Raw genomic sequence first — 54,920 nt, forward strand, 5'->3', positions numbered from 1 at the left:
CGTATGTTTGGACGCCTCAAGGACTTCCGGCGCATTGCCACCCGCTATGACCGCTCCGCCACCAACTTCATGGCCGCCGTCCACATCGCCGCAACCGTCGCCTACTGGTTATGAGTCCGGACCCTAAGAAAACCAACCAAACACCAGACGGTTAAGGGAGACCGACACCATGTTCCGCAAACTGCTTCTCGCCACCGGCATCGCCGCCGCCCTGCTGGCTCCGGTCGCGGCTTCCGCCCAGGACGTGAAGTCCCGCATCATCCGCTTCGGCTACGGCCTGTCGGAGAACAGCAACCAGGGCCGCGCCGTCAAGTTCTTCGCCGAAGAGGTCTCCAAGCGCAGCGGCGGCAAGCTGAAGGTGAAGGGCTTCGCCGACGCCAGCCTGGGCAGCGACATGCAGATGCAGAACACCCTGATCGGCGGCGCCCAGGAGATGATGGTGGGCTCCACCGCCACCCTGGTCGGCGTCGTCAAGGATTTCGGCGTCTACGACCTTCCCTTCCTGTTCAACGACGAGAAGGAGGTCGATAGCGTGCTGGACGGCCCGTTCGGCGAGAAGCTGATGAAGTCGCTGAGCGACAAGGGGCTGGTAGGGCTGGTCTATTGGGAGAACGGCTTCCGCAACCTGACCAACAGCAAGCGGCCGATCACCAAGGTCGAGGACATGGGCGGCATCAAGCTGCGGGTGATGCAGAACCCGGTCTACATCGACATGTTCAACCGGTTCGGTGTCAACGCGGTGCCGCTGGCCTTCTCCGAGCTGTTCGCAGCGCTGGAGACCGGTACGGTCGACGGCCAGGAGAACCCGGTGGCGATCATCCAGTCGTCCAAGTTCTACGAGGTGCAGAAATACCTGACCCTGACCCGGCACGTCTACACGCCCTTCATCGTTCTGGCCAGCAAGCGCTGGTGGGACGGCCTGTCGGCCGACGAGAAGAAGATCCTGCAGGAGGCCGCCGTCGCCTCGCGGGAGTTCGAGCGCAAGGACAGCCGCGAGGCCTCGGCCCAGAGCGTGGCCTACCTCAAGGAAAAGGGCATGCAGATCAACGAGCTGAGCCCGGCGGAGCTGGAGCGCATGCGCGAAATGATCAAGCCGACCTTTGACAGGTATGCCACCGAAGGTGGTGCCGACCTGCTGAAGGAACTACAGAGGGAAATCATGAAGGTACGCAAGCCGTAACATCGTTTTCAAGAAGTGCCGCGTGCCCCCCTGCGGGAAGGTGAGCTGCCGGTCATACCCTCCGGCGGGCTGAAGGGAAAAGGGCGCCCGATGGGGACGGCCGTTGTATCGATGCAGATCAAGGATCCGCGATACGCCAGCCTCTTCAACATGGGCGGCGCGGCCGTTGCCAGCCGTGTCAGCATCCTCGAACGGCCCCCCTGGCCGATCGAGCCTACAGGAGCCAATCAGATGAAAGTCCTTGTCCCGGTCAAGCGGGTTGTGGACTACAATGTGAAGATCCGCGTGAAGGCGGACGGCGCGGGTGTGGAGACCGCCAATGTCAAGATGTCGATGAACCCGTTCGACGAGATCGCTGTCGAGGAAGCGGTTCGCCTGAAGGAAGGCGGCAAGGCGACTGAAGTGATCGCCGTCTCGGTCGGCCCGGCCCAGGCACAGGAAACCCTGCGCACCGCTCTCGCCATGGGGGCAGACCGCGCCATCCTGGTCCAGACCGACGCCGAGACCCAGCCGTTGGCCGTCGCCAAGCTGCTCAAGGCCCTGGTCGAGAAGGAGGGGGCGCAGCTGGTCATCCTGGGCAAGCAGGCCATCGACGACGACTGCAACCAGACCGGACAGATGCTCGCAGCATTGCTGGGCTGGGGCCAGGGCACATTCGCCTCCAAGGTGGCGCCCGCTGACGGGTCGGTCACGGTCACCCGCGAGATCGACGGCGGGCTGGAAACGGTCAGCCTGACGCTGCCCGCCGTGGTCACCGCCGACCTGCGCCTGAACGAGCCGCGCTACGCCTCGCTACCCAACATCATGAAGGCCAAGAAGAAGCCGCTCGACATCGTAGCCCCGGACAGCCTGGGCATCGACATGACGCCGCGGCTTAAGACCTTGAAGGTGGCCGAGCCGGACAAGCGCAAGGCCGGCGTCAGGGTGTCCGACGTGGCGGCCCTGGTCGAGAAGCTGAAGATCGAAGCAAAGGTGATCTGAGATGAGCATCCTCGTCATTGCCGAACACGACGACGCTTCGCTGAAGCCCGCCACGCTCAACGCCGTCGCCGCTGCCGCCAAGGTGGGTGGGGACATCCACGTTTTGGTTGCCGGTCTGGACGCCCAGCCTGCCGCCCAGGCCGCCGCCAAGGTGGCGGGCGTGTCCAAGGTGCTGCTGGCCGCCGATGCAGCCTATGCCCATCAGCTGCCGGAGGATGTGGCCCCGTTGGTGGTGTCGCTGGTCAAGGCCGTCGGCTACGGCCATGTGCTGGCGCCGGCCACCTCGGCGGGCAAGAACGTGGCGCCGCGGGTGGCCGCCCTGCTGGACGTCCAGGCGGTGTCGGACATCACCGGGGTCGTTTCCGCCGATACGTTCGAGCGGCCGATCTATGCCGGCAGCGCAATCGCCACGGTTCACTCGGCGGACGCGGTCAAGGTCGTGACGGTGCGCGCCACCGCATTCGAGGCGGCTGCCGGGGAAGGCGGCTCGGCCACGGTGGAGAGCGTGGCGGGTGTCGACGCGTCGGGCCTGTCGAGCTTCGTGTCGGCGGAGCTGGCCAAGTCGGAGCGTCCGGAGCTGACTTCGGCGCGAATCGTGATCTCGGGCGGCCGGGGCATGCAGTCGGGCGACAACTTCCACCTGCTGGAGGCAGTTGCCGACAAGCTGGGCGCTGCGGTCGGTGCCTCGCGCGCCGCGGTGGATGCCGGGTTCGTGCCGAACGATTATCAGGTTGGCCAGACCGGCAAGATCGTGGCACCGGACCTCTACATCGCGGTCGGCATCAGCGGTGCGATCCAGCATCTGGCCGGGATGAAGGACAGCAAGGTGATTGTCGCGATCAACAAGGACGAGGAGGCGCCGATCTTCCAGGTCGCCGACTACGGCCTCGTCACCGACCTCTTCGAGGCGGTGCCGGCGTTGGCATCCGCCCTTTGATCAAACCAGCACCCCCGCGCTCTGAGCTGAACTTTGCGCATTACGCGGGGAAGCAGATGGCATGAATGAGGTTCCGGCAGGTTTTGCGCCAGCTTGATCGTGGTGCCGGCGCTGCCGTAGAGGATCACCTCCCTTCAGGAGGTGCCGTATGCGCTGTCTTATACGGCTCATCCCACTCCGACACGCTGACAGGCGGAGCTCGCTACGGCAAGCGATGTCGAGCCGGTGCATCCTATCCGAAGGCCCGCTGCCTGTTTTGCCGATTTATCTTGGGCGCAGCAGGGAATGTTAATTCCCTGTTTCATCCGGCTACGGACGCTCTCCGGCCGGCCCGAAAGCCAGGAAAACTGCGTTGGACGCAAGGAGTTGTCGCTGCGCGAAATACTGATGATCAAGGCATTTCCCTGTAAATTCCCTGTTTCGCAGGGAAACCGATCGGGTGGTACGGCGAACCTTCCTCCGACGGTGCCAAGGCAGGGGAGAGTGTTTTGCCAATGACTGCTCCCTCCGCCACGAAATCAGGCCAGAGCGTTGATTTTCTCAGAAAATCCGCTCTGGCCTTTTTCGTTTTCCACATTGTGCCTTATTGCTGATTTGTCACCGGATATGCTGGCGGTAGAATTGCGCCCGGGTGTTGTGCCTGATCGCTTAACAGTGCAGTTGTGATCCTGCGACATAATCCAAATACTTCCGGGACAATCAGGCGGCTTCAAATCGAAAGCATTAACCCGTATGTGTTTCCTCTTGCGCCAAAACCCTACTTTTGGTTTTATGAACCAGTGGTTTAGATGCGCTGTCGAGGTTCGCGTGCGTATACGCATTGGATTGGCTGCGGTTCTTCTTGGCGCTGGGATGCTGTCTGCATGCCAGACAATGAACGATGTGGCGAAAACGGTCGGCAAACCGCCGGAGAAGGCGCTTGAGATGCGTGCGCTTCAGACGCGCCGTTTCGACAGCGAGAACGAGAAGCTTCTGCTCGAGGCTGGAACCCAGACCCTTCAGGATCTTGGCTTCACCATTTCCGAGGCGTCGAGCGACGTCGGCGTGGTGGTTGCCTCCAAGCAGCGCAGTGCGGAAGAGGGCGGGCAGGTTGCGGCACAGATCGGCCTGACGATCGCAATGGCTCTGCTTGGCGTGGCAAACAATCCCACCTGGGACCAGGAGCAGACCATTCGGGTGACGTTCATTGCCAGCCCGGTTTCCGGCGGCCGTCAGACCGAAGTGCGCACCGCTTTCGACCGGATCCTGATCAACAATCATGGAAACGCCTGGAAGGCGGAATTGCTGATGGAGCCGCAACTCTACCAGGAGTTCTTCGAAAAGCTCTCCGCCAGCGCGTTCCTTGAGGCTCACAAGATATGACATTGAGCAAGAGCATCCGCCTTGCGATCTTCGGCGCAATGGCGCTCGCGGTCGCAGGCTGTCAGACCAACAATCAACCGCAAATCGTGCTCAGCAAGAAAAGCCCTGTCGAATTGAGGGCAATGCAGGCGCGTGCATTCGAAACCTCCGATCAGAACAAAGCCCTGCGGACCGTGATCGCCACGCTCCAGGATCTTGGCTATGGGGTCGACAAGGTCGAGCCGGCTGCCGGAACGGTTTCGGCCAGCAAGCTGGCCAAGCTTCGCATGACCGCCACGGTTTATCCGCGCGGTCCTTCCCGCATGATCATACGCTCCAATGCCGTGGTCATGAACCTTGGGGTGGAAAGTCAGGTGGACGATCCGGCTTTTTACAAGGATTTGTTCTTTGAGCCGCTGGGAAAAGCAATGTTCCTGACTGCTCTCGAACTTGGCAGTGAAGAGGATGTACCGCCGGTGGCGGATACCGCATCGAAAACGACTGCCAAGCCGTAATCCACTTCAGATCGAGGTTTCCTTCCATGCTCTTCAAGAATTGCACGTTGGTCGTGATGGGGCTTGCCTCGGCGCTGCTGGCCGGTTGCCAGACGGCTGGAGAGCATGCCGCCGCTGTCCGTCAGGCACAGGATGCGGATCGCTTGACCGTCGGCAAAGTGCAGCGCGAGATCCGCATCGGTATGACGAGTGCGGAGGTCGTCGAGGTGCTTGGTTCGCCCAACATGGTGACGACGGACGACCGCCGCCGCGAGAATTGGGTCTATGACAAGATCTCGACGGAGACGGCCTACTCGTCCAGCAGCGGTGGCGTGAACGCACTGATTCTGGGCGGTGGCCCGATCGGCGCCGGCATTGGCGGCGCCTTGGGCGGCGCGGGCGTCAGCGGCTCCGCGGGCGCCCGCAGCACCTCGCAGCGGACGTTGACGGTGATCGTCAAATTTGACGAGGGCAGCCGGGTTCGCGATTTTTCGTACCGCTCCAGCAGCTTCTGACCGGAGCGGCAGCATGAAGTGCCGGGTCGTCGCATCCGTCCTGATCCTATCGGTGTTGGCGGGCTGCCAGCAGACGTCGGGAACGCAGCAGCAGGCCGCTGCGCTTACGCTGGCGGCCGAGAGTCTTGGGCAGCGTCAGATGCAGACCCGGCGCTTCGACACGACCGATGAACGGAACATCCTCGCTGCTTGTGCCGGTGTGCTGCAGGACCTCGGCTTTACCACCGAGGAAACCAACCTCAAGGCTGGGTTGATCGTCGCCTCCAAGGACCGCGATGCGGTCGAGTCAGGACAGGTTGCCGGGCAGGTCTTCTTCGCTCTCCTGGTGGCGGCCATGGGAGGCCGTGCGGACCCGGTGTGGGACGCCAATCAGAAGATCAGGATCTCCATCGTGACGCGGCCGACAGGCGATCGAAGCGGCATCATCGTCCGTGCGACTTTCCAGCGTGTGATTTGGAACACGAAGAATCAGGTTTCGCGCGTCGAGACGATCGACAAGCCCGAAATCCATCAGCAGTTCTTCGAAAAGCTCTCGCAATCCGTTTTTCTTGAGGCGCACCAGATATGAGCATGACCGATCGCCGGAATTTGTCGGTCTGCGCTGGGGTTATGGCACTTGCGTTGGCTTTGCTTTCGCTTGGCGGATGCCAGACGGACTCGAAGCAACAGGTGATGGCCGTCGACAAGAGCCAGGTTGAGCTGCGCGCGATCCAGACGCGGTCTTTCGACACCAGCGACCGTAACCTGACGATTCGCACGGTAATCAGCAGTCTTCAGGATCTCGGCTTCGTCATCGATAAAGCCGATGAGCAGTTGGGCATCATCAGCGGAACCAAGCTGTCCGGCTATGCCATGCGCATGACGGTTACGGTTCGTCCACGCGGTAAGACCCAAATGGCGGTGCGGGCGAGCGCGCAATACAATCTGGTCGCAGTATCGGATGCCGAGCCTTATCAGCAGTTCTTCGCCGCCCTGTCGAAGGCGATGTTCCTGACTGCGAACGAAGTGGACTGACGCCTCGCGGCTGGATCCCGAATGCTTCGGTCGGCCGGTTCGGCGCGGCGGACATACTTCCCGAGTCGTTTCCTGACACAATAGAAAAGCCCGCCCCGCACTTGGCGATTGCCGGTGCAGGGCGGGCTGTCAGTCTTTTCCGGTGCCTGGAACGGAAGGGGCCTCGCCCCTTACTTCGACCGCGACACGCGGCGCAGGAAGTCGATGAACTGCGTCTGCTCTTCCGGAGACAGATCCTTGACCATGCCCTGGTCATGAGCCTGGACGCGTGGGATCAGGTCATCCATCAGCGTCTGGCCTTCCGGCGACAGGCGCAGCGCATAGGAGCGGCGATCGTTGGGCGATGGGGCGCGGACGACCAGACCGCGCGACTCGAGCCGGTCGATCACGGCGACCATCGTCGACCGGTCGATGCCGACCGCCGTGCCCAGATCGGACTGCGACAGGCCTTCATTCTCCCGGATCATGATCAGCACACCGAACTGGCCGGGCGTGATGTCATGCGGAGCGACCGCGTTCTGGAAGCTCTGGAACACCGCGACCTGAGCCTTGCGCAGGTTGTAACCCACGAGCTCGGGAAGGGGGCCGAGGGCAAGCTTGCCGTTCTTTCCGGGCCGCAGACGCGACCGCCGGTCGGCGGGGGTGGAACGCTCGTTGTCAGTCACCGTGGATGCCATATTTTGGATGAATTATCGGATGAACAGATAAAATGCGGGCATGGCATTCGTTTGTCAGCAAGAACTGCACAGGCGATAGGCTATGCATACCAGATATGCGCTTAGCGTATTGGTGGGGGCGCGCACAAATTCCATCTTGAAGAGTCAAGAAGTGATCGACGCCGATTCGACGCCGATCGCCCGCCCTGCGGTTTCCCCTGCCGCGCGCGGGTTCCCGAATCGGAGCTTCCGACGCCCGGTCCCCCCCAGACCGGGCGTCTTCGTTTCCAGACGGACCCGCCCCGAACCTCGCCCCGGTACGCTGAAGCGCTTTGCAGGGCAGGGCGGATGGTTGGGCGCTTGGTCCGTTGCCGGCTTTCGGGTTAGCTGTTCGACAGTGTCCCAACCAGAGAGCCGATGCCATGGCCTTCGCCATTCCCCTGTGGTCCCAGCCGGCCGTCCCCGTCACGGGCGGCGATCCGTTCCCAGTGCGGCGTATCTACTGCGTCGGCCGCAACTATGCCGCCCATGCGCGCGAGATGGGCGCCGATCCCGACCGCGAGCCGCCCTTTTTCTTCATGAAGCCGGCCGATGCCATCGTCGCCGATGGCGCCACCATCCCCTATCCGCCGAAGACCGCCAACCTGCATCACGAGATCGAACTGGTGGTGGCGATTGGCACCGGCGGCCGCGACATCCCGGTCGACCGGGCGCTGGAGCATGTGTTCGGCTATGCCGTCGGGCTCGATATGACCCGGCGCGACCTGCAGAACGCGGCCAAGAAGGAAGGCAAGCCCTGGGACATGGGCAAGGGCTTCGACCAGTCGGCTCCCTGCTCCGCAATCCGCACCGTCGCCGACATCGGTCACCCGGCCAAGGGGGCGGTTACCCTGCAGGTGAATGGCGAGCCGCGGCAGAAGGGCGACCTGTCCGACCTGATCTGGTCGGTGGCGGAGACGATCTCCTACCTGTCCGGGCTGGTCGAACTGCAGCCGGGCGACCTGATCTATACCGGCACGCCGGAGGGTGTCGGCGCGGTGGTGGCCGGCGACGTGCTGACCGGTGCGGTCGAGGGCGTCGGCACCCTGACCCTGACCATCGCCTGAGCCGCCGCCGATGCGCATCGCGACCTGGAACATCAATTCGGTCCGCATGCGTCTGGACCTCCTCCTCCGCCTGATGGAGGAGGAGCAGCCGGACGTGATCTGCCTGCAGGAAACCAAGGTGGTGGACGCCGACTTCCCGCTCGGCCCACTGGCGGAGCGCGGCTATGTCCACGCCCATATCCACGGGATGAAGAGCTACAACGGCGTTGCCATCCTGTCGCGCCTGCCCTTCTCTTCGCACGACGTCCAGCACTGGTGCGGCAAGCAGGATTGCCGCCATGCGCTGGCCCATCTGCCGGGCGGGATCGAACTGCACAGCGTCTATATCCCGGCAGGCGGCGACATCCCCGACCCGGCGGTGAACGACAAGTTCGCCCACAAGCTCCAGTTCCTGGACGAGATGACCCACTGGCTCAGCACGGAACGGACCCCCGACCGTCCGATGGTGCTGGTCGGCGACCTGAACATCGCGCCCCTGGAGCAGGACGTCTGGAGCCACAGGGAACTGCTGTCCGTGGTCTCCCACACGCCCATCGAGGTCGAGAAGCTGGCGGCGATGCAGGCTTCGGCCGGTTGGGTCGACGCCCTGCGCCGTTTCGTTCCGCCGGAGGAGAAGCTCTACACTTGGTGGAGCTACCGGGCGAAGGACTGGGCCGCCTCCAACCGCGGCCGGCGCCTGGACCATATCTGGGTGACGCCGCCGCTCGAAGGCACGCTGAAAGGCATTAAGGTGCTGCGCGATGCACGCGGCTGGGAACCCAAGCCGTCGGACCATGTGCCGGTGATCGTCGATCTGGATGTCTGATGGCTGACTGCCTGACGGGGGGAGGGGGCGGTTGCGTCCCCTCGCTTCGGTAAAGCCTTACTCGAGCAGGCTGATGTTCAACCTCAGCATTTCCGGCGTGCCGTCCTTGGCCAACCGGAACAGGTGGGCGCAGCCGTTGCGCAGGTCCTCCGCCGGGTCGTCGCGCATGTCCCAGCCGGTGGCGAGCGAATAGAGCGCACGCAGGATGCCGTTGTGGGCGACGGCGCCGGTCGGATGCCCCTCCGCCGCCAGATCGGCGAGCCAGGAGCGCAGGCGGTCCTGCACCTCGCGCGGGCTTTCACCGCCGGGTGCCTTGAAGTCCAGCCCCAGCCGGTCGTGGCGGGCCGGCATGCGGCCGTCGGCCCGCAGATCCTCGGTGCGCTGGCCTTCCCACTCGCCCCAATCCATCTCGACGAGCCGCGGTTCCGGTCTGGGATCGAGGCCGAGCAGCAGGGCGGTTTCCCAGGCCCGGCGCTTCGGGCTGGCGACCCAGCGCAGTCCCGCCGACTCGGACGGCAGGCGGTAGCGGGCGATCCGTGCGCGGCCGGCGTCGGACAGCGGCTCGTCGATGCTGCCCTGGATGCGCCCTTCGGCGTTCCAGGCGGTCGGGCCGTGACGGAGGATCAGCAGGGTGGTCATGACGGTACCGGGACGCGGATGACGGGGATGCGCCGGCAGTTTAGCGCTTCGCCGTCTTCTGCACCGGCATTTCCTTCACCTGGGCCAAGGCCACGCGGACGCGTGACAGATCGGGCGGGGTGAGGGCGGCCGCTTTCCCCGGAGTCTTGGCCGGCTTGGCCGGAGGCTTGCCCGCTTTGGTCCCCGCGTCAGCCAGCTGGACGCGGCCCTTGCCGCTGCTCTTCTGGGCCAGCGCCTGGGCCCTGGCGCGGGCACGGGCCTGCGCCTCCAGAATCTGCGGCGCGCGCGGCTCGCCGGTCTTCGGCGTCCAGGTGCGGAAGGGGCCGGTGTCGACATGGACATGGCCGGTGTGGGCGTACATCGCGTAGCCGCCGCGCTGCATTGCCGCCGCCTCCTCCGCCAGACGCGACGGCGGGATGCCGGCGATGGAGAAGTCGGCCGCCTGTCCGCGCATGTGGTAGGAGTTCTCGGCGACGTTCGGGTTGGTGCGGGCGAGGCTGGCGTTGCTGGCGCTCGACCGGTAGCCCGATGTGATGCGGATCGGCGACTCAGGGAGAGCGCCGACACGCTGGCGCAGTTCCACCAGCATGTCGACCAGGGCCGGATCGACCGGGATCACCTCGTCGCTGCGGCGGTCGCGGAACAGAACCGCGATCTCGCGCATCGCGGCCGGATCGTATCCGTCGCCGGGACGCCAGTAGGTGACGGACGTCGTCTCGCCGCTGGCGGGATGGTGCAGCACCACGCTGCGCGGGTCGCCGTCCAGCTTCGCGCTTTCCAGTGGCGGTGTGCTGGCGCAACCGCCAAGCTGCGTCGCGACGGTCAGCACGGCAAGCATCCCCAAGGCACGACCGGTCATGCGCATCGCTTTCCCCCGAGCTTTGCACGCTTCAACGACCCCGCCCGCCCCAATCCAGGCGGGGTTGCACACCGATCTAATACCAAGATTGTCACAGGAGGCCAGTGTGACAAAGCAACCTGTGGCGTATTGAACACGCACAAGCGCTTTTGCTCAGTGGATCAGATTGTTGAGGATTCAACCGGTAAGAACCATGCCGGTTCTTAGAGGAACAACTCCATCCCTTCGCGGGCGACCAGCGAACCGGGGCGCATCGCCTCCGCCTCTGCCGCAATGACGTCCAGCGCGTCGTCGGTGCGGGCGGGATCGTGGTGGAAGATCACCGCGCGGCTGACCCCGGCGGCCTCGGCCAGCCGTAGGCATTCCTGCCAGGTCGAATGGCCCCAGCCGACGCGCGACGGGTATTCGGCGTCGGTGTAGGTGCTGTCATACACCATCAGATCGGCACCGCGCAGCAGGTCCAGGATCACCGGATCGCGGCCCTCGGCCGGGTGCTCGGTATCGGTCAGGATGCACAGGCTGCGGCCGCCATGCTCCACCCGGTAACCGGTGGCGCCGTCGGGATGATTGAGTCGGCAGGTGCGCACCACGACGTCCGGCGCCAGTTCCAGCGTCTGCCCGGCCTGGAAATCGCGGAACTGGCAGTCGGCGCGGAAGATCTCGACCGGCACCGGGAACAGCGGTGCCGTCATCATGTCGGCCAGCACGGTGCGGAAGGGCCGCTCCGGCGGCAGATGGCCGGCCCACAGCCGAATCCGGCTGGCCGGATCGAAGGCCGGGGCGAAGAAGGGCAGGCCGCTGATGTGGTCGAGATGGCTGTGGGTCAGCAGCAGGTCGATGTCCACCGGTCCGCCCTCGCGCGACAGCGACTCGCCCAGCGGCCGGATGCCGGTGCCGCAATCGAAAACGATGTGGGTGCCGCCGCAGCGAACCTCGATGCAGGCGGTGTTGCCGCCATAGCGCACGGTTGCCGGGCCGGGCGATGCGATGCTGCCGCGCACCCCCCAGAAGCGCATGACAAAGGGGGAGACGCCGCCGGCCCCGTCCTGGGCTGGCGGTTGCGCGGGATTGATGGTGGAACGAGCGGTCATGACGGCGCCATCGTGGCTGTCAAGCTTGTCCAAGTCTAGTAAATCTCTCCCGCCCTTTTCTCTTCCGGGCGACTCCCACGGATGGCGGCCAAGGCTTTCGAACGCGGCCTGTCGCGAGTCGCCACCCTACGAAGGGCATCTGTCCAAACCCATAAGATGTGGTAGGTTGGGGCCTCGTCGCGTGGTGCGCGGCATGACTTCTCCCAGGTCCCCGCGCGGGTGGGGACCGGCTCCGGCGGAACCCGACGCGGATGGATCCTGACAAGCTCGCCAAAGTCCTCGCCATGGCCGAGTCGGAGCATCAGGGCGAGGCGCTGTCCGCACTGCGCGCCGCCCGCATCATGCTGTCCCGTGCCGGGCTGTCCTTCCGCGATCTGGCGGAGCGCGCACGCACGCCGGTGCCGCCCGCTCCCGAACCGCCGCCGACCGTCCATCCATCCGAACCCGCCCCGGCGCCGGCTCCGCCGCCGCCGCCGGACGAGCTGGTCCGCGGTCTGCGCCGGCAGGTGAAGGATCTGGAACTGGAACTCGCCACCCTGCGCCGGCAGCTCGACAAGGCGGTGGGCGATGCCGACCGCCAGCGCGAGGAGGCCGACCGCTGGCGCACCCTGGCGCGCGAAACCGCGGAGAAGCTGTGGGACATGGGCAAGGCGCTGGAGCGCAAGCACTCCCGCCATGCCGACACCGACAAGCGGCGCGCCGTTCTGGAACTGCTGCAGGATCCCGGCAGCGCGCTGCTGTCGGATCGCGAGATCGCGCGCCGGGTTGGCGTTTCGCCGCATGACGTCGCCCATTGGCGCCGCCGGATGGCGATTGTCGGGCGCAAGCTGCGGCTGCTGCCGGTGGTGCCGCGCGGCCGCGGGCTGTGGGTCGGTCCGTCTGCCTGCGGCCTGGGTGCCGCCCGGCTCAACCACCAGTCCAAGCTCCACGTCAGGCCCAATGCCAAGCCCCAGGCGGGCGAGCGTCACCGCTGGCTGGGTTTCGCCGGCGAGGTCACCATTGCCGAACGGGGAAGCCGGCGGGGGCTGGCCCCCGTCGGACGGTGAGCGGCGGCCTCAGTCGATCGGCGGCCCCAGTTGATCGGTGGCTAGGGCACCAGACGATAGCCGCCGGGCTCCGTCACCAGGATGCGGGCATTCGACGGATCGGCCTCGATCTTCTGGCGCAGGCGGTAGACGTGGGTCTCCAACGTGTGGGTGGTGACCGCGGCGTTGTAGCCCCAGACCTCCCCCAGCAGAGTTTCTCGCCCGACCACCAGATCGCCGGCACGGTACAGGTATTTCAGGATCGCCGTTTCCTTCTCGGTCAGGCGGATCTTGCGGTTGGCGGCCTCGTCCAGCAGCAGCTTGGCGCCGGGGCGGAAGCTGTAGGGGCCGATGGCGAAGACCGCGTCCTCCGTCTGCTCGAACTGGCGCAGCTGGGCGCGCAGTCGGGCGATCAGCACCCCCAGGCGGAAGGGCTTGGTCACATAGTCGCTGGCGCCGGACTCCAGACCCAGGATGGTATCGGCATCGCTGGCCGACGCGGTCAGCATGATGACCGGGCAGCGCACACCCTCGCGCCGCAGCAGCTTGCACACGTCGCGCCCGTCCATGTCCGGCAGCCCGACATCGAGCAGGATGGCGGAAAAACCGGTCCCTGCTTCGGCCGCCGTTCGCACCGCCTTCAGCGCGCCGGCACCGTCGCCGGCCTCCTCGGTCTCAACCTCCTCCAGCAGCCGCAGCTGCTCCGCCAGCGACTGGCGCAGGGCGGTGTCGTCATCGACCAGGAGGATGCGTTTTGCGATGGTCATGGGCTGTATGGGGGCTGCACGGGACTGCGGCACGGGATCGGGAGGCGGATGCCGTCGGCGGCAGCGCCGGGGCCGCGCCTTAGTAGCATGGCGCCGGTGGATTGTCGTGATGGCTTGTGGCGAGAGGGGCAGCGGCCCTTGCCGAGGCACTCAGAGGACCGCCAGCAGTGCCGCTGCACCCTCCGCATTCGGGTCGGCACGGACGATCCGGTCGGGCTGAACGCCCAACTCCCGCACGGTGGCGGCGACCGCGTCGTCCGGCACAGCGATGCGGCCCATCAGCGCCAGCGCGCCCTGTTCCAGATTGCGGCGGGCCGCGGCCTCGTCGGCGGGCAGCGCGGGGTCCGCCCAGTGCAGGCGCTCGACCAGCGCGGTGAAGCGCAGGCGTCGGCTGTCGGCCGTCAGGCTGGCGGCGAGATTGGCCAGGGCGTTGCCGTCCAGCAGGACCGGAGCGCCGTCGGGCAGCCGTGCCAGCGCGACGTCGGCCGCCAGGATCGCCGACGGATCGACCTGCGGGTGCGGGCCGGGCAGGGCATGGATGGTGATGCCGGCTCCGGCGGCGCGCAGCGCTTCGACCATGCGGCGGCCATAGGCGTCGGCCGGAAGATCGGCAGGCATCACGAGATGCACGGAATCGGGTTGGTCAGGGGGCGTCGAGCGGGTGTTCACGGGGAAAGGACTCCCGGTTGAAGGGCTGTGGCTGTCATCCTAACGCCCAGGGTTCCGGCGGCGGAGCGGTCCGTTGGAGGTGCCGACTCCGTCCGGTATTCTGTCCCGATCCAGTCCGAAAGGGCTCCTGGGCTGGGCAGGCTGGCAGGATCGTTGCGCCTTCGGCAACGGTGTGGCGCGCGGGAATCGCTGGACAGGGGCGCGCCACCTGCGCTTTGCTTCGCCCGCCGAACGCACCATGTCCCGTTTTTCGCGCCGGAGCCGGCGCACCCGCTACGCAAAGCCGCTGACGATGCAAGCCGAACACTCCTCCGCCACCACCACGGTCACCCTGTCCGCGCCCGCGGCAACTCCCAAAGCGGCTCCGATCGACGAGGCCGCCGTGCGCGCCGTTGACCGGGCTCTGGCCGCCCTGCGCCGGGGCGAGGTGGTGGCGATCGAGACGGCCGACGGCACCGTCGGCGCCGCGGTCTCGGTGGAGTCGGTGGCGCTCGATACGGTGGACCGGCTGAAGGCGCTGACCGGCGGCACTCCCCGGCTGGCGGTCACCCGCCGCCGCGCCGTCGTGCTGGGGCTGGCCGCCGCCGGAGCGGCGCAGCCGGCGACCGACATCGCCGACGATCAGGCGCCCGGTGCGGCGGAGGCGTTCGGCGCCATGACGCTCGACCGGCCCGACGGATTGACGGCCGACCAGGCCCATGCGCTGGCCGATCCCGAACAATATCCGCAGGCTCAGGATGCGCTGCCGGCCGGCTTGACCGCCACCGAGGCCTGCCCCGGCAGCCGCGAGGCCGCCGCGGTGGACCTCGCCCGGCTGGCCCGCCTGCTGCCTGCCGCCATCACCGCCGACCTGCCGTTGCCGGTGTCTGGTGGGGCGGTCCGGGGTGGGGCAGCGGTCAGCGCCGCGGAGTGGGCGGCGGAGCATGACCTGCTGCTGGTGCGGGCGTCGGACGTCGCCGATTACCGCGTGCATGTGGTGCGGACCCTGCGCCGCGTCGCCGATGCGCGGGTGCCGCTGGTCGGGTCGGAGAATACGCGCATCTACGCCTTCCGCCCGGCCGACGGCGGGCCGGAGCATCTGGCCATCGTCATCGGCGAGCCCGATCCGGCGCAGCCGGTGCTGGCCCGCCTGCACTCGGAATGCTTCACCGGGGACCTGCTGGGGTCGCTGCGCTGCGATTGCGGCGACCAGTTGCGCGGCGCCATCGCCGAGATCGCCCGGCAGGGCAGCGGCGTGCTGCTGTATCTGGCGCAGGAGGGGCGCGGCATCGGGCTGGTCAACAAGCTGCGCGCCTACCGCATCCAGGACCGTGGTTTCGACACGGTGGACGCCAACGAAATCCTCGGCTTCGAGGCCGACGAGCGCGTCTATCTGCCGGCGGCGGAGATGCTGCGGCAGCTTGGCTTCGACTCCGTCCGGCTGATGACCAACAACCCGGAAAAGCTGCGCCAGCTCGCCCGCTGCGGCATCGCCGTGGTGGAACGCGTGGCCCACATCTTCCCCGCCAACGGCCACAACGAGGCCTATCTCCGCACCAAGGCGGAACGCAGCGGCCACATGTTCTGAGCCTTCAGCCCAGCTTGAGCCGGCGAGGCAGGAATCGCCATGCCGGCCCGGCAGTTCTTGCCGCCCCTCTTACTGTTCATGCGGTGCTGGGAATCGGATTCCGGGTGCTGACTGTCCGGATCCTCCCGAAACGGGTGATTCCGCCCCGGTTCGGGCATGGGGGCTTGGCACGGCGCTTGCTGTACCTGCCGTGACCACCGAGCCGGGAGACCGCCCATGGCCATCGACGCCACCACCATCGACAGCAGCGCCGTTCAGCGTGCGGTGCCGCGCGAGAAGGCGTCGCCGGTCATCAACGACGGCCATAATGGCGGCCCGGTGGAAATCCAGGGCGACATGTCCTTCTGGGACTTCCTGGACATTATCAACCCGCTGCAGCACATCCCGATCGTCAGCACCGTCTATCGCGAGATCACCGGCGACACCATCCAGCCATCCATGCGGATCATGGGCGACATGCTGTATGGCGGCGTGATCGGCGGCATGGCCTCCATCGCCAACGCGGTGATCGAACAGGCGACCGGCAAAGATGTGGGTGAAACGGTCATGGCCTCGCTCGGCTTTGGGGGAGGTGACCATCCCGCCGCCTCCACCGCCGTCGCGGACGCCTCGGGGGGGCCGGCGGCGTCCGGCTCCCCCGCGGAGCCGCAGCAGGCGCCTGCCGCCGGGCTGGCCGCTGCGCTGGCCGCCGCCAAGCCGGCCGACCTCACCGCCGCACCGTCGCCGGCTCCCGCCGCCACCGGACAGCCGATCCGGCTTGCCGCCGCATCGCCTGCCGCTGCCAAAGCCGTGTCCGCAGACGCCTCGCCGGCCCTCACCGCGCAGCTTGCCGCCGGCGCCGCCCCGCACCCCAGCAAGATGCCGGCGCGCGATACCCCGCTGGCGAGTTCGGCCCTGGCGAAGCACAGTGCCCCCCGCTATGCGGCGCCGGTTCCGGGAGCGGTGACAGCCTCTGCCCGCGCCATCGGTGCCACGGCGGCCAATGGCGGCCAGCCGCAGGCCGGCACCGGGCAGCCGGCCCCCGCCCAACCGGGAGATGCAGCGCCGCCCGCACCACCGGCTGCCGGATCGGCTCCGGTCACGCCGGACATGCTGTCGGAGACGATGATGCGCAATCTGGCCAAATATGAGCAGTCGCGCAAAGCGGCGCAGGCGGCCACCAGCACCACGCGGGTGTCGGGATGAGCATCGAGATCGTTGTGACGCCGGATCGCCCCGGCACCGACAAGGTCGGACCCGACGGCGTCGGTCCGGTCACCACCGGCCGCCTGCGCTGGCCGGGTGGGGAGGCGCCCTGTGTGCTGGGCCGCGGCGGTGTCCGCACCGACAAGCGGGAGGGCGACGGCGCCACCCCCGTCGGCCGGTTCCCGCTGCGCCGCGTGCTGTGGCGCGCCGACCGGCTGCCGCCGCCGGAGACCGGGCTGCCGCTCCACCCCATCGCCGAGCAGGATGGCTGGTGCGACGCGCCGGAGAATCCCGCCTACAACCGGCCTGTCGTCCGCCCCTATCCGGCCAGCCATGAGGAGATGTGGCGGGACGACCATGTCTACGACATCGTGGTGGTGATGGGGCACAATGACGACCCGGTGGTGCCGGGAATGGGCAGTGCCGTGTTCCTGCACCTCGTCCGTCCCGACCGGATGCCGACCGCCGGCTGCGTCGCGCTGGCGCCCGAGGACATGCTCCGGCTGCTGAAGGACTGCGGGCATGGCAGCGCGCTCAGCGTTGCCGACCCGGGCGCCTGATGCGGCTGTCGAACCCCGGGCCGGGTCTTATTGGGCCGGGTAGGGACGCGCACCGAAGATCGCCGTGCCGACGCGCACATGGGTGGCGCCGAAGCGGACGGCGGTTTCGTAATCTCCGCTCATGCCCATGCTGATCTCCGGCAGACCCAGCCGTCGCGCCATCTCGGCCAGCAGGGCGAAATGCATGGCCGGCTCCTCGTCCACCGGCGGGATGCACATCAGACCGGTGACCGGCAGCCCCAGCCGGTCGCGGCAGTCGGCCAGGAAGGCCTCGACCTCCGCCGGGGCAATTCCAGCCTTCTGCGGTTCCTCGCCGGTGTTCACCTCGATCAGGCAGCGCGGCCGGCGGCCGGACTTCGCCATTTCCTCCGCCAGCGCCTCGGCCAGCTTCGGACGGTCCAGGGTCTGGATCACGTCGAAGAGGGCGACCGCATCCTTGACCTTGTTGGTCTGGAGCGGCCCGATCAGATGCAGTTCCAGGTCGGGGAAGCGCTCCTTCAGCGCCGGGAACTTGCCCTTGGCCTCCTGCACGCGGTTCTCGCCGAACACACGCTGGCCGGCGGCAAGCGCTTCCTCCACCGCTTCGGCCGGATGGGTCTTCGACACCGCGATCAGAGTGATGGCTTTCTTGCCGCGCCCGCAGGCGGATTCCGTCTCCGCAATGGCACGCCGCACCGAGTCGAGTCGTGCCGTCACGCTGTCCGCAACCGTGGAATCGCCTGCTTCGGCGCCGGTTTGCGTATCTTTGCCAGTGCCCTGCGTCATCGTCATGGCCGCCCCCAATCCGGTCGCTGCGGGTGTACAGCGCTTCCGCGGCGTGTTAGCGGACGGTCCGCGGAAACGCAAGCGCCCCAAGCGACCATGCCCGACGCATCCACATCGCCGGCGGATCGCCGGCGCGGGTATCGTCATCGTTTTGCATATCGAGGAGACCTCCGCATGCGGAGTCCGTTTCGTTCCCTGCTCTCCGCCCTGACGCCGGCCGTCCCTGCCGGCCTGTTCGCTGCCGCAGTGGCCGTCTGGTGTGTCGCCGTTCCCGCCGCCAGCCCCGCCCATGCCGAAGAGCATCCGAAGCAGGCCCCCAAGGCGGCCGCCCCGGCGAAGCCCGGTGCCAAGCAAAGCAAGGCCAAGGTCATGCTGGGGTCGCCGATGACCAAGGTCCGCTTCAGCGAGCCGGCCTACCCGCTGACAGACGACGGCACCTATCGCAGCTTCATGGACAAGGTCCTGGACGAATACGGCCGCCGCTGCGTGCGGCAGGAACAGTTCGGCTGGGAAGTCGCGAAGGACGACCAGGAGCGGCTGGACTACATCTTCCAGGGGACCATGGCGAACTATGGCCGCATGGGCTACCTGCTGGGCGAGATTCATCCCAAGTCAGTCACCGATTCGGAGACGATCGTCTTCCTTGGCGACCGCGACAAGGAGCGCTACCTGCTGGTCTGGACACCGCTCGAGTCGTCGGTTCTGTTCATGCTGTGCGATACGGCGGACAAGAACGGCAAAACGGCTCCCAAGAAATAAGCCGGTCCTGGAAAACGACGAAGGGCGACGGATTGCTCCGTCGCCCTTTTCCTATCCGCCGTTGGAATCCTGCCGTTCAGAAGGCGAAGCGGGTATCCCACAGGACGATGTTGGCGTCGTTGTTCACGCCGCCGACCTTGTTGTCGAGATAGCTGTATTCCAGACCCGTGGTGAGGCCCGGCGCAACGGTGTAGGTCACACCGGCCTGCCAGACATGGGCGCGGGAGTTCAGGCCGGCGAAGTTGCTGTCGATGCCCTTCGCGTCGGTGTAGGTGGCGGCCAGGATCACCGAACCGAAATCGTAGTTGGCGCCGACGATCCAGACCTGCTGGTCGTCCACGCCGCGGGTGCCCTTGGCATAGCCGCTGTCGCCGCTGAAGGCGTAGCTGCCGCCGACCTTGAGGCCGGCGTAGGATACGTTGGCGCCGACATGGACCGAGGACAGATCCTCAAGCTGGCTGGCTGCCTTGGCGAACTGATAGGCGGTGCTCGCCTCCAGGCCGAAACCGCCGAACTCGCCCTTGTAGGTGGCCTGCACCTCGCCCATGTCGCGATAGGCGGTGCTGTTCTTGCGGCGGTTGATGTCGGTGTTGCTGCTGCCATACACCGGGGTGTAGGCGGCGCCGACCTGGAAACCGGCGAAGCTCGGCGTCAGGTAGATGATCTTGCTGCTGGCGTCGCCCGACTCCAGCGTGCGCAGGCTGCCCAGCGCATAGGGCGCGCCGTTGGCGTTCGCGTAGTAGTTCAGGAACTGCGCGTCCGGCGAACCTTCGATGCCTTCGACGTTCGGGCCGATGATGCCGTACTCGTCCGACAGGCCATTGATCACGCCGGCCTGGATGGTGCCGAAGCCGCCATTCACGAACATGAACGCGCGGTCGCTGTCCGTGCTGCGGTTGTTGTTGGTGCCGCCGGCGGCGCGCAGACGCAGGCGCGCGCCGTATTCCAGGCCGTTGTCGGCCTTGGCCGTCGGGGTGATGGTCAGGCGGAAGCGGTTGGCGAACTCGGTCTTGCGCAGGCCGGTGTTGTCGTCCTGGTCGACATAGGCGCCCTGGAAATAGGCGTCGCCGCCCAGCAGGATGTCGAACTTGGACTGGGCAGAAGCGGTGCCGCAGCCGGCGGCGAGAGCAACGGCGGCGCAGCCAATGACGAGAGAACGCTTCATGGATGTCATCCTCGGTGCATGCGTCCCGTCAGGTTGGGGCGCGAGCGGTATCTTGTGACCCCAGATTTAGTCCCGCTACCGGCACTCCGACAAGTGGCGGCAGGGATGGAAGTCACCTCATTCCGAGAACAGTGGCGGGAAAAGCACGGGACTCCGGATCATGTAAATCCATATATTAAATACTTGCCGATTAATTGAGTGTCGCAGTTAGGACTCTTGTGCCAAAGGGTTACCTATTTCGGGTTGGTCGAGGCGTGGTCCCGTTCGCCACACTCCAGCCTGTCTGTTGCCTGGAAAATGGACAAAAAAAGAGGCGGCGGATTTCTCCGCCGCCTTCACGTTTGCTGCCAGGAACCCGTCCCTTAGAAGGAGAAGCGGGTGTCCCACAGAACGATGTTGGCGTCGTTGTTGCGACCGCCGGACTTGTTGTCGACGTAGCTGTATTCCAGACCCGTGGTCAGGCCCGGGGCCACGGCGTAGGTCACGCCGCCCTGGTAGACGTGGGCGCGGGCGTAGTCCGCCGCGGAGAAGGCACCGGTGCCGACGTTGGCGCCCTTGGCGTCGGTGTAGGTGGCGGCCAGGATGACCGGGCCGATGGTGTACTGGGCACCGACCAGCCAGACCTGGTTGTCGTCGACGCCGGTGTGGCCCTTGCGGTAGCCGCTGTCGCCGCTGAAGGCATAGCTGCCGCCGATGGCGAACGGACCGAAGGTGACGGTGGCGCCGGTATGGACCGACGACAGGTCTTCGAAGCCGGTCGGGGCCTGGGCGAACTGGTAGGCAACGCTGGCTTCCAGGCCAACGCCGCTGAAGGCGCCCTTATAGTAGGCCTGAACTTCACCCATGTCGTTGTAGGTGACGTTCTTGCGGCGCTCGATGTTGGTGTTGCTGCTGCCGTAGGTCGGGGTGTAGGCGGCGGTCAGCTTGAAGCCGGCGAAGCTCGGGGTCGAGTAGACGATCTTCGTGCTGGCATCGCCCGACTCGAGCGTGCGCAGCGAACCGACGACGTACGGCAGCGAGGTCACGCCGTAGTAGTTGAACACCCAGCCGTCCGGGCTGCCCGAGATGCCGTCGACGTTCGGGCCGATGACGCCCGAGTCGTCCGACGGGCCGTTGACGACACCGGCCTGGACCGAACCGAAGGAGCCGTTCACGAAGATGTAGGCGCGGTCGGCGTCGGTCTGGCGGTTGTTGTTGGTGCCGCCCGAGGCGCGCAGACGCAGGCGGGCGCCGTATTCCAGGCCGTTGTCAGCCTTGGCCGTCGGGGTGACGGTCAGGCGGAAACGGTTGGCGAATTCGGTCTTGCGCAGGTTGTTGTCGTTGTCCTGGTCGACATAGGCACCCTGGAAGAAGGCGTCGCCGCCCAGCAGGATGTCGAACTTGGACTTGGACTGGGCCGAGGCGGTGCCGCAGCCGGCGGCGAGGGCAACGGCGGCGCAGCCGATGACGAGAGAGCGCTTCATGGATTATCCATCCTTATGCGTACGCCCCGTTCTGGCCGGGAGCGGTCGGTTGTCTTTGTAAGCAAGACTTAACCGCTCTCCAATTACTCCGGCAAGAGGCAAACTGCGGCGCGCTTTCGCATTCGCAACACAGTTGCAACAAAAACACACTCATAACTGGTTGGAATGATTGCAAAATCCAAGAGTGACTGAAATCTGCTCTTTGGTTGGGACGAAAATCGGGCGGCTTGCCTACAAAGTTGGCAAGGGAAGCGCGTGGACAAGAAAAAAGGCGGTGGCCGAAGCCACCGCCCTTTCCATCCGTTACCGGACGTTCGATCGAAAGATCGATTAGAACGCCAGGATCGAGCGGACCAGGACGACGTCGCCCTTGTCGTCGCGGAGCGAGGCGTCGTTGTCCAGCTTGAAGTGGTCGTACTGAGCCTGGACGGTCAGGCCCGGAGCGACGGTGTAGCCGACACCGATTTCGTAGACCTGCAGTTCGCGGTCGCCGGCGGTGAAGAACGAACCGGCGTCCTTGCCGTTCTTGTAGTTGGCACCGACAACGATCGGGCCGGCGGTGTACTGAGCGCCGACAACCCAGTTGCGGGTGTTCTCGGTGGCAACGCCCGGACGCTTGTTCTGGCCCGACTTGCCGTAGTCGATGTAGCCGCCGCCGATGGCGAAGCCGGCGTAGCCGACCTGAGCGCCAGCCTGCCAGGCGTTCAGATCCTTGTAGTTCGAACCGACGACGTCGTCGACGGCGCGGCCCCAGTTGTAGCCGGCGCTGGCCTTAACGGTCACGCCGCCGAAGGTGTTGTTGTAGTTGGCGCCGACTTCGACGATGTCGGTGTAGGTGCCAGCGCCGCCAGCGGCGAACGTGCCAACCGGCTTGACGCGGTTGACGTCGGTGGCCGAGCTGTCGTTACGCGGGGTGTAGCTGGCGCCGATCTGCAGGCCGGCGAAGCGCGGCGAGAAGTACACGATCTTGGTCGAGTTGGCTTCCGCCACCAGCGACTGGGTGATGATCGTGTTGCCGTTGGTCACGGTCGGGGCGGCGCCGCTGTTCAGGCCGTTGGCCGTGGTGCCGATCCAGGCCGGCAGGGCGTCGTAGATGCCGAGCGGCAGGTAGTCGAGCGGGGCGGTCGTGTAGGTCTCGTCGTTGAACGAGTTGGTCACGCCGAGGCGGACCTGACCGAAGGAGCCCTGCGCGAAGATGTAAGCGCGGTCGGCGTCGGTGTTGCGGGCGTTGTTGGTGCCAGCGTTGGCACGCAGACGCATACGCGCACCGTACTCCAGGCCGTTGTCGGCCTTGGCGGACGGGATGATGTTGATGCGCATGCGGTTGCGGAATTCGGTCGAACGCAGGCCGGAGTCCAGATCCTGATCGACGTAGCCGGCTTCGAAGTAGGCGTCGCCGCCGATCTTGACTTCGAACTTGGCCTGGGCGTTGGCAGCGCCAGCGCCGAGGGCGAGAGCGGCGGCGGCAGCGCCGGCCAGCAGATAACGGGTCATGATTTTTGCCTCCATCCTGGCAGCAGATGTTTCAGCCTGGTTGACGTCCTGGCTGAGACTTTCGTACGCACCCCCGCCCTCGCCAGCAAGCGGCAAATCTCCGGGATTGCTGCATTGGGGGGACAGTGTGTCGCACGGAGCACACTAAGAAGGACCCCCTTGTCGAGCCCGTCACAGTGCAACCCGGCAGGCTTCGCCTGTTGTCGTCCTGTTGTGACGGGGCGGGGCAAAGACGCTTCCGCTGTTGCGTGGTGCCGTCCACTTATGGTCTGTTCACCGGCATTCCGCGCGTGACTCGCGCGCGGCAACCCCTTTTCTAAACCGGGTTCCCGACCATGCGCCGTTCGACCGCCCTTCGCCTTGTCCCTGTACTGCTCGCGGCTTCCGTCTCGATCGCCGGCTGCGCAAGCTGGGGCGGCAAGACCGAAACCGTCGAAGAGCAGATGAAGAACAAGGACTACAAGTTCGGCAGCCTGCTCGGCACCGATGGCGGTCTGAACCTGTTCGGCAAGAACAAGCGCGGCGGCGACCAGGACACGGCCGGGGGCATCGGCGTGAACAGCTTCCTGTGGCGCGCCTCGCTCGACACCCTGTCCTTCATGCCGATTGCCTCGGCCGATCCGTTCGGCGGGGTGATCCTGACCGACTGGTATACCCCGCCCGATTCGCCGAACGAACGGTTCAAGGTCAACCTCTACATCATGGACCGCCAGCTGCGCGCCGACGGCGTCCGGGTGTCGGTGTTCAAGCAGCAGCGGACCGGCAACGACTGGCGCGACATCAATGTCGGGCCGGAAACCGCCGGCACCCTGGAGGACGCGGTGCTGACCCGCGCCCGCCAGCTTCGCGTGGCGCAGAACGCCGCCGCCCGCTGACGCGGCGGCCGGTCCGGGTCGGTATCCCGGCCTTTCGAGCATCTGGTACAACGGAAAACGGCGTCGCGCTCATGTCGCGTTACAATGTCAAGGAAACCGAGGCGAAGTGGCAGGGCGTGTGGGACAGCAAGGGCTGTTTCACCGCGCGCGAGGACGCCTCCCGGCCCAAATACTATGTGCTGGAGATGTTCCCCTATCCGTCGGGGCGCATCCACATGGGCCACGTCCGCAACTACACCATCGGCGACGTGATCGCGCGCTTCAAGCGCGCCAAGGGCTTCAACGTCCTGCACCCGATGGGCTGGGACGCCTTCGGCCTGCCTGCCGAGAACGCCGCGCTTGAGAAGAAGGTCCATCCCGCGGCCTGGACGCGCGAGAACATCGCGACCATGCGCGGGCAGCTGAAGACGATGGGCCTGTCCATCGACTGGGACCGCGAGATCGCCACCTGCGACGTGGAGTATTATCGCCACGAGCAGAAGATGTTCCTGGATTTCCTGAAGGCGGGCCTCGCCTACCGCAAGGAATCCTGGGTGAACTGGGACCCGGTGGACAACACCGTTCTCGCCAACGAGCAGGTGATCGACGGCCGTGGCTGGCGCACCGGCGCGCTGGTGGAAAAGCGCAAGCTGTCGCAGTGGTTCCTGAAGATCACCGCCTATGCCGAAGACCTGCTGAAGGGCCTGGAGACGCTGGACCGCTGGCCCGAGCGCGTCCGCATCATGCAGGAGAACTGGATCGGCAAGTCCACCGGCGTCCGTTTCCGCTTTAAGATCAAGGGGCGCGAGGACGATCTGGAGGTCTTCACCACTCGTCCGGACACGCTGTTCGGCGCCTCCTTCGCTGCGATCTCCCCGAATCATCCGCTGGCGGCCGAGCTGGCCGCGTCCAGTCCGGAACTGGCCGAGTTCATCGCCGAGTGCAACCGGCTGGGCACCAGCGAGGAAGTGATCGAGACGGCGGAGAAGCGCGGCTTCGACACCGGCCTGAAGGTTGTACATCCCTTCGACCCGTCCTGGGAGCTGCCGGTCTACGTCGCCAACTTCGTGCTGATGGAATATGGCACCGGCGCGATCTTCGCTTGCCCGGCGCATGACCAGCGCGACCTGGACTTCGCCCGCAAGTATGGTCTGCCGGTCCGCCCGGTGGTGATCCCGGCCGATGCCGACCCGGCCACCTTCGAGGTCGGGACTGAGGCCTACACCGGCCCCGGCGTGCTGCGGAATTCCGCCTTCCTCGACGGACTCGACACCGAGTCGGCGAAGGAGGAGGCCGGCAAGCGGCTGGAGGCGGCGGAGCAGGGCGAGCGCACTACCCAGTACCGCCTGCGCGACTGGGGCGTGTCCCGCCAGCGCTATTGGGGCTGCCCGATCCCGGTCATCCATTGCGAGTCGTGTGGCATCGTTCCGGTTCCGGACGACCAGCTGCCGGTCGTGCTGCCGGAGGATGTGACCTTCGACAAGCCCGGCAACCCGCTGGACCACCATCCGACCTGGAAGCACACCGGCTGCCCCCACTGCGGCAAGCCGGCGCTGCGCGAGACGGACACCTTCGACACCTTCATCGAGTCGTCCTGGTATTTCGCCCGTTTCTGCTCGCCGAAGACCGAGGATGCGGCCTTCACCCGCGAGGCGGTCGATTACTGGCTGGGCGTCGACCAGTATATCGGCGGCATCGAGCATGCGGTCCTGCACCTGCTCTACAGCCGCTTCTGGACGCGCGCGCTGAAGACCTGCGGCTACCTGAACCTGGACGAGCCGTTCACCGGCCTGTTCACCCAGGGCATGGTCAACCACGAGACCTACAAGGACTCCGGCACCGGCGCCTGGCTGGCCCCGACCGACCTGACGAAGAACGACAAGGGCGAGTGGGTCCGGGCCGACACCGGCGCGCCGGTCAATGTCGGCCGCGTCGAGAAGATGTCGAAGTCCAAGAAGAACGTGGTGGATCCGGCGCACATCATCGGCACCTACGGCGCCGACGCCGCCCGCCTGTTCATGCTGTCCGACAGCCCGCCGGAACGCGATCTGGAATGGACCGAGGCCGGCATCGACGGTGCCTGGCGCTACATCAACCGCCTGTGGCGGATGATGACCGAGGCGGATCTGCCGGCCGCCGGCACGCCGAAGCCCGAGTCGCTCGGCCCGAAGGCCGAGACCGCCCGCCGCCTGGTCCACAAGACCATCGCCGGCGTGTCTGAGGATCTCGACAAGTTCCGCTTCAACAAGGCGGTCGCCCGTGTTCGCGAGCTCTCCAACGCGCTCGGCGAGCTGGACGGCAAGGGCGAAGGCGAGGGCTGGGTCCTGCGCGAGGGCTTCGAGTCGCTGGTCCGTCTCGTCGGTCCGATGATGCCGCATCTGGGCGAGGAGCTTTGGGCGCAACTGGGCCACGGCAGCCTGCTGGCCGACCAGCCCTGGCCGGAGGCCGACCCCGCCCTGGTGGTGGAGGACAGCGTCAAGGTCGCGGTCCAGGTCAACGGCAAGCTGCGCGCCACGCTGGAACTGCCGCGCGACATGGACAAGGATGCGGCGGAACAGGCGGCGCTTGCCGATGTCAACGTCCAGCGTGCCATGGACGGCAAGCCGGCGCGCAAGGTCATCGTCGTCCCGAACCGGGTGATCAATGTCGTCGTCTGATCCCAGATCGATCCGCCAGGGCCCGCTCCGTCAGGCCCCACTCCGTCAGGCCATGGCGCGGGGGCTTTTCGCCCTCGCGCTCGGCCTGTCCGCCGTGTCCCTGTCGGGCTGCGGGTTCCAGCCGCTCTATGGTGGCAAGGGCATCGGGGCTGCCGCGTCCGAGCGTCTGATGGAGGTCGACATCGCGTCGATCCCCAACCGGGAAGGGCAAAAGCTCCGCAACCTGCTGATCGACAACTTCTATCCGTCGGAGCGGCCGAGCAATCCGCGCTATCGGCTGGACATATCGCTGTCCGCGTCAGAACAAAAGCTGGCACTGCAGAAGGACGCCACTGCGGTGCGCGCCCAGCTGCTGGTCAACGCCCCCTACCGGCTGACCGATACTCAGACGGGTCAGGTGGTGTTCCAGTCCAGCTCGCGCTCGATGATCAGCTACAACACGCTGGAGCAGCATTACGCCGCCATCGAGACGATGCGGAGCGCCTATGATCGGGCGCTAGAGGACATCTCCAACGACATCACCACCCGCGTCGCCATGTTTCTCGGCCGCGGGTCCTGACCGGCCGGAGATGCACGGGTGAAGCTCCAGCCCAAGGCGATCGACGGTTTTCTGCGCAGCCCGGACCGCAAGGTTCGGGCGGTGCTGCTTTATGGCCCCGACTCGGGGCTCGTCCGCGACCGCGCCCAGACGCTGGGCAAGACGGTGGTGCCGGACCTGTCCGACCCCTTCCGCGTCGCCGAGTTCCTGGGGCGCGCCATCGCCGACGATCCGGCGCGGCTGGCGGACGAGGCGGCGGCGATCTCCTTCACCGGCGGCCGGCGCCTGATCCGCGTCCGCGATGCCGAGGACAACGTCACCGCCGCCTTTACCGCCTTTCTGGAAAATCCGCCGCCGGGCGACAGTCTGGTGGTGGTCGAGTCGGGCGACCTCTCGGCCCGCTCCAAGCTGCGGCTTCTGTTCGAGGGGGACGATGCCGCCGCCGCCATTCCCTGCTATGTCGAGGAGGAGGCGTCGCTCGGCCGCGTCATCGCCGACATTCTGCAAGGCCATGGGCTGACCGCCGATCCCGACGTGCTGAGCTTCCTGGCCGGCAATCTCGTCGGCGACCGCATGGTCGCCCGCGGCGAGGCGGAAAAGCTTGCACTCTACATGGGCAGCGAAAAGCGCGTGCGGCTGGAGGATGCCCAGGCCTGCATCGGCGACAGCGCCGCCCTGTCGATGGACGAGCCGGTGTGGGCGGCGGCGGAGGGCGACTTCGCGACTCTCGACCGCTCGCTGGCGCGGCTGTTCGCCGAAGGCACCTCGCCGGTGCCGATCCTGCGCGGCGCCCAGCGCCATTTCCAGCGGCTGCAACTGCTCACCGCCCAGGTCGCTGCCGGCAAGTCGCCGGAGGCCGCCGTCGAGTCGCTGCGCCCGCCGGTCTTTTTCAAGCTGAAGACCCGGCTGGTCAGGCAGGCGCGCCACTGGTCGCCCAACCATGTCCGGCAGGCGCTGGAACGGCTGGTCGATGCCGAGGCCGACTGCAAGCGCACCAACATGCCGGACGAGACCCTGTGCGCCCGCGTGCTGTTCCAACTCGCCTCGCTGGGAGCCCGGCGCTGAAGGATGGCGCTGACTTGACCGTTGGGGGCGGCGCGCTATCTGGCGGAGCATGAGCGACGCCACCTACACCGCGCCACCGCCCGCCCCCTTCCGGGTCCGTTGGTGGCAACCCCTGCTGTTCTGGGTCATCGTCAACGCCTGGGGCTTTGTCGAACGGGGCGGACAGCCCTTCGCCGGGCATCACCCGTCGCCCCTGCAGCCGCCGGGCTGGGTCTTCCCGGTGATGTGGTTCACGCTGAACGTTTTCCAGATCTGGGGCGACATCCGCCTGATCGACCCGGCGCGGCGGCTCCGCAGCCGCGGGCTTCTGATCGGCCTCCAGGCGGTGACCTGGGCGATCTACGCCACCTTCAGCCTCGTCTATTTCACGCTGGGCAGCTCGATCCTCGCCGCGGCCTGGACGGTCTCTTTCTTCGTCATCACGTCGATCTGCATCGCGTTGATAGCGCGGGACGACCGAAGCATCGCGCTGATCTGGACGCCATTGATCCTGTGGACCGGCTTCGCTTCGGTGGTCGGCATCCACAATGCCCTCATCAACCCCGATCCGCTTTTCGGGACTCCGGCCCTTTGGTGATAATACCCGGATAAAAACCTTGCGTGGGATATCACCCGGGTATAACCAGTCGGGACTGATAACCCGCGGGGGAACGAAGGCTATGGCGGCCACGACTGGGAAAGAGAATCGCAAGGCGGCGCTGGCCGCCTACAAGGAGCGCAAAAGCGTGGCCGGCGTCTTCGCCGTCCGTTGCGGGGCCGCCGATACGGTGTGGGTGGGCGGCGCGCCGGACCTCGACAAGATCCAGAACCGCCTCTGGTTCCAGTTGAAGATGGGCGGTTGTCCGCACCGCAGCCTGCAAGCGGCCTGGAACACCCATGGTGCCGAGTCGCTGGCGTTTGAAATCGTCGAGCCGCTGGAGGACGAAGAGCTTGCCTTCGCCCGCGCCGCCGCCCTCAAGGGGCGGGTCGCCCATTGGGTCGCGGCTTTGCGGGCGGAAGCGATCTGAGGGCGGGCGCTCAGCCGCGGTAGTCGTGAACCCGGCCGGTGAAGTCGGTCACGCGATAGCGGTTCCCGTCCTCCGCTTCGATCCAGGCCGGGGCGGCGGGGGCCTTGCCATGGCCGCCGGGAATGTCGAGCACGTAGGTCGGCTGGCACAGGCCGGACAGTTTTCCGCGCAGGCCGGTCACCAGTGCCTGCCCCTCCGCCAGCGTCGGGCGGAAATGGCTGGTGCCGGCGGCAAGGTCGGGATGGTGCAGGTAATAGGGCTTCACCCGGTTGCGCACCATGCCGCGGAACAGAGCCTCCAGCGCGGCATGGCTGTCGTTGATGCCTTTCAGCAGCACAGTCTGGCCAACCAGAGGGATGCCGGCCTCGACCAGCCGGGCGAGGGCCGCCCGCACCGGCGGGGTCAGCTCGTCGGCATGGTTGATGTGGACGGCGACCCAGGTGGCGAGGTCCGGGGCGGTCAGCGCCTCCACCAAGTCCGGCGTGACGCGGTCGGGATCGGCGGCGGGAATGCGGCTGTGCAGACGGACGACACCAACATGCGGCATGGCCGACAGCGCCTGGACGATCCCGTGCAGCCGGCGCGGCGACAGCAGCAGCGGATCGCCGCCGGTGACGACGACCTCCCACACCTCCTCGTGATCGCGGATATAGGCCAGGGCGGCGTCCAGCTCGTCGGCGCTCAGCGCCTCGCCGCCCGGGCCGACCATCTCGCGGCGGAAGCAGAAACGGCAATAGACCGCGCAGGCGTGCAGCGGCTTCAGCAGCACCCGGTCGGGATAGCGGTGAACGATGCCCTTCACCGGGCTGCGCGCCACGTCGCCGATGGGATCCGCGAGTTCCTCCGGCGTGCTGTACGCCTCCGCCGGGGAGGGGACGTACTGGGCATAGAGGGGATCCTGCGGATCCATGCGTCCGGCCAGCGTCTCGCGCAGGTACGGGGTCAGCGCCACGGCATAGCGGTCAGCGACCGTACGCACGGCATCGCCGGCCTCCGGCGTCATCAGCCCGGCGGCCACCAGATCGGAAACGCTGTGCAGGGCCTTCATTGCTCTTTCCCGCTTCGACGGAATGGGTCATGTAGGAAAGCGACCGCTCTTACTCCTGCGAGACCCATGCTGTCGACTCTTCCCCGCCTGATCGGCCATCGCGGCGCCAAGGAAAGCGCCCCGGAAAACACCCTCGCCTCGATCCGCGAAGCCGCCCGCCAGGGCGCCCGCTGGGTCGAGGTGGACGTCATGCTGACCCGCGACCAGCGCCCTGTGCTGATCCATGACGACACGCTGGACCGCACCACCACCGGCAGCGGTGCCGTCCCGCTGCTGGAACTGGCGGATTTGCAGACGCTCGACGCCGGGCGCTGGTTCGATGCCGCCTTCGTCGGCGAGCGCGTGCCGACGCTGGAGGAGGCGGTGGCGCTGGTCCATGAGCTGGGCCTGGGTCTGAACCTGGAGATCAAGCCCTATCCGGGCCAGGAGGAGATCACGGCAGAGGTGGCGCTGAACGCCCTGCGCCCGCTGTGGCCGTCCGACCGGCCGCTTCTGCTCTCCAGCTTCGAGGTTCCCTGCCTGGAGGTGGCGCAACGGCTGTGGCCGGAGATCCCGCGCGGCTATCTGCTGTGGGACCCGCCCTCCGACTGGGCTTCCATTGCCGACCGGATCGGCGCGGCGACGCTGAACGTCCACCAGGACCGCCAGACGGCGGACAGCGTGGCGGAGTACCGCGCCACCGGCCGGCCAGTGCTGGCCTACACCGTCAACGACGCGGAGCGGGCCCGGACGCTGTTCGGCTGGGGCGTGTCGGCGGTCTTCACCGATGCGCCCGGCCGGCTGGCTGCCGAACTGGCGGCGGACGCCTGACGGGGAGCCCAATGATCCGCCGGGGGGCCGGTCGATGCGCTGACGCTTCCGTTCGCGACTGCGGCAATTCATGAACGTTTTTTGCGCGAGGGGATGAATCCGCTCGTAGGGCGCGCCAATTCCTCATATATAGAACCGCACTGGCGATCCAGCCGGAACCCACGCGGATTCCGGCGGAGCTTTTCGTCGTCCGGTAGTCCGCCGCTTTGGTCCGGCGTCCCACGGGATGCCACGTTCGGTCTTTGGAGGGTTCGTTGAAGGCGTTGAAGCCGTTGCCGATGTCCGGCCGGGAGGTTCTGCCGCTCGTCGAGGGTGGCAAGGGTATTGCCGTTTCCAACGGCGAAAGCTCCGGCGCCTGGGCGGCTGCCGGCGGGATTGGCACCTTCTCGGGTGTCAACGCCGACAGTTATGATGAGAACGGCAACCTTCTGCCGCAGATCTACAAGGGCAAGACCCGGCGCGAGCGCCATAACGAGCTGATCGCCTTCGGCATCGAGGGCGGCATCGCCCAGGCGCGCATCGCGCACGAGACGTCGAACGGCAACGGCCGCATCCACATGAACGTCCTGTGGGAAATGGGCGGTGCCGAGCACATTCTGCATGGCGTGCTGGAAGGCGCCCAGGGCATGATCCACGGCGTCACCTGCGGCGCCGGCATGCCTTACAAGGTTGCCGAGATCGCCGTGAGCTACGGCGTCCATTACTATCCGATCGTCTCGTCGGCCCGCGCCTTCCGCGCGCTGTGGCTGCGCGCCTACCACAAGTTCCGGGAACATCTCGGCGGCGTGGTGTACGAGGATCCGTGGCTGGCCGGCGGTCACAACGGCCTGTCCAACTCCGAAGACCCGCAGAAGCCGGAGGATCCGTTCCCCCGCGTCCTGGCCCTGCGCCAGATGATGAACAGCTTCGGGCTGAACGACACCCCCATCGTGATGGCGGGCGGCGTCTGGTGGCTGTCGGAGTGGGAGGATTGGATCGACAACCCCGACCTGGGTCCTGTCGCCTTCCAGTTCGGCACCCGTCCGCTGCTGACCCAGGAGAGCCCGATCTCCATGGCGTGGAAGCGCAAGCTGGTGGCGCTGCAACCGGGTGACGTCTTCCTGAACCGCTTCTCCCCCACCGGCTTCTACTCGTCGGCGGTGAAGAACCCCTTCCTGCTGGACCTGATGGCCCGGTCCGAGCGTCAGGTCGCCTATCTGTCCAAGCCGGTGGGTGAACATTCGGCCGAATTCCCGGTCGGTCCGCGCGGCCGTCCGGTCTACGTGACCGAAAGCGACAAGCAGCGCGCCGAGGGCTGGCTGTCCCAGGGCTTCACCACCGCCCTGAAGACGCCGGACAGCACGCTGGTCTTCGTCACGCCCCAGCAGTCGGAAAAGATCCTGCACGATCAGGTCGACTGCATGGGCTGCCTGTCGGCCTGCGGCTTCTCCAACTGGGCGCAGAACGAGGAAGGCACGACGGGCAAGCGCGCCGATCCGCGCTCCTTCTGCATCCAGAAGACGCTCCAGGCGGTCAGCCACACCGACGACTGCGAAAACCAGCTGATGTTCGCGGGACACAACGCCTACCGCTTCGCCAGCGATCCTTATTACAACGACGGCTTCATCCCCACGGTGAAGCAGTTGATCGAACGGATCGCCACCGGCTACTGACCGGTCGCATCCACCGGCCACATTTACCGGTCTGGCAAGGCCGTCGGCGGGAAACCGTCGGCGGCCTTTGCATTGGGCCATTACGGGCATTCATCCGGTTTGGGCGGCTCCCCAAACCATGTCTCCATTGACGTTGCTGCGACAATGGCTTGCGTGAGCTTTCCGAATGGTTTTACTCTTAAACAGAATGCGGCCTAGTGCCGCGGTTCTGTTTTGGACTCCTTGTCCGATCCCACTGTCGACAGTACGGGTGCCTCGCCCATGATGACCGCCGAACGCCCCTTCAAGCGAGCCCTCGACCGGCTGAACAGCGCCGGACTGCGTCCGACCCGCCAGCGCCTTGGCCTCGCCCGCATGCTGTTCGAAGGTTGCGACCGGCATGTCACGGCGGAGCAACTGCACTGCGAGGCGCTGGCCGCCGACCTGCCGGTGTCGCTGGCGACCGTCTATAACACGCTGAACCAGTTCACCGCCGCCGGGCTTCTGCGCGAGGTGGTGGTGGAGGCGGGCAAGTCCTACTTCGACACCAACACCAGCGACCACCACCATTTCTTCGTCGAATCCACCGGCCGGCTGGAGGACATCCCCGCCGACCGGCTGACGGTGCAGAACCTGCCGGCCGCCCCCGCCGGCACCCGCGTCGCCCGCGTCGACGTGATCGTCCGCCTGATCGAGGACGACGTCTGATCCTGCCCCCTTGCCGATGGTCCGGTGCTCAGCCCTCGTCAGGCTGCGTGGGGGCGGGAGCGCGGTCGACGAAGGGCCAGCGGATGAAGGCGAAGGCCCAGACCGCCAGGACGTTAAGGTAGGGGAACAGCAGCAGCAGGATCCACAGCGGGCTGCGCCCTGCCTTGGCCAGAACCCAGCCGCCGGCGATCAGCATGTACATCGTGACGATGGAGCCGATCAGCAGTTCCCAGAAGCCGAGCTGGATCACGGTCTCCGTCATGCCGTCCTCCGTGCCTTGACCTTGCGCGTCTGCCGTGCCGGCAGCACCGACCATCGGCTGTGCGCCATCACGCCGATGGGCACCACATGCCCGAGCGGCACCAGGGAGAACAGGGCCCACAGCGGCGAGAAGCCGGCCCGCCGCAGGATGCGCGACAGCGGCCAGACGATGGCGACCTGGAACAGCATCAGCCCCAGGAGCGGCCCCTGGGACAGGCTATCGATGAAATCCTGCAGCATGCCCGACGGGATCCTCCTTCACATCGTCGCCGGGCAGAGAAGCGCGGGCTGCCGGCTTTGTCGAGCCAAACTTTTCCCCAAACTCTTCCCCCAAACTCTTCCCATGCACGACAGCCGGCCGAAGCATCGCTGATCCTGCCCGGATCAGGGGTAAGCGAACGTGAAAATGCCCGTGCCGGCATGCTACAGTTCGTCGCGTCCGGCCGTTCCGGCTTGACGCCTCTCCAGCATTCAGACGCGGCGGACCATTTCCTTTGACGGATCTCTCCGAACCGGACGGTGGCGCACGCGGGACGTGGTGGCGCTTATCCTCTCTGCCGCCCGTCGCCGCGATGCGCATCGGCCTGCTTGTGGCGGTGATCGCCGGCTTCTGGCTGGTCGCTTACGCCGACCTTGAGCGGGCGCGCGACCGGGCGATCCAGGATGGTCTGCGCCAGACAGCCAACCTCTCGACCCTGCTGGAGGAGGATGCCCGCCGCGTCATGGTCGTGGCCGGCTATACCCTGCGCGGCATGACGGAGAGCGGGCAGATTCCCGCCTACCTGCTGGGCGAAGCGCCCGATGCACCCGGCATGGACTCCGGACCGGGCCTGGCGCTGCGGACCCTGCTGATCGTGGAGCCGGACGGGCGTGTCCGGCAGTCTACCGGCCTGGACGCTCCGGCATCGGTTGCCGGAACCCCGCTGGCCCAGGCGGCGGCCGGCAGGTCGGCGTCCTTCATCGGACCGTATCAGGAGCCGGGCGGCGGCTGGCGTGCGGCAATCGTCCGGCCGCTGGCGGACGGCAGCGGCGTGGCGATGGGGTTGCTCGACCTCGACCGTTTCGCCCGGCTTTATGCGACGCAGAACATCGGGCCGCGCAGCATCATACTGTTTTACGGTGAGGATGGGCTGGTCCTTGCCCATTCCCGGTTCAGCGCGCCTCTCGATCAGAACCGCGCCGTCTTTGCCGACATCCTGCCCCGCCTGCCCGCTGGCGAAGCCGCGCGGACACTGTCGGGCTTCGACCCGACCGAGGGGCGCGAGCGGATCGGCACCGTCCGCCGCGTGGGGGGGCTGCCCTTCTACGTCTATGTCCGCCTCCGAACCGACGACGTGCTGGCCGGCTGGTACAACGACCGCTGGAAGCGCGTCGTGGAAACCGCCGCGGTGTCGGTGGTGGTGCTGCTGCTGGCCTGGCTGGCGCTGCGGCAGCTCGGCCGGCTGGAGACGACGACGCAGGCATTGCGCGCCAGCGAACGGCGCTCGCAAGCGCTGTTCGACAGCAGTTTCCAGATCATGGGGCTGCTGTCGCCGGACGGCCGGGTGCTGGCGCTGAACAGGCCGGCCTGCGCCCTGGCCGGCCTGCCCGCCGAAGCGCTGGTCGGACACCGCGCCTGGGAGTTCCGCGGCTGGGCCCGCACGGACGAACTGGCGGCGGCTTTCCGCCAGTCCATCGAAAAGGCGGCCTCGGGGCGCTTCGTCCGTTACGAGACCGATGTGGTCGCCGACGGGCTCACCCGCGTGATGGATGTGACGATCAAGCCGGTCTATGACGACGGGGGCGTCGTCACGGTGCTGGTGGTCGAGGCGCGCGACATAACCGAGCGGGTCGAGGCCGCTGAAAGGCTCGCCACGGCGCTCGATCAGGCGGAGGCCGCCAACCGGGCCAAGAGCGCCTTCCTGGCGACCATGAGCCACGAGTTGCGCACGCCGCTGAACGCCATCATCGGCTTTTCCGACATCATGCTGCACGAGCTGTTCGGTCCGCTGGGCAGCCCGCGCTATCGCGACTATGCCCGCCATGTGCAGAACAGCGGCCGCCACCTTCTGGACCTGATCAACGACGTGCTGGACATGTCGAAGCTGGAGGCCGGGCGCTACACGCTGGATGAAAGCTGGATGGAGCCGGCCGAAGCCATCGAGACCTGCCGGGCGCTGACCGCGGTGCCGGCCGATGTCGGTGGGGTGACGCTGGCGGTCGAATGCCCTCCCGACCTGCCCAATCTGCTGGCCGACGAGCGTGCCTTGCGCCAGGTGCTGCTGAACCTGCTGTCGAACGCGGTCAAATTCACCCCCCGCGGCGGCCGGGTGACGGTGAGTGCGGTGCGGGAAGGGGATGGCAGGATCGCCATCACCGTGCGCGATACCGGCATAGGCATCGCCGCCGACGCGTTGGCCCGCATCCTTGAGCCGTTCCAGCAGGCCGACAGTAGCATCTCCGGGCGGTTCGGCGGCACCGGGCTGGGCCTGTCGATCTGCCGCGACCTGATGGCCCTGCATGGCGGAAGCCTGTCCATCGACAGCGAACCGGGCCACGGCACCGCCGCCACCATCCGCTTCCCCGCCGACCGTACCGGCCGGCCGGTTGCGGCGGATGGGTTGCCGGCGTAAGCCTGTCGGCGATCAAGAGCATCGAAAGGCGGACGAGATGATCGGGAATGACGGGAAGCCGGTGTCCAAGGAGAAGCTGCGCGAGCACATCGCCGCCTACAACGGCCAGTCGCGCGGCTCCAAGGAATTCGCGGCGATCCCCCGCGCGCTGGTCACCATCCTGGACGGGCTGAAGCCGGGCAAGACCGGCTACGTCAAATGCCTGGACGGGCAGGTCCAGCTATCGCGCCGCAAGGACAACAGCGTCTCGGCCGGCTGATAAGGAAGAAAGCAAAGGCAAGGCGCCCTTCCCGGATCGGGGGAAGAGCGCCTTGCCTTCGAGTGTCAGACCGTCGGGTCGTCAGGCGATCAGTGCTTGGCCGCGGCGGCGGCGCCGATGCCGGTCTGGGAGCGGACGAACTGATCCTCGAAGGCCTCGCGCTCGGCGCGGGCCGACGCGCTGCTGTCCAGCTTCGAGACGACGATGGTGACGAGGAAGGCCAGCGTCATCGAGAACAGGGCCGGCTGCTCGTAGGGGAAGATGGGGGCCGGGTTGTTCAGCACCACGACCCACACCGCGTTCGACAGCACCACCAGCGTGACCGCGGAGATCAGGCCGGCGATGCCGCCCGCCAGCGCGCCGCGGGTGGTCAGTCCTTTCCAGTACATCGACAGGATCAGCACCGGGAAGTTCACCGACGCCGCGACGCCGAAGGTCAGCCCGACCAGGAAGGCGACATTCTGCTTCTCGAAGGCAATGCCCAGCACGACGGCCAGCACGCCCAGCACCAGCGAGGCGATCTTGGACACGCGCATCTCCTCGCGCTCCGTCGCCTCGCCCTTGCGGATGACGCGGGCGTAGAGGTCGTGGGCGATGGCGGACGCGCCGGCCAGCGCCAGGCCCGACACCACCGCCAGAATGGTGGCGAAGGCGACCGCCGACAGGAAGCCCAGGAACAGGTCGCCGCCCAGCGCCTTGGCCAGATGCATCACCGGCATGTTGCCGCCGCCGATCAGCTTGCCGCCGACCTTGCCGCCTTCGAAGAACTGCGGGTCGGTGCCGACGATGGTGATCGCCGCCATGCCCAGCACGCAGACGATCAGGAAGAAGAAGCCGATGAAGCCGGAGGCGTAGAAGACCGACTTGCGGGCCTCGCGCGCGTTGGGAACGGTGAAGAAGCGCATCATGATGTGCGGCAGGGCGGCGGTGCCGAACAGCAGGCCCAGCGACAGCGACACCGCTGACACCGGGTCGGCCAGCAGCGTGCCCGGCCCCATGATCTTCACGCCGTCCTTGTGCGAGGCGATGGCGCTCCTGGCGATGGCCTCCAGGCTGAAGCCGAAGCGCGACAGGGCCAGGAAGGCCAGCAGGATGCCGCCGCCCAGCAGAAGCACCGCCTTGATGATCTGCACCCAGGTGGTGGCGATCATGCCGCCGAAGGTGACATAAACCACCATCAGCACGCCGACCACGATCACCGCGACGTTGTAGTCCAGCCCGAACAGAAGCTTGATCAGCTGGCCGGCGCCGACCATCTGGACGATCAGGTAGAAGCATACCACGGTCAGCGAGCCGATGGCGGCGAAGGTGCGGATCTTGCCCTGGTCCAGCCGGTAGGACGCGATGTCGGCGAAGGTGAAGTGGCCGAGGTTGCGCAGCCGTTCGGCCAGCAGGAACAGGATGATCGGCCAGCCGACGAAGAAGCTGATGGTGTAGACGAACCCGTCATAGCCCTTGGCGAACACCAGGCTCGACAGGCCGAGCAGCGTCGCCGCCGACATATAGTCGCCGGCAATCGCCAGACCGTTCTGGAAGCCGGTGATGCCGCCGCCCGCGGTGTAGAAGTCGGAGGTGGACCGGGTGCGGCTGGCCGCCCAGTAGGTGATGCCCAGCGTCATCACCACGAAGGCGAGGAACATGCCGATGGCCGACAGGTTGATCGGTTGCTTTTCCAGCTGACCGACATCGCCGGCGGCAAGCGCCGGCACGGCGGCGAGGGTGGCGGCGCTGGCCGCGAGGAGAATCCGGCGGGCGGTCATTGCAGCGTCTCCCGCGTGATCTCGTCGGTCAGGTCTTGGAAGCGGCCGTTGGCGAAATGGGAATAGACGCCGGTCAGCAGCCAAGACAGGATGATGATGGCGGCTCCGATCGGGAAGCCGACGCTGAGCGACGACTCGTCGGACATCGGCTTGTGCAGCAGGCCGGGTGCGAAGGCGACCACCATCATGAAAGCGTAGTAGCCGACCAGCACGACGGCCGACAGGACCAGGGCCAGCCGGCTGCGCTGGCGCACCAGCTCGTGGAATTTGGGGTTCCGGCGAACCCTCTCATAGACGGGATTGTTGGCGGGGGAGTGCATGTTTCCTCCAGACGCTGAACGTCCTTGGTTTGCCCCGACCCGAATTGATGGGGTGGGCTTATGTCCTTCCGGCTAACAAAACACTGTTTCGCAATTTTCCCGGAAATATGACGAATTGTTTCAGTGCAATTCAGGCAACAATCTCACCGATTCGCGTTGAGCCGCGGCGGTGAAGCTGGAATGATGGCGGCGATTCCACCGCCCCCGCATCCCGCCTCCGCCCGGAAAATGATCCGTTCGCCCCTGTTCCTCCGGCTGTTCTCGGCGATCTTGATCTCGCTCGGGCTGTTCTCCGCGGCGGCCTACGTCTTCTCGGTCCCATTCATCGAGGAGAAGGCCTACGAGATCGAACGCGACGCCAGCCGCACCATCCTCGACAACGTGTTCGAACTGGTCAGCCGCATCCGCGGCGGGCTGGAGGAGCAGCGGGTGGCGACCGTCGACTCCTACAAGACCCGGCTTCGCGACGTGCTGGAGCTGGCCGTCGGCTATATCGAGCATGTCTACGCCCGCGCCGACCGCGGCGAGATCACGATGGAAGAGGCACGGCGCGAGGCGATGGAGGGGCTGCGCGCCTTCCGCTACGGCAACGGCGACTATGTGTGGGCCATCGGCTACGACTCGGTGATCCTGTCCCACCCATCGCCCGACTATCAGGGCCGCAAGGCCGACGATCTGCGCGACAATCTGGGCCGCCACATCCTGCCCACCATCGTCGCCACCGCCAAGCGCGAGGGAGAAGGGTTCCAGACCTATCCGTGGTGGCGGCCGAACGGCGACGAGCGGGCGCCGAAGCTCAGCTTCTTCAAGGATCTGCCCAGGCGCGGCATCATCGTCGGCACCGGCGCCTATCTGGCCGACGTCGACGCCGAGGTGGAGCGGCGCAAGGCCGAGGCCATCGAGGATCTGCGCCAGGCCCTGCGCAAGCTGCGCATCGCCCGCACCGGCTATCTCTACATCTTCGATTCGGCGAACCGGATGATCATCCACCCGAATTCGAACATCGAGGGCACCGCCTTCGGCGACCGGCTAAATTCCGCCACCGGCCGCCCGATCGCCGAGGATCTGAAGGTCGCCGCGGCAAAGGGGGAGCCGCTGACCTACCTTTGGGACAAGCCCGACGATCCCGGCAACTATGCCTACGAGAAAATCAGCTGGGTCCGGCATTTCGAGGGGTTCGACTGGTACATCGCCTCGTCGGTCTATGTGGACGAACTGCGGCGGTCGTCGGTGGTGCTGGGCAACCGCATCCTTGCCATCGGCATGGCGCTGATGGCGGCGGGAAGCCTGCTGGGCTACATCGCGGTAGGGCGGCTGGTGCGGCCGCTGCGCCGGCTGGCTGACACCGCGGTGCAGGTGAGGGCCGGCGACCTCGCCGCCCAGAGCGGCATCCGCCGCGGCGACGAGATCGGGCTGCTGGCCTCCGCCTTCGACGGCATGGTGCGCCAGCTGCGCGATACAGTCGCCACGCTGGACAGCCGGGTGCGCGACCGCACCGCCGCATTGGCGGAGGCGGAAACCCGGCAGCGCGTGATCCTGGATGCGATCCCCGCCTGCATCGCCGGGCTGGACCGCGACGGCCGGCTGACCTTCGCCAATCTGCGCTGGGCTGAACTGGTCGGGCGAGACAAGGCGGCGGTCATCGGTCGCGATTTGGCGTCGGTCGTCGGCCGGCGGGCGATGGCGGCCCTCGCCCCCCACCTCGACCGCTGCCTGTCGGGGGAGGTGGTGACCTTCGAATATGCCTTCCCGCGTCATGGCGGCACCATGGTGACCAAGACCACGCTGATCCCCCATCGTGGCGAGGGGCGGGGCGAGGGCAGGGCAGAGGAGGGTGCGGTCACCGGTCTGTTCGTCCTGACCCTCGACATCACCGACGAGAAGCAGACCGAACGGCAGCTGGTGGAGGCGCAGCGGCTGAAGGCGGTCGGCCAGCTGTCCGGCGGGCTGGCGCACGACTTCAACAACCTGTTGTCGATCATCATCGGCAACCTGTCGGCGGCGCGCGACCGCTACGCGGCGGTGGAGGGGCTCGACGCCTATCTGGAGCCGGCCCAGCGCGCTGGCCGGCGCGGCGCCGACGTCACCGCCCGCCTGCTCGCCTTTTCCCGTCAGCAGCCGCTGAAGCCGGAGCCGATCGAACTGTGCGGCCTCTTGCGCGACATGGCGGTTCTGCTGCGCCGGTCCTTCCCCAGCTCCATCGCCATCGGCGTGCCGGGGGAGGGGCGGGAATGCTGGACCATCGCCGACCAGACCCAGCTGGAGAACGCGCTGGTCAACCTCGCCATCAACGCACGCGACGCCATGCCGAACGGCGGGCGGCTCGACATCGCCGTCGGTATCCGCAAGGTGGAAGGCGACCAGTCCTTCGACGAGCCGGTCCGGTCCGACGATTATCTGGAAATCCGCGTCACCGACACCGGCACCGGCTTCACGCCGGAGGCGCTGGCCCGCGCCGTGGAGCCGTTCTTCACGACCAAGGCCCTCGGTTCCGGCCTGGGGCTGTCGATGGTCTACGGCTTCGTCAAGCAGTCACGCGGCTATCTGCGTATCGACAGCCGGCCGGGGGAGGGGACTGCCGTCACCCTGCTGCTGCCGCGCGCCGAACCGGTGCCCCGCCTGCAGGACGCCGACCCGGCGGCAGCGGCCGAACCGCAGTCCGGCGGCTGGTCCGGCCAGTTGGCGCTGGTGGCGGAGGACAATGACGATGTCCGGCAGGTGATGCGCCAGCAGCTGGTCGATCTCGGCTTTTCGGTGGTGGAGGCGGCGAGCGGCGATGAGGCGGCGGAGCTGGTGGAGCAGATCGACGGGCTGTCGCTGCTGGTCTCCGACATCGTTATGCCCGGCCTGTCGGGAGTGGAACTGGCGCGGCGCGCCCGGCTGCTGCGGCCGGCCATGCGGGTGGTTCTGGTCAGCGGATTCGCTGTCGAGTATGGCGACGTCCCCGCCGATGCCGTCATACTGCGCAAGCCATGGGACAAGCGGGACCTGGTGGCAGCCATCGGCCACGCCACCGAACCCGCGCCGGCCTGATATCGTCGGGTCCAGAGAACGCACCCAATAGAACGCACCTGGAAAAAGCAGGGCGACGAGTGCCGAGGGGAAACGCGCGTGGGACAGAAGAAGCGCATCTATGTGATCGAGGACGAGGCCGACATCCGGCGGCTGGTGACGGAGGTGCTGGAGAGCTACGGCTATGAGGTGACCGGCTGGGCCAACGGGCGGGAGGCGCGGACGGCGATCCAGCGTCAGGCCCCCGACCTCTGTCTGGTCGATCTCGGCCTGCCGGACATGGACGGGCTGACCCTGGTGCGCGAGCTGTGGGAGGATGTGCGTTTCGGCGTCATCATCCTGTCCGGGCGCGGCGGCACCTCCGACCGGGTGCTGGGGCTGGAGCTTGGCGCCGACGATTACATTGTGAAGCCGTTCGAGCCGCGGGAACTGGTCGCTCGCGTCAACAGCGCCATCCGCCGCCGCGAACAGCTGGCCGGAGCGACTGCCGCAGCGGATACGGCGCGGGCGCGCTTCGGTCCCTGGGTGTTCGATCTCGGCAACCTGACGCTGACCGCCGACGACGGCCGGCAGGAAAGCCTGACGGCGGCGGAGGCTTCGCTCCTGCTGATGCTGCTGAAGGCGCCCAAGCGCGTGCTGTCGCGCGAGCATCTCCAGGGCCCGGATCAGGATCGCGACGATTTTCCCTACGACCGCAGCATCGATGTCCGCATCTCGCGCATCCGCAAGAAGATCGAGGAGGATCCCCGCGCGCCGCGGCTGATCAAGACGGTCTATGGCGCCGGCTACCTGTTCGCCGGCGACGTGAGCTGGTTGCGCTGAAAGTGGCGCCACCCCTGCGTTCGCGCCGCAACAACCTCAATAACAATTGGTCATAATCCTGAGAAAGTTGCGCAAAGCTGATCTGGTACAGGCTGTTTCCAACACCGCCGCGCCCAATGTCGGCGCGCAACAAAGAACCCCTGGGGAGAACGGTCCGATGAGTGAAACTGCCGCCGCAGCCGATGTCCGCGTCAATCCGTACGAGCGCGATCTCGGCCGCAATGCCGCCAACTTCGTCGCCCTGACGCCGCTGACCTTCCTGGAGCGTGCCGCCGCCGTGTGGCCCGACCGGCTGGCCGTCGTCCATGGCACGGTGCGCCGGACCTGGGCCGAGACCTTCGTCCGCGTGCGCCGTCTGGCCGCGGCGCTGGCCAATCTGGGCATCGGCACCGGCGACACCGTCGCCATGCTGGCCGCCAACACGCCGGAACTGTTCGAGGCCCATTTCGGCGTACCGCTGGCTGGTGCCGTGCTGAACGCGGTCAACACCCGCCTGGACGCCGAAGCCATCGCCTTCATCCTGAAGCACGGCGAGGCGAAGATCCTGATCGTTGACCGCGAGTTCTCCGGCGTCGCCAAGAAGGCGCTGGCCCTGCTCGACGCGCCGATCCCGGTGGTGGACATCGACGATCCGACCTACACCGGCGGCGAACTGATCGGCGATCGCGATTACGAGTCCTTCATCAGCGATGTCGGTGCAGAGCATTCCTGGACCCTGCCGGCCGACGAATGGCAGGCCATCGCGCTGAACTACACCTCCGGTACCACGGGCAACCCGAAGGGCGTCGTCTATCACCATCGCGGTGCTTACCTGAACGCGGTGTCGAATGCGCTGTCCTGGAACATGGGCGATGCGCCCGTGTATCTGTGGACGCTGCCGATGTTCCACTGCAACGGCTGGTGCTTCCCCTGGACCATCGCGGTCACCGCCGGCACCGCCGTCTGCCTGCGTCAGGTCCGCCCCGACGCCGTTCTCAAGCTGATCCGCGAAGAGCGGGTGACCAACTTCTGCGGCGCGCCCATTGTCCTCAATATGCTGAACAATGCCCCGGCCGAGCTGAAGCAGGGCATCGAGCAGAAGGTCAAGGTGATGGTCGCCGGCGCTGCCCCGCCCGCCGCCGTCATCGCCGGGATGGAGCGCATGGGCTGGGAAGTCACCCATGTCTACGGCCTGACCGAATGCTACGGCCCGACCGTGGTCTGCGTCTGGCATGACCGCTGGGACAGCCTGTCGCTGGACGAGAAGGCGGCGATCAAGGCGCGCCAGGGCGTGCGCGGCCCGATGCTGGAAGCAGTGGTCGTCGCCGATCCCTTCACGCTGGAGCCGGTGCCCAAGGACGGCCGCACGATGGGCGAGATCATGATGCGCGGCAACAATGTCATGAAGGGCTATCTGAAGAACCCCAAGGCGACCGAAGAAGCCTTCGCCGGTGGCTGGTTCCACACCGGCGACCTCGCCGTCTGGCATGAGGACGGCTATGTCGAGATCAAGGACCGCTCGAAGGACATCATCATCTCCGGTGGCGAGAACATCTCGTCCATCGAGGTGGAGGACGTTCTCTACAAGCATCCCGAGGTGCTGGAGGCTGCCGTCGTCGCCCGCCATGACGAGAAGTGGGGCGAGACGCCCTGCGCCTTCGTCACCCTGAAGGACGGCGCCACCGCGACCGAGGCCGACATCATCGCCTTCTGCCGGTCGCACATGGCCCACTTCAAGTGCCCGCGTACGGTGGTGTTCGGCCCGCTGCCGAAGACCTCCACCGGCAAGATCCAGAAATACGTTCTGCGCAAGCAGACCGAGGGGCTGTAAGGGGCTCTTGCCCTCCTTCTGACCTCTCCTCCACACATCGGCCGAAGCGCCCCACTCCGTCCCCTGTCCAGCGGGGAGGGAGGGGGCATCGCCCTCCCATGCCTGCACGCCGCCCATTTCCAAAGGGACCCGCGCCATGAAGATCCTCTGCGCCGTGAAGCGCGTCGTCGACTACAACGTCAAGATCCGGGTGAAGACCGATCAGTCCGGGGTCGAGACGTCGAACGTGAAGTTCTCGATGAACCCCTTCGACGAGATCGCCGTCGAGGAAGCGGTTCGTCTCAAGGAAGCCGGCACGGCGACCGAGATCGTGGTGGTTTCCGTCGGCCCGACCCAGGCCCAGGAGACGCTGCGCACGGCACTCGCCATGGGCGCCGACCGCGCCATCCTGGTGCAGACCGACGTGACGACCGAACCGCTGGCCGTCGCCAAGGTGCTGAAGGCACTGGTCGGGAAGGAGGCCCCCGGCCTCGTCATCCTCGGCAAGCAGGCCATCGACGACGACTGCAACCAGACCGGCCAGATGCTCGCCGCCCTGCTCGGCTGGGGCCAGGGCACCTTCGCTTCGAAGGTCGCCCCGGCGGGCGATGCCGTCGCGGTCACCCGCGAGATCGACGGCGGACTTGAGGTCGTGTCGTTGAAGCTGCCGGCGGTGGTGACCGCCGACCTGCGCCTGAACGAGCCGCGCTATGCCTCGCTGCCCAACATCATGAAGGCGAAGAAGAAGCCGCTGGAGACCGTCACGCCGGACAGCCTGGGCGTCGACGTCACGCCGCGCCTGAAGACGGTGAAGGTCGCCGAGCCGGCCAAGCGCCAAGCCGGCATCAAGGTGCCGGACGTCGCCACGCTGGTGGACAAGCTGAAGACCGAGGCGCGGGTGATCTGAGCGCCGGCCCCGTGCCAGCACTCTCCGCATCCCGCCCGACAGAGGAACCGCCCCATGCCCATCCTGATCCTTGCCGACCACGACAACGCCAGCCTGAAGCCCGCCACCGCCCATGCGGTGACCGCCGCCACCAAACTCGGGGGCGATGTCCACATCCTGGTCGCCGGCCGCAACGCCGCCCCGGCCGCGGAGCAGGCCGCCAAGCTGGCCGGTGTCGCCAAGGTGCTGCTCGCCGACGATGCCGCCTATGAACACGCCCTGGCCGAGCCGGTCGCGGCCCTGCTGGTGTCGCTCGCCTCCGGCTACAGCCATGTCCTGGCCGCCGCCACCTCGGCCGGCAAGAACGTGCTGCCACGCGTGGCCGCCCTGCTCGACGTGGCGATGATCTCCGACATCACCGCCGTGGTCGCCGCCGATACGTTCGAGCGTCCGATCTATGCCGGCAACGCCGTCGCCACCGTGCAGTCGACCGACCCGGTGAAGGTGATCACCGTCCGTACCACCGCGTTCGAGGCAGCACCTGCCACCGGCAGCGCCACGGTCGAGAGCATCGCCGCCGTCGCCGATCCCGCCCTGTCGGGCTTCATATCGGCCGAACTGTCGAAGTCAGAGCGTCCGGAGTTGACGTCCGCCCGCATCGTCATCTCCGGCGGGCGCGGCATGCAGTCCGGCGACAACTTCCACCTGCTGGAGGGGATCGCCGACAAGCTGGGGGCCGCGGTCGGAGCTAGCCGTGCTGCCGTCGATGCCGGCTTCGTGCCGAACGACTATCAGGTCGGGCAGACCGGCAAGATCGTGGCGCCGGACCTCTATGTCGCCGTCGGCATCTCCGGCGCCATCCAGCATCTGGCCGGCATGAAGGACAGCAAGGTCATCGTCGCCATCAACAAGGACGAGGAGGCGCCGATCTTCCAGGTCGCCGATTACGGCCTCGTTGCCGACCTGTTCAAGGCCCTGCCGGAGTTGCAGCAGGCCATCTGATTTCATTCATTCCCTCCGTTACCCGAAGAGGTCCTCCATGACCGCCGCCGCGATCCCCTACACCCCGCCGCTGAAAGAGATCCGCTTCGTCCTCGACCACCTCGCCGGCATGGCCGAGGTGGCGGCTCTGCCCGGCTTCGAGGATGCCAGCCCCGACATGGTGGACAGCATCCTGGGCGAGGCGGCGAAGATTGCCGAAAATGTCCTGGCGCCGCTGAACCGCATCGGCGACGTCCAGGGGGCCAAGCTCGGCGGCGACGGCGTCGCCCGTACGGCGGAGGGCTGGGGGACGGCGTGGCAGGCGCTGGTGGAAGGCGGCTGGAACGGGCTGCCCTTCGATCCGGCGCGTGGCGGCATGGGTTTGCCCAACCTGCTGAACACCGCGGTGCAGGAGATGTGGCATTCCGCCAACATGGCCTTCGCGCTCTGCCCGATGCTGACGCAGGGGGCGGTGAACGCGGTTCAGCTCTATGGCTCGGATGCGCTGAAGGACCTCTATTTGCCCCGGATGATCTCGGGCGAGTGGACCGGCACCATGAACATCACCGAACCGCAGGCGGGAAGCGACCTTGCCGCCACGCGGTCGCGCGCGGTGCCGAACGGCGACCATTACCTCGTCACCGGGCAGAAGATCTTCATCACCTATGGCGACCATGACCTGACGGAGAACATCGTCCATCTGGTGCTGGCCCGCCTGCCCGATGCGCCTCCGGGCGTGAAGGGCATCAGCCTGTTTGTCGTGCCGAAGTTCCTGGTCAATCCGGACGGCAGCCTGGGTGGCCGCAATCAGGTCAAGTGCGTGTCGCTGGAGCACAAGCTGGGCATCCACGGCAGCCCGACCGCCGTGCTGTCCTTCGGTGACGAGGGCGGGGCGACCGGCTTCCTGGTGGGCGAGCCGAACCGCGGCCTGGAATACATGTTCACCATGATGAACCATGCCCGGCTGAACGTCGCCATGCAGGGCCTGTCGATTGCCGAGCGTGCCTACCAGCAGGCGCTGGCCTATGCCCGCGACCGCGTGCAGGGCAAGCCGCTGGGCTGGAGCGAGGGGCAGTCGAAGGGCATCGTCAACCATCCCGACGTCCGCCGTCTGCTGATGGGCATGAAGGCGCGGATCGAGGCGATGCGCGGGATCCTCTACACCGCCGCCGCCGCGGTGGACGTGGCGCACCACCATGCCGACGAGGCCACCCGCGGCCGCGCCGCCCTGCTGGTCGATCTGCTGACCCCCATCGCCAAGGGCTGGTGCACCGAGACCGGCCAGCAGCTGGCGTCGGACGGGGTTCAGGTCCATGGCGGCATGGGCTTCATCGAGGAAACCGGCGCCGCCCAGCATCAGCGCGATGCGCGCATCACCACGATCTATGAGGGCACGACCGCCATCCAGGCCAATGACCTGATCAACCGCAAGCTCCTGCGCGACGGCGGGGCGACGGCCAATGGGTTGCTGGACGAGATCGCGGCGCTGGGCGGCGAACTGTCCGGTCATGCCGACGAAGCCTTGCGCGTCACCGGGGCGGAGCTGACCGCCGCGGTGCATGAGGCCAGGCAGGCGATTGCCTGGGTGCTGGCGGCGGCGAAGCAGGATCCGCGCCTGCCGGCCGCCGCATCGGTGACGCTGCTGGAGCTGATGGGCGTGGTCGCCGGCGGCTGGCAATTGGCCCGCGCCGCCAAGGTGGCGGCGGAGCGGCTGGCGGAGGGCGATGCCGACACCGCCTTCCTGTCGGCCAAGCCGCTGACCGCCCGCTTCTACGCCACCCACGTCCTGCCGAAGGCGGCGGCGCTGCGGGCGACCGTCGTCAACGGCTCCGCGAGCGTGATGGCGCTGAGCGAGGAGCAACTGTTCGGCGCGGCTTGACAGGGCCGCGCTTGCCGGTTGGTGCCGGGGCCTTTGGCCCTTTGCCGGGTGTCGCGGGCGGTTGGGGGACCTCCCGCCACTGCCCCGGCGCCAGCCCATCCAGCGTCCAGTCGCCGATGGCCCAGCGGATCAGCCGCAGGGTGGGGAAACCGACCGCCGCGGTCATGCGGCGGACCTGCCGGTTGCGCCCCTCGCGGATGGTGAGCGCAATCCAGCTGGTGGGGATGGCGGCGCGGTAGCGCACCGGCGGATCGCGCGGCCACAGCGACTCCGGCTCGTCCATCCGCCGCGCCTCGGCCGGCAGGGTGGAACCGTCCTTCAGCGTCACGCCGCGGCGCAGCGCCTCCAGCGCCTCGTCGGTCGGCACGCCTTCCACCTGCACCCAGTAGGTCTTCGGCATCTTGTTAGCCGGCGAGGCGATGCGGGCGATCAGAGGACCGTCGTCGCTCAGCGCCAGCAAACCCTCGCTGTCGCGGTCGAGCCGGCCGGCGGCATAGACACCCTTCACCGGAACCAGTTCCGCCAGGGTCGGGCGGCCCTGGTCGTCGGTGAATTGCGGCAGCACGCCATAGGGCTTGTTCAGCAGGATCAGGCGCGGCACTGGCTTGCTTCCTTGCGGAGTTCGGGAAAGGCGCTATCGTTCGCACCCCAACACTGATCTAGATAGCAGGGGTTCGGCCGTGACGCTTCTGTTCTGCTCCGCCAGCGACAGCGCCGAGGATTGGCGCCGGGAAATCGCCCGCCATCTTCCCGGGCTGGAGATGCGCGTCTGGCCCGAGACCGGCGACGTCGCCGACATCGAGGTCGCCGTGGTGTGGAAGCCGCCGGCCGGCATGCTGGCGAGCCTGCCCAACCTAAAGCTGATCGTGTCGCTCGGTGCCGGGGTGGAGCCGATCCTGCAGGACCCGACCCTGCCGGACGTGCCGCTGGTGCGCATGGTGGCGGACGGGCTGACGGCCGATATGGCCGGCTACGTCGTCTTCCAGGTTCTGTATTGGCACCGGCTGATGGACCGGTACGCTGCTCTCCAGGCCGAAGCGCGGTGGGAGCAGCTGGACCATCGTCCGGCCTCCGAGGTGACCGTCGGCATCCTGGGGATGGGCGAACTGGGAGCGGCGTCGGCCCGCACGCTGCGGACCCTGGAATACCGGCTGATAGGCTGGAGCCGCAGCCCCAAGAGCATCGAGGGGGTGGAGAGCTTCGCCGGCGCCGATGGGCTGGCGGCGATGCTGCCGCAGTGCGATGTGCTGGTCTGTTTGTTGCCGCTGACCGAGGAAACCCGCGGCATCATGAATGCCGACCTGTTCGCCGCGCTGCCCAAGGGGGCGGTGATCGTCAACGCCGCGCGCGGCGGCCATCTGGTCGAGTCGGACCTGCTGGATGCGTTGGAAAGCGGGCACCTGCGCGGTGCCAGTCTGGACGTCTTCGCGACGGAGCCGCTGCCGGCGGACCATCCGCTCTGGCGTCACCCACGGGTCCGCATCACCCCCCATGTCGCCGGGGTCACCCACCCGTCGCTGTGCGCCGGGCAGGTGGCCACCGCGGTGACCGCCCTGCGTGAAGGCCGACCGATACCCAATCTGGTGGACCGCAGCCGGGGATACTGAGAGTTATTCTCTGCCCTCAATCGGCGGGCGCGGCCGTCCGGCCGCTTGCCTCCGAGAGGCATGTGCCTGCGGGGCCGCAGTCGCGGCCCTTACAGCATCTGAACGGCGATCACCGCTAGCAGGGCCGCGATCACCCACAGGGCGGCGCGGTCCGAGCGGCGGCGGGTTTCCCAGCCGTTCAGCATCTGGCGGACGGTCTGCGGGTGCAGGCGCACGCCGCCTTCCGAGATATCGCGGGTCACCCGCTCCGCCTCGCTGACCAGGGCGGGGATGCGGCGGACGGTGCTCAGGATGGCGCCGGCATCGTTGATGAACTGTGCCTCCGGCCCGCGGTTCTCGCGCATCCACTCCTCGATCAGCGGCCGGGCCAGCTCCCACATGTTGATGTTGGGGTTGAGCAGCCGGCCGACACCCTCCGCCGTCAGCATGCTCTTTTGCAGAAGGAGCAGCTGCGGCTGGGTTTCCATCTCGAACTGTTCGGTGACGGCGAACAGCTGGGCCAGCAGCCGGCCGACCGAGATGTCGGCCAGCGGCTTGTTCTGCAACGGCTCGCCGATGGCGCGACAGGCCTGGGTGAAGATCTCGATGGACTGGTGGCGCGGCACGTAGCCGGCCTCGAAATGCACGACGGCGACGCGGCGGTAGTCGCCGGTCAGGAAGCCGATCAGCATGTCGGCGAGGTAATAGCGCGTCTCGCGGTCCAGCCGGCCCATGATGCCGAAATCGACGGCGGTGATGGTGCCCTGTTCATTGATGAACAGGTTGCCGGGATGCAGGTCGGCGTGGAAGAAGCCGTCGCGGAAGACCTGATTGAAGAAGCTGGCCGAGGCCATCGCCAGGATTTCGTCGCGGTCGAAACCGGCGGCGGAGATGCGGGCCGGCTCGTCCACCTTGAAGCCGCGGATGCGCTCCAGCGTCAGCACCCGGCCGCCGGTGCGCTCCCAATCGACCTTCGGCACGTTGAAGGTGACGTCGTCCTTGAAGTTCGACGCCAGCTCCGACGCGGCGGCCGCCTCCATCCGCAGGTCCATCTCCAGCCGCGAGGTGCGGGCGAAGGTGTCGACGATTTCGGTCAGACGCAGCCGCTTCAGCCTGGGCAGGACCCATTGGGCGAGCGCCGCCAGCCGGTAGAACAGGTCGATGTCGCGCTCGAAGGCCTGCTCGATGCCCGGACGCAGCACCTTGACCGCCACCTCCTGCCCATCGGCGGTGACGGCGAAATGGACCTGCGCGATGGAGGCGGCGGCGACCGGCTTGTCGTCGAAGCTCTGGAACAGCGCCTGGACCGGCTGGCCGAACTCCGCCTCGACGATGGCGCGGGCCTGATGGCCGGGGAAGGGCGGCAGCTTGTCCTGCAGCTCGGCCAGATCGACTGCCATCCGCTCGCCGACCAGATCGGAGCGGGTGGACAGCAGCTGGCCCAGCTTGATGTAGGTGGGGCCGAGTTCGGCCAGCGCGCGGGCGAGCCGCTCGCCCTCGCGGCCGGGTACCCCCTTGCGGGCGACCCGGCGCCACAGCCAGAGCAGGCCGGGGGCGGTGCCGAGCAGGCTGGTGGGCAGGGCATCGTGACGGGCGACCGTCCGGCCGATCACGGCCATCCGGATCAGGTTGCGCAGGATGCGGAACACGGGAGATTAAATCCGCCAGCCGGAATGGATGGCGGCGATCCCGCCAGAGAGGTTGCGCACCCGCACCGCACCGAAGCCGGCGGCTTCGATCCTTTTCGCCAGATCGGCCTGCTGCGGGAAGCGGCGGATGCTCTCGGCGAGATAACGGTAGCTCGCCTCGTCCTTCGCCACCACGCGGCCCATGAAGGGCAGCACCTGGAAGGAATAGACGTCGTACAGCTCGCGCAGAACCGGCAGCACGACGTGGCTGAATTCCAGGCAGTAGAACTTGCCGCCGGGCTTCAGGACCCGGTGGGCCTCCTTGATCGCCTCGTCGATGCGGGTGACGTTGCGCAGGCCGAAGGCGATGGTGTAGGCGTCGACCGAGCGCGGGGCGATGGGCAGCTTTTCCGCGTCGCCGACCGTCCATTGCACGCCGGACAGAATGTTGCGGTCGATGGCGCGGTCGCGGCCGACCCGCACCATCGCCTCGGTGATGTCGCATACCACCGCGGCCCCGCCGCCCTTCTTGAGGAAGCGGAAGGCGATGTCGCCGGTGCCGCCCGCCACGTCGAGCAGGGTCATGTCCGGCTTGGGCGCCACCATCTCCATCAGCGTGTCCTTCCACAGCCGATGGATGCCGCCCGACATCAGGTCGTTCATCAGGTCGTAGTTGGTCGCCACGCTGTCGAAGACGGCGCGGACCAGCCCGGACTTGGCGGACGGATCGACGGGGGTGAAGCCGAACCAGTTGCCTTCGGCACCGGACGCGGGCTTTTGCGGATCGGGGATGCGGTCGCTCATGGCCGGGAAGATAGCGCGGGCAGGGGCCATGCGCCAGCGGGGGCGTGCAATGCGGAAGGCGCTGCGGCGAATGGCGTAGGGCGGAGGGGGCGTCGGTCGGAAGATGGAACAGCTTGGAACAGTTTTTCCAGTCTGTTCCAATGGGTGCGGGTTGGCAACATATCGGTGCTATGGGGAAGGATGGAACGGCGTGAAACACTTTTCCGCTGATGTTCCATCTGCCGCTCCATCGCAAATGACTGGGCGTAAAATCCTAACACGAGGTGCTTTGCGGTGGGGAGAGGAGTCGGGAAACCGTGCGCTTCCGGATCCTTGCCCCGCCACATCCCTCTTGCATCGCGCCCTTCCCGCGCGTATAAGCGCAGCCTTCCACGGGCGGCGAGGCTGGGCCGGAAGGCTCAGGGCATGCCCACCCGTCCGTTGGAATTCCGCCTCATTTCCACCCAGGAAACGAAAATGCCCAAGCTGAAGACGAAGAGCGGCGCCAAGAAGCGCTTCAAGGTGACCGCCACGGGTAAGGTCCGCGCTCAGGCCGCCTACAAGCGCCACTGCCTGGAACAGAAGTCCCCGAACATGAAGCGCAACGCGCGCGGCATGATGACCCTGTGCGACTCCAACGCCCGCACGGTGCTGAAGAACTGGCTGCGCAACGCCTGATCTCGGCACATCTAGAATTTCGGAAGGACTGAACCATGGCTCGTGTTAAGCGCGGCGTCACGACGCACGCCCGTCACCGCAAGATCCTGAAGCTCGCCAAGGGCTACCGGGGTCGCAACTCCAAGAATTTCCGCATTGCGGTCGAGAAGGTCGAGAAGGCGCTTCGTTATGCCTACCGCGACCGCCGCAATAAGAAGCGCGATTTTCGCGGCCTGTGGATCCAGCGCATCAACGCCGGCGTCCGTCAGTACGGCCTGACCTACTCGCGCTTCATCAACGGCATCAAGCTGGCCGGCATCGAGATCGACCGCAAGGTCCTGTCCGATCTGGCCGCGCGCGAGCCGGAGGCCTTTAAGACCTTGGTGGACCAGGCCCAGGCCGCGCTCGCCTCCAAGGCCGCCGCGTAACGCGCCTCGCGTTTCCCGAACTCAAGGGAACGCTTGCCGTCACGGCGTCAGTTGTAAGAGAAGGGAGCCGGGCCGCTGGGCCGGCTCCCTTTTTCTTTTTGCACCGTTTTCTTCCCCACGCTTGCCGGGAACCGCCATGCTCGACGCGCTGAAAGACGAACTTCTGTCGCAGGTCAACGCCGCCGCCGACCTCTCGGCGCTGGACGAGGTGCGGGTCTCCGCGCTCGGCAAGAAGGGGCGCATCACCGGCTTCATGAAGGAGCTGGGGAACCTCACCCCCGACGAGCGCAAGGAGCGCGGTCAGGCGCTGAACGCGCTGAAGGACGAGATCGCCGCCGCCATCGACGTGCGCAAGGCCGACCTCGCCGCCGCCCATCTGAAGGCGCGGCTGGAGGCCGAGCGGGTCGACGTCACCCTGCCGGTCCGCCCGGAGACCGAGGGGCGCATCCACCCGATCAGCCAGACGATGGACGAGATGATCGCCATCTTCGCCGAGATGGGCTTCTCGGTCGCCGAAGGGCCGGACATCGAGGACGATTTCCACAACTTCACCGCCCTGAACTTCCCGCCCGGCCACCCGGCGCGCGACATGCACGACACCTTCTATCTGCCGGACTCGGACGATAAGAAGATGCTGCTGCGCACCCACACCAGCCCGGTGCAGGTCCGCACCATGCTGAACAACAAGCCGCCGATCCGCATCATCGCGCCGGGGCGCACCTACCGCTCCGACTACGACATGACCCACACCCCGATGTTCCACCAGATCGAGGGGCTGGTCATCGACGAGGCGACCAACATGGGGCACCTGAAGGGCTGCCTCGTGGAGTTCTGCCGCGCCTTCTTCGACGTGGACGACCTGCCGCTGCGCTTCCGCCCCAGCTTCTTCCCCTTCACCGAACCGTCGGCGGAGGTCGATATCGGCTGCTCCCGCAAGGGCGGCGAGCTGAAGCTGGGCAATTACGGCGACTGGCTGGAAATCCTCGGCTGCGGCATGGTCCACCCGAACGTGCTGGAAGCCTGCGGTATCGACAGCACCAAATATCAGGGCTTCGCCTTCGGCATGGGGGTGGAGCGCGTTGCGATGCTGAAATACGGCATCCCCGACCTGCGCACCTTTTTCGAAGCCGACCTGCGCTGGCTGAAGCATTACGGCTTCGCCGCCCTCGACATTCCCAACATCGCCCACGGCCTGACGCGCTAAGGAGCCGGACCCATGAAGTTCACGCTGTCCTGGCTGAAGGACCATCTGGAGACCGACGCCTCGCTCGACCAGATCACGGAGAAGCTGACCGCCCTCGGCCTCGAGGTGGAAGGCGTCCATGACCGGTCGAAGGAGCTGGCGCCCTTCCGCGTCGCCCATGTCGTCTCGGCCGAAAAGCATCCGGACGCCGACAAGCTGCGCGTGCTGATGGTCGATACCGGCGCCGGCACCCTGCAGGTCGTCTGCGGCGCCCCGAATGCGCGCGCCGGCATGAAGGGCGTCTTCGCGCCGGAGGGGACCTATGTCCCCGGTTCCGACATCACGCTGAAGAAGGGCGTCATCCGCGGCGTCGAGTCGAACGGCATGATGTGCTCCAAGCGCGAGCTGAAGCTGTCGGACGAGCATGAGGGCATCATCGAGCTGCCGGACGACGCGCCCGTCGGCGCCGGCTTCGCCGACTATGCCGGGCTGAACGATCCGGTCATCGACATCAACCTGACGCCCGACCGCGCCGACTGCGCCGGGATCCGCGGCATCGCCCGCGACCTCGCCGCCGCCGGCATGGGCACGCTGAAGCCGCTGACCGAGGGGCATCTGGACGCCACGCCGGTCGCGGGGGCCTTCGCCAGCCCGATCGGCGTCAGCATCGAGGTGCCCGATGCCTGCCCGCTGTTCGTCGGCCGCTACATCCGCGGCGT

Annotated in this window: 55 protein-coding genes and 1 pseudogene (1 of these 56 running past the window's edge); 38 read left to right on the forward strand and 18 right to left on the reverse strand. The window is 67.0% G+C overall.

All coding sequences use genetic code 11. From position 1 onward, the window contains the following. The 9 genes and pseudogenes from GBZ48_RS23830 to GBZ48_RS23870 all read left to right on the forward strand — a co-directional run. A pseudogene (locus tag GBZ48_RS23830) lies at positions 1-114 on the forward strand (IS5/IS1182 family transposase); the annotation flags it as partial. A gap of 55 nt (positions 115-169) precedes the next feature. After that, a complete protein-coding gene (locus GBZ48_RS23835) occupies positions 170-1,180 on the forward strand; it encodes a TRAP transporter substrate-binding protein (protein WP_174473293.1) in 1,011 nt (336 codons plus the stop codon). Between the two features lie 231 nt (positions 1,181-1,411). After that, a complete protein-coding gene (locus GBZ48_RS23840) occupies positions 1,412-2,161 on the forward strand; it encodes an electron transfer flavoprotein subunit beta/FixA family protein (RefSeq protein ID WP_174473294.1) in 750 nt (249 codons plus the stop codon). 1 nt (position 2,162) lies between these two features. Continuing rightward, entirely contained in the window at positions 2,163-3,098 is a 936-nt protein-coding gene (locus GBZ48_RS23845; RefSeq protein ID WP_174473295.1) for an electron transfer flavoprotein subunit alpha/FixB family protein, read from the forward strand. Positions 3,099-3,905: 807 nt separating this feature from the next. After that, positions 3,906-4,460, forward strand: a complete 555-nt coding sequence (locus GBZ48_RS23850) for a hypothetical protein (RefSeq protein ID WP_174473296.1) — start codon at positions 3,906-3,908, stop codon at positions 4,458-4,460. 2 nt (positions 4,461-4,462) lie between these two features. Next, a complete protein-coding gene (locus GBZ48_RS23855) occupies positions 4,463-4,954 on the forward strand; it encodes a hypothetical protein (RefSeq protein ID WP_174473297.1) in 492 nt (163 codons plus the stop codon). 26 nt (positions 4,955-4,980) lie between these two features. After that, the gene (locus tag GBZ48_RS23860; protein WP_174473298.1) at positions 4,981-5,448 is read left to right on the forward strand and encodes a hypothetical protein; all 468 of its coding nucleotides are present in this window, start codon (positions 4,981-4,983) and stop codon (positions 5,446-5,448) included. 13 nt (positions 5,449-5,461) lie between these two features. After that, positions 5,462-6,016 (forward strand): hypothetical protein, encoded by a 555-nt coding sequence (locus GBZ48_RS23865; RefSeq protein WP_174473299.1) that lies wholly within the window; start codon positions 5,462-5,464, stop codon positions 6,014-6,016. Continuing rightward, positions 6,013-6,462: a hypothetical protein gene (locus GBZ48_RS23870; protein ID WP_246307422.1), complete on the forward strand. Its 450-nt coding sequence runs from the start codon at positions 6,013-6,015 to the stop codon at positions 6,460-6,462. The genes GBZ48_RS23865 and GBZ48_RS23870 overlap by 4 nt, the downstream gene beginning before the upstream one ends. Positions 6,463-6,632: 170 nt before the next feature. On the opposite strand, the gene GBZ48_RS23875 is transcribed toward GBZ48_RS23870, so the two are convergent. Continuing rightward, complete coding sequence (locus GBZ48_RS23875) at positions 6,633-7,127, reverse strand: MarR family winged helix-turn-helix transcriptional regulator (RefSeq protein ID WP_244592894.1); 495 nt, start codon at positions 7,125-7,127, stop codon at positions 6,633-6,635. Between the two features lie 413 nt (positions 7,128-7,540). On the opposite strand from GBZ48_RS23875, the gene GBZ48_RS23880 reads away from it, so the two are divergent. Beyond that, positions 7,541-8,224 (forward strand): fumarylacetoacetate hydrolase family protein, encoded by a 684-nt coding sequence (locus tag GBZ48_RS23880; RefSeq protein WP_174473300.1) that lies wholly within the window; start codon positions 7,541-7,543, stop codon positions 8,222-8,224. Positions 8,225-8,234: 10 nt separating this feature from the next. Beyond that, positions 8,235-9,029: an exodeoxyribonuclease III gene (xth, locus tag GBZ48_RS23885; protein ID WP_174473301.1), complete on the forward strand. Its 795-nt coding sequence runs from the start codon at positions 8,235-8,237 to the stop codon at positions 9,027-9,029. Between the two features lie 57 nt (positions 9,030-9,086). Here the strand turns inward: xth and GBZ48_RS23890 are convergent, their stop codons facing one another. The 3 genes from GBZ48_RS23890 to GBZ48_RS23900 all read right to left on the reverse strand — a co-directional run bounded on the left by GBZ48_RS23890 (position 9,087) and on the right by GBZ48_RS23900 (position 11,618). Further along, the gene (locus GBZ48_RS23890) at positions 9,087-9,668 is read right to left on the reverse strand and encodes a histidine phosphatase family protein (protein ID WP_174473302.1); all 582 of its coding nucleotides are present in this window, start codon (positions 9,666-9,668) and stop codon (positions 9,087-9,089) included. 40 nt (positions 9,669-9,708) lie between these two features. After that, the gene (locus GBZ48_RS23895; protein WP_246307423.1) at positions 9,709-10,527 is read right to left on the reverse strand and encodes a YcbK family protein; all 819 of its coding nucleotides are present in this window, start codon (positions 10,525-10,527) and stop codon (positions 9,709-9,711) included. Positions 10,528-10,730: 203 nt separating this feature from the next. After that, positions 10,731-11,618: an MBL fold metallo-hydrolase gene (locus tag GBZ48_RS23900; protein WP_174473304.1), complete on the reverse strand. Its 888-nt coding sequence runs from the start codon at positions 11,616-11,618 to the stop codon at positions 10,731-10,733. Between the two features lie 251 nt (positions 11,619-11,869). Between GBZ48_RS23900 and GBZ48_RS23905 the strand changes: the two genes are divergently transcribed. Next, positions 11,870-12,664: a hypothetical protein gene (locus GBZ48_RS23905; protein WP_174473305.1), complete on the forward strand. Its 795-nt coding sequence runs from the start codon at positions 11,870-11,872 to the stop codon at positions 12,662-12,664. A 41-nt stretch (positions 12,665-12,705) separates the two neighbouring features. Here the strand turns inward: GBZ48_RS23905 and GBZ48_RS23910 are convergent, their stop codons facing one another. After that, positions 12,706-13,410 (reverse strand): response regulator transcription factor, encoded by a 705-nt coding sequence (locus tag GBZ48_RS23910; protein WP_174473306.1) that lies wholly within the window; start codon positions 13,408-13,410, stop codon positions 12,706-12,708. Positions 13,411-13,560: 150 nt separating this feature from the next. Then, entirely contained in the window at positions 13,561-14,028 is a 468-nt protein-coding gene (locus GBZ48_RS23915) for a glycosyl transferase (RefSeq protein ID WP_174473307.1), read from the reverse strand. A 343-nt stretch (positions 14,029-14,371) separates the two neighbouring features. Between GBZ48_RS23915 and ribA the strand changes: the two genes are divergently transcribed. The 3 genes from ribA to GBZ48_RS23930 all read left to right on the forward strand — a co-directional run bounded on the left by ribA (position 14,372) and on the right by GBZ48_RS23930 (position 17,391). Beyond that, entirely contained in the window at positions 14,372-15,646 is a 1,275-nt protein-coding gene (gene ribA, locus GBZ48_RS23920) for a GTP cyclohydrolase II (RefSeq protein WP_174473348.1), read from the forward strand. Positions 15,647-15,862: 216 nt separating this feature from the next. After that, positions 15,863-16,831 (forward strand): hypothetical protein, encoded by a 969-nt coding sequence (locus GBZ48_RS23925; RefSeq protein WP_174473308.1) that lies wholly within the window; start codon positions 15,863-15,865, stop codon positions 16,829-16,831. After that, positions 16,828-17,391, forward strand: coding sequence for a L,D-transpeptidase family protein (locus GBZ48_RS23930; RefSeq protein WP_174473309.1), 564 nt, complete (start codon positions 16,828-16,830; stop codon positions 17,389-17,391). Before GBZ48_RS23925 ends, GBZ48_RS23930 begins: the two co-directional genes overlap by 4 nt. 27 nt (positions 17,392-17,418) lie before the next feature. Here GBZ48_RS23930 and GBZ48_RS23935 read toward each other — a convergent pair whose 3' ends face one another. Next, on the reverse strand, positions 17,419-18,087 hold the full coding sequence (locus tag GBZ48_RS23935; protein ID WP_174473310.1) for a YggS family pyridoxal phosphate-dependent enzyme: 669 nt from the start codon (positions 18,085-18,087) through the stop codon (positions 17,419-17,421). Positions 18,088-18,330: 243 nt separating this feature from the next. Here GBZ48_RS23935 and GBZ48_RS23940 point away from each other — a divergent pair, with 243 nt between their 5' ends. Further along, positions 18,331-18,915, forward strand: coding sequence for a hypothetical protein (locus tag GBZ48_RS23940; protein ID WP_174473311.1), 585 nt, complete (start codon positions 18,331-18,333; stop codon positions 18,913-18,915). A 76-nt stretch (positions 18,916-18,991) separates the two neighbouring features. Here GBZ48_RS23940 and GBZ48_RS23945 read toward each other — a convergent pair whose 3' ends face one another. From GBZ48_RS23945 to GBZ48_RS23955, 3 genes are all read right to left on the reverse strand, one after another. Continuing rightward, a complete protein-coding gene (locus tag GBZ48_RS23945) occupies positions 18,992-20,080 on the reverse strand; it encodes a porin (protein ID WP_174473312.1) in 1,089 nt (362 codons plus the stop codon). Positions 20,081-20,442: 362 nt separating this feature from the next. Beyond that, positions 20,443-21,543 (reverse strand): porin, encoded by a 1,101-nt coding sequence (locus GBZ48_RS23950; protein ID WP_174473313.1) that lies wholly within the window; start codon positions 21,541-21,543, stop codon positions 20,443-20,445. Between the two features lie 330 nt (positions 21,544-21,873). Continuing rightward, a complete protein-coding gene (locus GBZ48_RS23955; protein ID WP_174473314.1) occupies positions 21,874-23,037 on the reverse strand; it encodes a porin in 1,164 nt (387 codons plus the stop codon). A gap of 335 nt (positions 23,038-23,372) precedes the next feature. Here GBZ48_RS23955 and GBZ48_RS23960 point away from each other — a divergent pair, with 335 nt between their 5' ends. From GBZ48_RS23960 to GBZ48_RS23985, 6 genes are all read left to right on the forward strand, one after another. Beyond that, positions 23,373-23,912, forward strand: a complete 540-nt coding sequence (locus tag GBZ48_RS23960; protein WP_174473315.1) for a DUF3576 domain-containing protein — start codon at positions 23,373-23,375, stop codon at positions 23,910-23,912. Between the two features lie 71 nt (positions 23,913-23,983). Then, positions 23,984-26,548: a leucine--tRNA ligase gene (leuS, locus tag GBZ48_RS23965; protein WP_174473316.1), complete on the forward strand. Its 2,565-nt coding sequence runs from the start codon at positions 23,984-23,986 to the stop codon at positions 26,546-26,548. A 52-nt stretch (positions 26,549-26,600) separates the two neighbouring features. After that, a complete protein-coding gene (gene lptE, locus GBZ48_RS23970; RefSeq protein ID WP_246307424.1) occupies positions 26,601-27,107 on the forward strand; it encodes an LPS assembly lipoprotein LptE in 507 nt (168 codons plus the stop codon). A gap of 18 nt (positions 27,108-27,125) precedes the next feature. After that, positions 27,126-28,151: a DNA polymerase III subunit delta gene (gene holA / locus GBZ48_RS23975; RefSeq protein ID WP_174473318.1), complete on the forward strand. Its 1,026-nt coding sequence runs from the start codon at positions 27,126-27,128 to the stop codon at positions 28,149-28,151. A gap of 49 nt (positions 28,152-28,200) precedes the next feature. Further along, entirely contained in the window at positions 28,201-28,728 is a 528-nt protein-coding gene (locus GBZ48_RS23980; protein ID WP_174473319.1) for a tryptophan-rich sensory protein, read from the forward strand. A gap of 82 nt (positions 28,729-28,810) precedes the next feature. Then, positions 28,811-29,158, forward strand: coding sequence for a GIY-YIG nuclease family protein (locus GBZ48_RS23985; protein WP_174473320.1), 348 nt, complete (start codon positions 28,811-28,813; stop codon positions 29,156-29,158). A gap of 10 nt (positions 29,159-29,168) precedes the next feature. On the opposite strand, the gene GBZ48_RS23990 is transcribed toward GBZ48_RS23985, so the two are convergent. Beyond that, entirely contained in the window at positions 29,169-30,206 is a 1,038-nt protein-coding gene (locus GBZ48_RS23990; RefSeq protein WP_174473321.1) for a lysine-2,3-aminomutase-like protein, read from the reverse strand. Between the two features lie 66 nt (positions 30,207-30,272). Here GBZ48_RS23990 and GBZ48_RS23995 point away from each other — a divergent pair, with 66 nt between their 5' ends. From GBZ48_RS23995 to irrA, 3 genes are all read left to right on the forward strand, one after another. Then, positions 30,273-31,016: a glycerophosphoryl diester phosphodiesterase gene (locus tag GBZ48_RS23995; protein ID WP_174473322.1), complete on the forward strand. Its 744-nt coding sequence runs from the start codon at positions 30,273-30,275 to the stop codon at positions 31,014-31,016. Between the two features lie 254 nt (positions 31,017-31,270). Next, positions 31,271-32,668, forward strand: coding sequence for an NAD(P)H-dependent flavin oxidoreductase (locus tag GBZ48_RS24000; RefSeq protein WP_174473323.1), 1,398 nt, complete (start codon positions 31,271-31,273; stop codon positions 32,666-32,668). A 264-nt stretch (positions 32,669-32,932) separates the two neighbouring features. Then, entirely contained in the window at positions 32,933-33,355 is a 423-nt protein-coding gene (gene irrA, locus GBZ48_RS24005; RefSeq protein ID WP_174473349.1) for an iron response transcriptional regulator IrrA, read from the forward strand. Between the two features lie 28 nt (positions 33,356-33,383). On the opposite strand, the gene GBZ48_RS24010 is transcribed toward irrA, so the two are convergent. Further along, entirely contained in the window at positions 33,384-33,617 is a 234-nt protein-coding gene (locus GBZ48_RS24010) for a hypothetical protein (RefSeq protein ID WP_174473292.1), read from the reverse strand. Continuing rightward, positions 33,614-33,856, reverse strand: a complete 243-nt coding sequence (locus GBZ48_RS24015) for a hypothetical protein (protein WP_174473324.1) — start codon at positions 33,854-33,856, stop codon at positions 33,614-33,616. Before GBZ48_RS24015 ends, GBZ48_RS24010 begins: the two co-directional genes overlap by 4 nt. 332 nt (positions 33,857-34,188) lie before the next feature. Here GBZ48_RS24015 and GBZ48_RS24020 point away from each other — a divergent pair, with 332 nt between their 5' ends. Together GBZ48_RS24020 and GBZ48_RS24025 are read left to right on the forward strand one after the other, a co-directional pair. Further along, positions 34,189-36,228: a sensor histidine kinase gene (locus tag GBZ48_RS24020; protein WP_174473325.1), complete on the forward strand. Its 2,040-nt coding sequence runs from the start codon at positions 34,189-34,191 to the stop codon at positions 36,226-36,228. Between the two features lie 37 nt (positions 36,229-36,265). Beyond that, positions 36,266-36,487 (forward strand): hypothetical protein, encoded by a 222-nt coding sequence (locus GBZ48_RS24025; protein WP_098740694.1) that lies wholly within the window; start codon positions 36,266-36,268, stop codon positions 36,485-36,487. An 89-nt stretch (positions 36,488-36,576) separates the two neighbouring features. Here GBZ48_RS24025 and GBZ48_RS24030 read toward each other — a convergent pair whose 3' ends face one another. Beyond that, entirely contained in the window at positions 36,577-38,247 is a 1,671-nt protein-coding gene (locus GBZ48_RS24030; RefSeq protein ID WP_174473326.1) for a cation acetate symporter, read from the reverse strand. Next, on the reverse strand, positions 38,244-38,567 hold the full coding sequence (locus GBZ48_RS24035) for a DUF485 domain-containing protein (RefSeq protein ID WP_174473327.1): 324 nt from the start codon (positions 38,565-38,567) through the stop codon (positions 38,244-38,246). The genes GBZ48_RS24030 and GBZ48_RS24035 overlap by 4 nt, the downstream gene beginning before the upstream one ends. A 228-nt stretch (positions 38,568-38,795) precedes the next feature. On the opposite strand from GBZ48_RS24035, the gene GBZ48_RS36775 reads away from it, so the two are divergent. The 6 genes from GBZ48_RS36775 (at position 38,796) to GBZ48_RS24065 (ending at position 47,936) form a co-directional block, all read left to right on the forward strand. Continuing rightward, on the forward strand, positions 38,796-41,600 hold the full coding sequence (locus GBZ48_RS36775) for a cache domain-containing protein (protein WP_174473328.1): 2,805 nt from the start codon (positions 38,796-38,798) through the stop codon (positions 41,598-41,600). Positions 41,601-41,678: 78 nt separating this feature from the next. Further along, positions 41,679-42,401, forward strand: a complete 723-nt coding sequence (locus tag GBZ48_RS36970) for a response regulator (RefSeq protein WP_174473329.1) — start codon at positions 41,679-41,681, stop codon at positions 42,399-42,401. Between the two features lie 157 nt (positions 42,402-42,558). After that, complete coding sequence (locus GBZ48_RS24050) at positions 42,559-44,211, forward strand: acyl-CoA synthetase (protein ID WP_174473330.1); 1,653 nt, start codon at positions 42,559-42,561, stop codon at positions 44,209-44,211. A gap of 136 nt (positions 44,212-44,347) precedes the next feature. Beyond that, positions 44,348-45,097 (forward strand): electron transfer flavoprotein subunit beta/FixA family protein, encoded by a 750-nt coding sequence (locus GBZ48_RS24055; protein ID WP_174473331.1) that lies wholly within the window; start codon positions 44,348-44,350, stop codon positions 45,095-45,097. Between the two features lie 54 nt (positions 45,098-45,151). After that, on the forward strand, positions 45,152-46,078 hold the full coding sequence (locus GBZ48_RS24060; RefSeq protein WP_174473332.1) for an electron transfer flavoprotein subunit alpha/FixB family protein: 927 nt from the start codon (positions 45,152-45,154) through the stop codon (positions 46,076-46,078). Between the two features lie 37 nt (positions 46,079-46,115). Continuing rightward, the gene (locus tag GBZ48_RS24065) at positions 46,116-47,936 is read left to right on the forward strand and encodes an acyl-CoA dehydrogenase C-terminal domain-containing protein (RefSeq protein ID WP_174473333.1); all 1,821 of its coding nucleotides are present in this window, start codon (positions 46,116-46,118) and stop codon (positions 47,934-47,936) included. On the opposite strand, the gene GBZ48_RS24070 is transcribed toward GBZ48_RS24065, so the two are convergent. Further along, positions 47,878-48,537, reverse strand: coding sequence for a pseudouridine synthase (locus tag GBZ48_RS24070; protein WP_174473334.1), 660 nt, complete (start codon positions 48,535-48,537; stop codon positions 47,878-47,880). The genes GBZ48_RS24065 and GBZ48_RS24070 overlap by 59 nt on opposite strands. A 79-nt stretch (positions 48,538-48,616) precedes the next feature. Between GBZ48_RS24070 and GBZ48_RS24075 the strand changes: the two genes are divergently transcribed. Then, on the forward strand, positions 48,617-49,543 hold the full coding sequence (locus GBZ48_RS24075) for an NAD(P)-dependent oxidoreductase (RefSeq protein ID WP_174473335.1): 927 nt from the start codon (positions 48,617-48,619) through the stop codon (positions 49,541-49,543). 89 nt (positions 49,544-49,632) lie between these two features. On the opposite strand, the gene ubiB is transcribed toward GBZ48_RS24075, so the two are convergent. Together ubiB and GBZ48_RS24085 are read right to left on the reverse strand one after the other, a co-directional pair. Further along, the gene (ubiB, locus tag GBZ48_RS24080; protein ID WP_174473336.1) at positions 49,633-51,171 is read right to left on the reverse strand and encodes a 2-polyprenylphenol 6-hydroxylase; all 1,539 of its coding nucleotides are present in this window, start codon (positions 51,169-51,171) and stop codon (positions 49,633-49,635) included. 6 nt (positions 51,172-51,177) lie between these two features. Beyond that, a complete protein-coding gene (locus tag GBZ48_RS24085) occupies positions 51,178-51,954 on the reverse strand; it encodes a class I SAM-dependent methyltransferase (protein ID WP_174473337.1) in 777 nt (258 codons plus the stop codon). Positions 51,955-52,410: 456 nt separating this feature from the next. Here GBZ48_RS24085 and rpmI point away from each other — a divergent pair, with 456 nt between their 5' ends. From rpmI to pheT, 4 genes are all read left to right on the forward strand, one after another. Then, entirely contained in the window at positions 52,411-52,611 is a 201-nt protein-coding gene (rpmI, locus tag GBZ48_RS24090) for a 50S ribosomal protein L35 (RefSeq protein WP_012975158.1), read from the forward strand. A 35-nt stretch (positions 52,612-52,646) separates the two neighbouring features. After that, positions 52,647-53,018, forward strand: a complete 372-nt coding sequence (rplT, locus tag GBZ48_RS24095) for a 50S ribosomal protein L20 (RefSeq protein WP_098740681.1) — start codon at positions 52,647-52,649, stop codon at positions 53,016-53,018. 136 nt (positions 53,019-53,154) lie between these two features. Then, the gene (pheS, locus tag GBZ48_RS24100) at positions 53,155-54,222 is read left to right on the forward strand and encodes a phenylalanine--tRNA ligase subunit alpha (RefSeq protein WP_174473338.1); all 1,068 of its coding nucleotides are present in this window, start codon (positions 53,155-53,157) and stop codon (positions 54,220-54,222) included. Positions 54,223-54,234: 12 nt separating this feature from the next. After that, positions 54,235-54,920 carry the beginning of a phenylalanine--tRNA ligase subunit beta gene (gene pheT, locus GBZ48_RS24105; RefSeq protein WP_174473339.1) on the forward strand. Its footprint extends 1,726 nt past the window's final position, so only the first 686 of its 2,412 coding nucleotides appear in the window; its start codon is at positions 54,235-54,237; its stop codon lies off the right edge, out of view.

The sequence above is a fragment of the Azospirillum melinis genome, from assembly GCF_013340935.1.
GTDB classification, from domain to species: domain Bacteria; phylum Pseudomonadota; class Alphaproteobacteria; order Azospirillales; family Azospirillaceae; genus Azospirillum; species Azospirillum melinis.

What these genes read in the sequence shown, in the direction of transcription:
- GBZ48_RS23835 (WP_174473293.1), top strand. Translation starts at nt 170, where the DNA reads ATGTTCCGCAAACTGCTTCTCGCCACCGGCATCGCCGCCGCCCTGCTG.
- GBZ48_RS23840 (WP_174473294.1), top strand. Translation starts at nt 1,412, where the DNA reads ATGAAAGTCCTTGTCCCGGTCAAGCGGGTTGTGGACTACAATGTGAAG.
- GBZ48_RS23845 (WP_174473295.1), top strand. Translation starts at nt 2,163, where the DNA reads ATGAGCATCCTCGTCATTGCCGAACACGACGACGCTTCGCTGAAGCCC.
- GBZ48_RS23860 (WP_174473298.1), top strand. Translation starts at nt 4,981, where the DNA reads ATGCTCTTCAAGAATTGCACGTTGGTCGTGATGGGGCTTGCCTCGGCG.
- GBZ48_RS23865 (WP_174473299.1), top strand. Translation starts at nt 5,462, where the DNA reads ATGAAGTGCCGGGTCGTCGCATCCGTCCTGATCCTATCGGTGTTGGCG.
- GBZ48_RS23870 (WP_246307422.1), top strand. Translation starts at nt 6,013, where the DNA reads ATGAGCATGACCGATCGCCGGAATTTGTCGGTCTGCGCTGGGGTTATG.
- GBZ48_RS23880 (WP_174473300.1), top strand. Translation starts at nt 7,541, where the DNA reads ATGGCCTTCGCCATTCCCCTGTGGTCCCAGCCGGCCGTCCCCGTCACG.
- xth (WP_174473301.1), top strand. Translation starts at nt 8,235, where the DNA reads ATGCGCATCGCGACCTGGAACATCAATTCGGTCCGCATGCGTCTGGAC.
- GBZ48_RS23890 (WP_174473302.1), bottom strand. Translation starts at nt 9,668, where the DNA reads ATGACCACCCTGCTGATCCTCCGTCACGGCCCGACCGCCTGGAACGCC.
- GBZ48_RS23895 (WP_246307423.1), bottom strand. Translation starts at nt 10,527, where the DNA reads ATGACCGGTCGTGCCTTGGGGATGCTTGCCGTGCTGACCGTCGCGACG.
- GBZ48_RS23900 (WP_174473304.1), bottom strand. Translation starts at nt 11,618, where the DNA reads ATGACCGCTCGTTCCACCATCAATCCCGCGCAACCGCCAGCCCAGGAC.
- GBZ48_RS23905 (WP_174473305.1), top strand. Translation starts at nt 11,870, where the DNA reads ATGGATCCTGACAAGCTCGCCAAAGTCCTCGCCATGGCCGAGTCGGAG.
- GBZ48_RS23910 (WP_174473306.1), bottom strand. Translation starts at nt 13,410, where the DNA reads ATGACCATCGCAAAACGCATCCTCCTGGTCGATGACGACACCGCCCTG.
- GBZ48_RS23915 (WP_174473307.1), bottom strand. Translation starts at nt 14,028, where the DNA reads ATGCCTGCCGATCTTCCGGCCGACGCCTATGGCCGCCGCATGGTCGAA.
- ribA (WP_174473348.1), top strand. Translation starts at nt 14,372, where the DNA reads ATGCAAGCCGAACACTCCTCCGCCACCACCACGGTCACCCTGTCCGCG.
- GBZ48_RS23925 (WP_174473308.1), top strand. Translation starts at nt 15,863, where the DNA reads ATGGCCATCGACGCCACCACCATCGACAGCAGCGCCGTTCAGCGTGCG.
- GBZ48_RS23930 (WP_174473309.1), top strand. Translation starts at nt 16,828, where the DNA reads ATGAGCATCGAGATCGTTGTGACGCCGGATCGCCCCGGCACCGACAAG.
- GBZ48_RS23940 (WP_174473311.1), top strand. Translation starts at nt 18,331, where the DNA reads ATGCGGAGTCCGTTTCGTTCCCTGCTCTCCGCCCTGACGCCGGCCGTC.
- GBZ48_RS23945 (WP_174473312.1), bottom strand. Translation starts at nt 20,080, where the DNA reads ATGAAGCGTTCTCTCGTCATTGGCTGCGCCGCCGTTGCTCTCGCCGCC.
- GBZ48_RS23950 (WP_174473313.1), bottom strand. Translation starts at nt 21,543, where the DNA reads ATGAAGCGCTCTCTCGTCATCGGCTGCGCCGCCGTTGCCCTCGCCGCC.
- GBZ48_RS23955 (WP_174473314.1), bottom strand. Translation starts at nt 23,037, where the DNA reads ATGACCCGTTATCTGCTGGCCGGCGCTGCCGCCGCCGCTCTCGCCCTC.
- GBZ48_RS23960 (WP_174473315.1), top strand. Translation starts at nt 23,373, where the DNA reads ATGCGCCGTTCGACCGCCCTTCGCCTTGTCCCTGTACTGCTCGCGGCT.
- leuS (WP_174473316.1), top strand. Translation starts at nt 23,984, where the DNA reads ATGTCGCGTTACAATGTCAAGGAAACCGAGGCGAAGTGGCAGGGCGTG.
- lptE (WP_246307424.1), top strand. Translation starts at nt 26,601, where the DNA reads ATGGCGCGGGGGCTTTTCGCCCTCGCGCTCGGCCTGTCCGCCGTGTCC.
- GBZ48_RS23980 (WP_174473319.1), top strand. Translation starts at nt 28,201, where the DNA reads ATGAGCGACGCCACCTACACCGCGCCACCGCCCGCCCCCTTCCGGGTC.
- GBZ48_RS23985 (WP_174473320.1), top strand. Translation starts at nt 28,811, where the DNA reads ATGGCGGCCACGACTGGGAAAGAGAATCGCAAGGCGGCGCTGGCCGCC.
- GBZ48_RS23990 (WP_174473321.1), bottom strand. Translation starts at nt 30,206, where the DNA reads ATGAAGGCCCTGCACAGCGTTTCCGATCTGGTGGCCGCCGGGCTGATG.
- GBZ48_RS23995 (WP_174473322.1), top strand. Translation starts at nt 30,273, where the DNA reads ATGCTGTCGACTCTTCCCCGCCTGATCGGCCATCGCGGCGCCAAGGAA.
- irrA (WP_174473349.1), top strand. Translation starts at nt 32,933, where the DNA reads ATGACCGCCGAACGCCCCTTCAAGCGAGCCCTCGACCGGCTGAACAGC.
- GBZ48_RS24010 (WP_174473292.1), bottom strand. Translation starts at nt 33,617, where the DNA reads ATGACGGAGACCGTGATCCAGCTCGGCTTCTGGGAACTGCTGATCGGC.
- GBZ48_RS24015 (WP_174473324.1), bottom strand. Translation starts at nt 33,856, where the DNA reads ATGCTGCAGGATTTCATCGATAGCCTGTCCCAGGGGCCGCTCCTGGGG.
- GBZ48_RS24020 (WP_174473325.1), top strand. Translation starts at nt 34,189, where the DNA reads ATGCGCATCGGCCTGCTTGTGGCGGTGATCGCCGGCTTCTGGCTGGTC.
- GBZ48_RS24025 (WP_098740694.1), top strand. Translation starts at nt 36,266, where the DNA reads ATGATCGGGAATGACGGGAAGCCGGTGTCCAAGGAGAAGCTGCGCGAG.
- GBZ48_RS24030 (WP_174473326.1), bottom strand. Translation starts at nt 38,247, where the DNA reads ATGACCGCCCGCCGGATTCTCCTCGCGGCCAGCGCCGCCACCCTCGCC.
- GBZ48_RS24035 (WP_174473327.1), bottom strand. Translation starts at nt 38,567, where the DNA reads ATGCACTCCCCCGCCAACAATCCCGTCTATGAGAGGGTTCGCCGGAAC.
- GBZ48_RS36775 (WP_174473328.1), top strand. Translation starts at nt 38,796, where the DNA reads ATGATCCGTTCGCCCCTGTTCCTCCGGCTGTTCTCGGCGATCTTGATC.
- GBZ48_RS24050 (WP_174473330.1), top strand. Translation starts at nt 42,559, where the DNA reads ATGAGTGAAACTGCCGCCGCAGCCGATGTCCGCGTCAATCCGTACGAG.
- GBZ48_RS24055 (WP_174473331.1), top strand. Translation starts at nt 44,348, where the DNA reads ATGAAGATCCTCTGCGCCGTGAAGCGCGTCGTCGACTACAACGTCAAG.
- GBZ48_RS24060 (WP_174473332.1), top strand. Translation starts at nt 45,152, where the DNA reads ATGCCCATCCTGATCCTTGCCGACCACGACAACGCCAGCCTGAAGCCC.
- GBZ48_RS24065 (WP_174473333.1), top strand. Translation starts at nt 46,116, where the DNA reads ATGACCGCCGCCGCGATCCCCTACACCCCGCCGCTGAAAGAGATCCGC.
- GBZ48_RS24085 (WP_174473337.1), bottom strand. Translation starts at nt 51,954, where the DNA reads ATGAGCGACCGCATCCCCGATCCGCAAAAGCCCGCGTCCGGTGCCGAA.
- rpmI (WP_012975158.1), top strand. Translation starts at nt 52,411, where the DNA reads ATGCCCAAGCTGAAGACGAAGAGCGGCGCCAAGAAGCGCTTCAAGGTG.
- rplT (WP_098740681.1), top strand. Translation starts at nt 52,647, where the DNA reads ATGGCTCGTGTTAAGCGCGGCGTCACGACGCACGCCCGTCACCGCAAG.
- pheS (WP_174473338.1), top strand. Translation starts at nt 53,155, where the DNA reads ATGCTCGACGCGCTGAAAGACGAACTTCTGTCGCAGGTCAACGCCGCC.